Origin of the sequence: Pseudomonas sp. NPDC089392, assembly GCF_044749595.1 — a bacterium.
Taxonomy (GTDB): Bacteria; Pseudomonadota; Gammaproteobacteria; order Pseudomonadales; family Pseudomonadaceae; genus Aquipseudomonas.
In genome coordinates this window covers 1-56827 of the sequence record NZ_JBIVIF010000032.1, presented here as the reverse complement: position 1 = coordinate 56827, position 56827 = coordinate 1, and the positions used below count along the sequence as shown (strand labels likewise).

45 protein-coding genes and 4 tRNA genes (1 of these 49 cut by a window edge) are annotated in these 56827 nt (G+C 63.9%); 27 read left to right on the top strand and 22 right to left on the bottom strand.

Annotated elements, in window-relative coordinates; all coding sequences use genetic code 11:
• The 6 genes from ACIP1G_RS23160 to ACIP1G_RS23135 form a co-directional block, all read left to right on the top strand.
• Window positions 1–85 carry the 3' portion of an SDR family oxidoreductase gene (locus tag ACIP1G_RS23160; protein WP_400741087.1) on the top strand. It extends 689 nt beyond the left edge of the window, so 85 of the gene's 774 nt are visible here — the last part of the coding sequence; the start codon falls outside the window, past its left edge; its stop codon occupies window positions 83–85.
• Between the two features lie 220 nt (window positions 86–305).
• A tRNA-Val gene (locus ACIP1G_RS23155) sits at window positions 306–381 on the top strand.
• A gap of 65 nt (window positions 382–446) precedes the next feature.
• A tRNA-Asp gene (locus ACIP1G_RS23150) sits at window positions 447–523 on the top strand.
• A gap of 100 nt (window positions 524–623) precedes the next feature.
• Window positions 624–700: transfer RNA gene (locus ACIP1G_RS23145), tRNA-Asp, on the top strand.
• Window positions 701–841: 141 nt separating this feature from the next.
• Window positions 842–918: transfer RNA gene (locus ACIP1G_RS23140), tRNA-Asp, on the top strand.
• A gap of 200 nt (window positions 919–1118) precedes the next feature.
• A complete protein-coding gene (locus ACIP1G_RS23135; protein WP_400741085.1) occupies window positions 1119–1949 on the top strand; it encodes a DUF2242 domain-containing protein in 831 nt (276 codons plus the stop codon).
• Window positions 1950–2284: 335 nt separating this feature from the next.
• Here the strand turns inward: ACIP1G_RS23135 and ACIP1G_RS23130 are convergent, their stop codons facing one another.
• From ACIP1G_RS23130 to ACIP1G_RS23120, 3 genes are all read right to left on the bottom strand, one after another.
• Window positions 2285–3325 carry an AraC family transcriptional regulator gene (locus ACIP1G_RS23130; protein ID WP_400741084.1) on the bottom strand — a complete coding sequence of 347 codons (1041 nt, stop codon included), beginning with the start codon at window positions 3323–3325 and terminating at the stop codon, window positions 2285–2287.
• Window positions 3326–3329: 4 nt separating this feature from the next.
• Window positions 3330–4448, bottom strand: a complete 1119-nt coding sequence (locus ACIP1G_RS23125) for a nitrilase-related carbon-nitrogen hydrolase (protein WP_400741083.1) — start codon at window positions 4446–4448, stop codon at window positions 3330–3332.
• A 116-nt stretch (window positions 4449–4564) separates the two neighbouring features.
• Window positions 4565–6802 (bottom strand): TonB-dependent siderophore receptor, encoded by a 2238-nt coding sequence (locus ACIP1G_RS23120; RefSeq protein ID WP_400741082.1) that lies wholly within the window; start codon window positions 6800–6802, stop codon window positions 4565–4567.
• Window positions 6803–7061: 259 nt separating this feature from the next.
• On the opposite strand from ACIP1G_RS23120, the gene ACIP1G_RS23115 reads away from it, so the two are divergent.
• Together ACIP1G_RS23115 and ACIP1G_RS23110 are read left to right on the top strand one after the other, a co-directional pair.
• A complete protein-coding gene (locus ACIP1G_RS23115) occupies window positions 7062–9098 on the top strand; it encodes an FAD-dependent oxidoreductase (protein ID WP_400741080.1) in 2037 nt (678 codons plus the stop codon).
• Window positions 9099–9231: 133 nt separating this feature from the next.
• Complete coding sequence (locus ACIP1G_RS23110) at window positions 9232–10125, top strand: 1-aminocyclopropane-1-carboxylate deaminase/D-cysteine desulfhydrase (RefSeq protein ID WP_400741079.1); 894 nt, start codon at window positions 9232–9234, stop codon at window positions 10123–10125.
• Here the strand turns inward: ACIP1G_RS23110 and ACIP1G_RS23105 are convergent.
• A complete protein-coding gene (locus ACIP1G_RS23105) occupies window positions 10116–10661 on the bottom strand; it encodes a cytochrome b (RefSeq protein WP_400741077.1) in 546 nt (181 codons plus the stop codon). The genes ACIP1G_RS23110 and ACIP1G_RS23105 overlap by 10 nt on opposite strands.
• 498 nt (window positions 10662–11159) lie before the next feature.
• Entirely contained in the window at window positions 11160–12086 is a 927-nt protein-coding gene (locus tag ACIP1G_RS23100) for a DUF1853 family protein (protein WP_400741076.1), read from the bottom strand.
• 88 nt (window positions 12087–12174) lie between these two features.
• Here ACIP1G_RS23100 and ACIP1G_RS23095 point away from each other — a divergent pair, with 88 nt between their 5' ends.
• From ACIP1G_RS23095 to ACIP1G_RS23045, 11 genes are all read left to right on the top strand, one after another.
• Entirely contained in the window at window positions 12175–13065 is an 891-nt protein-coding gene (locus tag ACIP1G_RS23095; RefSeq protein WP_008090067.1) for an NAD(+) kinase, read from the top strand.
• A complete protein-coding gene (locus ACIP1G_RS23090; RefSeq protein WP_400741075.1) occupies window positions 13065–14036 on the top strand; it encodes a metallophosphoesterase in 972 nt (323 codons plus the stop codon). The genes ACIP1G_RS23095 and ACIP1G_RS23090 overlap by 1 nt, the downstream gene beginning before the upstream one ends.
• Window positions 14033–14911 carry a rhomboid family intramembrane serine protease gene (locus ACIP1G_RS23085; RefSeq protein ID WP_400741074.1) on the top strand — a complete coding sequence of 293 codons (879 nt, stop codon included), beginning with the start codon at window positions 14033–14035 and terminating at the stop codon, window positions 14909–14911. Before ACIP1G_RS23090 ends, ACIP1G_RS23085 begins: the two co-directional genes overlap by 4 nt.
• A 13-nt stretch (window positions 14912–14924) precedes the next feature.
• A complete protein-coding gene (locus ACIP1G_RS23080; RefSeq protein ID WP_003260154.1) occupies window positions 14925–15185 on the top strand; it encodes a YeaC family protein in 261 nt (86 codons plus the stop codon).
• Window positions 15182–16012, top strand: coding sequence for a DUF2797 domain-containing protein (locus tag ACIP1G_RS23075; RefSeq protein ID WP_400741072.1), 831 nt, complete (start codon window positions 15182–15184; stop codon window positions 16010–16012). Before ACIP1G_RS23080 ends, ACIP1G_RS23075 begins: the two co-directional genes overlap by 4 nt.
• 13 nt (window positions 16013–16025) lie before the next feature.
• Window positions 16026–18683, top strand: coding sequence for an aminopeptidase N (gene pepN, locus ACIP1G_RS23070; RefSeq protein ID WP_400741070.1), 2658 nt, complete (start codon window positions 16026–16028; stop codon window positions 18681–18683).
• Between the two features lie 279 nt (window positions 18684–18962).
• On the top strand, window positions 18963–19991 hold the full coding sequence (locus ACIP1G_RS23065; RefSeq protein WP_400741069.1) for a WD40/YVTN/BNR-like repeat-containing protein: 1029 nt from the start codon (window positions 18963–18965) through the stop codon (window positions 19989–19991).
• A 20-nt stretch (window positions 19992–20011) separates the two neighbouring features.
• Complete coding sequence (locus ACIP1G_RS23060) at window positions 20012–22387, top strand: RND family transporter (RefSeq protein ID WP_400741113.1); 2376 nt, start codon at window positions 20012–20014, stop codon at window positions 22385–22387.
• A gap of 150 nt (window positions 22388–22537) precedes the next feature.
• On the top strand, window positions 22538–22828 hold the full coding sequence (locus ACIP1G_RS23055) for a DUF5629 family protein (RefSeq protein WP_400741067.1): 291 nt from the start codon (window positions 22538–22540) through the stop codon (window positions 22826–22828).
• Window positions 22794–23924: a lactonase family protein gene (locus ACIP1G_RS23050; RefSeq protein ID WP_400741065.1), complete on the top strand. Its 1131-nt coding sequence runs from the start codon at window positions 22794–22796 to the stop codon at window positions 23922–23924. Before ACIP1G_RS23055 ends, ACIP1G_RS23050 begins: the two co-directional genes overlap by 35 nt.
• Before the next feature lie 508 nt (window positions 23925–24432).
• Window positions 24433–24612 carry a hypothetical protein gene (locus ACIP1G_RS23045; protein WP_400741063.1) on the top strand — a complete coding sequence of 60 codons (180 nt, stop codon included), beginning with the start codon at window positions 24433–24435 and terminating at the stop codon, window positions 24610–24612.
• Between the two features lie 137 nt (window positions 24613–24749).
• Here ACIP1G_RS23045 and ACIP1G_RS23040 read toward each other — a convergent pair whose 3' ends face one another.
• The 4 genes from ACIP1G_RS23040 to ACIP1G_RS23025 all read right to left on the bottom strand — a co-directional run bounded on the left by ACIP1G_RS23040 (window position 24750) and on the right by ACIP1G_RS23025 (window position 31177).
• A complete protein-coding gene (locus ACIP1G_RS23040; protein ID WP_400741061.1) occupies window positions 24750–25343 on the bottom strand; it encodes a glutathione S-transferase in 594 nt (197 codons plus the stop codon).
• On the bottom strand, window positions 25340–28984 hold the full coding sequence (locus ACIP1G_RS23035; protein ID WP_400741059.1) for an AAA family ATPase: 3645 nt from the start codon (window positions 28982–28984) through the stop codon (window positions 25340–25342). Before ACIP1G_RS23035 ends, ACIP1G_RS23040 begins: the two co-directional genes overlap by 4 nt.
• Window positions 28981–30219 (bottom strand): exonuclease SbcCD subunit D C-terminal domain-containing protein, encoded by a 1239-nt coding sequence (locus ACIP1G_RS23030; protein WP_400741057.1) that lies wholly within the window; start codon window positions 30217–30219, stop codon window positions 28981–28983. The genes ACIP1G_RS23035 and ACIP1G_RS23030 overlap by 4 nt, the downstream gene beginning before the upstream one ends.
• Before the next feature lie 691 nt (window positions 30220–30910).
• The gene (locus ACIP1G_RS23025; protein WP_400741056.1) at window positions 30911–31177 is read right to left on the bottom strand and encodes a hypothetical protein; all 267 of its coding nucleotides are present in this window, start codon (window positions 31175–31177) and stop codon (window positions 30911–30913) included.
• Window positions 31178–32040: 863 nt separating this feature from the next.
• Between ACIP1G_RS23025 and ACIP1G_RS23020 the strand changes: the two genes are divergently transcribed.
• Window positions 32041–32685 carry an RHS repeat-associated core domain-containing protein gene (locus ACIP1G_RS23020; RefSeq protein WP_400741054.1) on the top strand — a complete coding sequence of 215 codons (645 nt, stop codon included), beginning with the start codon at window positions 32041–32043 and terminating at the stop codon, window positions 32683–32685.
• Window positions 32686–32853: 168 nt separating this feature from the next.
• Here the strand turns inward: ACIP1G_RS23020 and ACIP1G_RS23015 are convergent, their stop codons facing one another.
• The 7 genes from ACIP1G_RS23015 to ACIP1G_RS22985 form a co-directional block, all read right to left on the bottom strand.
• Window positions 32854–33153, bottom strand: coding sequence for a hypothetical protein (locus ACIP1G_RS23015; protein ID WP_400741053.1), 300 nt, complete (start codon window positions 33151–33153; stop codon window positions 32854–32856).
• A gap of 889 nt (window positions 33154–34042) precedes the next feature.
• Complete coding sequence (locus ACIP1G_RS23010) at window positions 34043–35677, bottom strand: BatD family protein (protein ID WP_400741052.1); 1635 nt, start codon at window positions 35675–35677, stop codon at window positions 34043–34045.
• The gene (locus tag ACIP1G_RS23005; protein ID WP_400741050.1) at window positions 35674–37392 is read right to left on the bottom strand and encodes a tetratricopeptide repeat protein; all 1719 of its coding nucleotides are present in this window, start codon (window positions 37390–37392) and stop codon (window positions 35674–35676) included. The genes ACIP1G_RS23010 and ACIP1G_RS23005 overlap by 4 nt, the downstream gene beginning before the upstream one ends.
• Window positions 37389–38465, bottom strand: coding sequence for a vWA domain-containing protein (locus tag ACIP1G_RS23000; RefSeq protein ID WP_400741049.1), 1077 nt, complete (start codon window positions 38463–38465; stop codon window positions 37389–37391). The genes ACIP1G_RS23005 and ACIP1G_RS23000 overlap by 4 nt, the downstream gene beginning before the upstream one ends.
• Entirely contained in the window at window positions 38458–38952 is a 495-nt protein-coding gene (locus tag ACIP1G_RS22995; protein ID WP_400741047.1) for a DUF4381 domain-containing protein, read from the bottom strand. Before ACIP1G_RS22995 ends, ACIP1G_RS23000 begins: the two co-directional genes overlap by 8 nt.
• Window positions 38949–39893, bottom strand: a complete 945-nt coding sequence (locus ACIP1G_RS22990; RefSeq protein WP_400741046.1) for a DUF58 domain-containing protein — start codon at window positions 39891–39893, stop codon at window positions 38949–38951. Before ACIP1G_RS22990 ends, ACIP1G_RS22995 begins: the two co-directional genes overlap by 4 nt.
• A gap of 4 nt (window positions 39894–39897) precedes the next feature.
• Window positions 39898–40857, bottom strand: coding sequence for an AAA family ATPase (locus ACIP1G_RS22985; RefSeq protein WP_400741044.1), 960 nt, complete (start codon window positions 40855–40857; stop codon window positions 39898–39900).
• 985 nt (window positions 40858–41842) lie between these two features.
• Here ACIP1G_RS22985 and ACIP1G_RS22980 point away from each other — a divergent pair.
• Window positions 41843–43150: a phospholipase effector Tle1 domain-containing protein gene (locus ACIP1G_RS22980; RefSeq protein WP_400741042.1), complete on the top strand. Its 1308-nt coding sequence runs from the start codon at window positions 41843–41845 to the stop codon at window positions 43148–43150.
• A 42-nt stretch (window positions 43151–43192) separates the two neighbouring features.
• Here ACIP1G_RS22980 and ACIP1G_RS22975 read toward each other — a convergent pair whose 3' ends face one another.
• Together ACIP1G_RS22975 and ACIP1G_RS22970 are read right to left on the bottom strand one after the other, a co-directional pair.
• Entirely contained in the window at window positions 43193–44389 is a 1197-nt protein-coding gene (locus tag ACIP1G_RS22975; protein WP_400741041.1) for an MFS transporter, read from the bottom strand.
• Window positions 44390–44447: 58 nt separating this feature from the next.
• Entirely contained in the window at window positions 44448–45662 is a 1215-nt protein-coding gene (locus tag ACIP1G_RS22970) for a benzoate/H(+) symporter BenE family transporter (protein WP_400741039.1), read from the bottom strand.
• 101 nt (window positions 45663–45763) lie between these two features.
• Here ACIP1G_RS22970 and ACIP1G_RS22965 point away from each other — a divergent pair, with 101 nt between their 5' ends.
• Window positions 45764–47251 (top strand): PLP-dependent aminotransferase family protein, encoded by a 1488-nt coding sequence (locus tag ACIP1G_RS22965; RefSeq protein ID WP_400741037.1) that lies wholly within the window; start codon window positions 45764–45766, stop codon window positions 47249–47251.
• 33 nt (window positions 47252–47284) lie between these two features.
• Here the strand turns inward: ACIP1G_RS22965 and ACIP1G_RS22960 are convergent, their stop codons facing one another.
• From ACIP1G_RS22960 to ACIP1G_RS22945, 4 genes are all read right to left on the bottom strand, one after another.
• The gene (locus ACIP1G_RS22960) at window positions 47285–48013 is read right to left on the bottom strand and encodes a type 1 glutamine amidotransferase (protein WP_400741036.1); all 729 of its coding nucleotides are present in this window, start codon (window positions 48011–48013) and stop codon (window positions 47285–47287) included.
• A gap of 72 nt (window positions 48014–48085) precedes the next feature.
• Window positions 48086–48979: a dihydrodipicolinate synthase family protein gene (locus tag ACIP1G_RS22955; protein WP_400741034.1), complete on the bottom strand. Its 894-nt coding sequence runs from the start codon at window positions 48977–48979 to the stop codon at window positions 48086–48088.
• Between the two features lie 44 nt (window positions 48980–49023).
• A complete protein-coding gene (locus ACIP1G_RS22950) occupies window positions 49024–49806 on the bottom strand; it encodes an aldolase (protein ID WP_400741032.1) in 783 nt (260 codons plus the stop codon).
• Between the two features lie 216 nt (window positions 49807–50022).
• On the bottom strand, window positions 50023–50916 hold the full coding sequence (locus ACIP1G_RS22945; protein WP_400741030.1) for a LysR family transcriptional regulator: 894 nt from the start codon (window positions 50914–50916) through the stop codon (window positions 50023–50025).
• A gap of 146 nt (window positions 50917–51062) precedes the next feature.
• Here ACIP1G_RS22945 and ACIP1G_RS22940 point away from each other — a divergent pair, with 146 nt between their 5' ends.
• From ACIP1G_RS22940 to ACIP1G_RS22920, 5 genes are all read left to right on the top strand, one after another.
• Window positions 51063–52142 (top strand): 4-oxalomesaconate tautomerase, encoded by a 1080-nt coding sequence (locus tag ACIP1G_RS22940; RefSeq protein ID WP_400741029.1) that lies wholly within the window; start codon window positions 51063–51065, stop codon window positions 52140–52142.
• Between the two features lie 71 nt (window positions 52143–52213).
• Window positions 52214–53530 (top strand): dicarboxylate/amino acid:cation symporter, encoded by a 1317-nt coding sequence (locus ACIP1G_RS22935; RefSeq protein WP_400741027.1) that lies wholly within the window; start codon window positions 52214–52216, stop codon window positions 53528–53530.
• Between the two features lie 123 nt (window positions 53531–53653).
• On the top strand, window positions 53654–54958 hold the full coding sequence (locus tag ACIP1G_RS22930) for a CitMHS family transporter (protein WP_400741025.1): 1305 nt from the start codon (window positions 53654–53656) through the stop codon (window positions 54956–54958).
• Between the two features lie 65 nt (window positions 54959–55023).
• Window positions 55024–56277 (top strand): OprD family porin, encoded by a 1254-nt coding sequence (locus tag ACIP1G_RS22925; RefSeq protein WP_400741023.1) that lies wholly within the window; start codon window positions 55024–55026, stop codon window positions 56275–56277.
• Between the two features lie 90 nt (window positions 56278–56367).
• A complete protein-coding gene (locus ACIP1G_RS22920; protein ID WP_400741021.1) occupies window positions 56368–56664 on the top strand; it encodes a DUF3144 domain-containing protein in 297 nt (98 codons plus the stop codon).
• Window positions 56665–56827: the final 163 nt, after the last annotated feature.

Genomic DNA, 56827 nt, shown 5'->3' with positions numbered 1-56827 from the left:
GCTGTTGTCGCGCCAGGCGGCGTTCGTCACCGGCCAGGAGTTTGTGGTCGATGGCGGCATGACCCGCAAGATGATCTACACCTGAGCACCTTGTTTATCCTGTGCTGGCCTCTTCGCGGGTAAACCCGCTCCTACAAGGGTATGCGCTCGTTGTAGGAGCAGGTTTACCCGCGAAGAGGCCGGCACAGGCAGCCACAAAAATTTTGCCTTTTTTGAAAAAAATTCAATGGGGCTATTGACTTAGCTTCGCCATCTGCGTAAATTTCGCGGCCTCAGCGAAGCAAACGCAACAAGCAACATCGCGAGGGTGATTAGCTCAGCCGGGAGAGCATCTGCCTTACAAGCAGAGGGTCGGCGGTTCGATCCCGTCATCACCCACCACTTCCTGAGATGTTCCTGCCGCTATAGGTTCGCAAGAAGCCGATAGCCAGAGAGGAACGCACTGCGCAGCGGTAGTTCAGTCGGTTAGAATACCGGCCTGTCACGCCGGGGGTCGCGGGTTCGAGTCCCGTCCGCTGCGCCATTTTTCAGTAACAGATGGGTGCCTGGCACCGGTCTGAAGCCACAAGGCAATTTGCCTTGGGCTGATCCCAGTTTCAATCAGGCGCAAGCCTGAACGATACGCAGCGGTAGTTCAGTCGGTTAGAATACCGGCCTGTCACGCCGGGGGTCGCGGGTTCGAGTCCCGTCCGCTGCGCCATCTTCGTTTCAAGGTCCCTAGAACACCTTGAAGCAAACACAAGAGAAGCGATCACGTTATCGCTTTTTTTGTGCCTGCCCTGAGGCCATCGCGCCGGAAGGGTAGACCCAGGTTTCAATCGGGCGCAAGCCTGAATGATACGCAGCGGTAGTTCAGTCGGTTAGAATACCGGCCTGTCACGCCGGGGGTCGCGGGTTCGAGTCCCGTCCGCTGCGCCATCTTCGCCTCAAGGCCCCTTGAACGCCTTGAAGCAACGAGAAAGCGACCTTAGGGTCGCTTTTTTCGTTTCTACGCCTGGTAACTACTCGCCTTTACCCAGTTTTACATCAACCTGACAGACTCTTCACCGACCAGCGGTTCCAGCGCCGGCCTGCTGTGTTGCACAATAGGCACTCTCTCGACATACCCGGAATTCGCAATGACCAGATCTTCCGTCTTTGGTGCGCTCGGGCTGGCCCTGGTGCTGGCGGGCGTGACCGGTTGTTCCTCAAAAAAAGCCGCCGTTTACGAGCACGAGAACTTCGATGACTCGGGCACTTTCTCGCGCAGCTTTCCGGTGAGCGATGCTGGCTCTTGCGAGGCCGCCCGGCGTGCCTTGCTCAGCCAGGGCTACATCATCACCAGCAGCGGTGCCAACCAGGTGGTGGGCAACAAGAGCTTCCAGCAGAACAGCGAGAACCACCTGCAGATCAGCTTCAACGTTACCTGCGCGCCGGATGTGAGTGACGAGCAGCGCTCGACCATGTTCGCCAACGCCCTGCAGGACCGCTACGCACTGAAAAAGTCCAACACCTCCGCCAGTCTGGGCGTGGGGGTGTTGGGGTCGTTATCGATGCCGATCGGCTCCAGTGATGACTCGATGGTAAAGGTGGCTAGCGAGACAGTGACGGCTACGCAGTTCTATGACCGCTATTTCGCCCTGGTGGAGAGCTACCTGCCCAAGCCGAAGAAGGTGAGCAAGGCCAAGACAGAGGCGCCCAAGGCTGAAAAGCCGGCGGTTGACCTGGGGCTGCCAGAACAGGCTGCGGCGAACCCGGTGGCACCGGCGCCAGCCCCAGCGGCGGCTGCTGTGGCCGAAGTTGCGCCAGCGCCTGCGGCTGTTGCCCCGGCCAGTGAAGCGGCAGCGGCGCCTGTGGTGGATGACAGCCAGGGTTCGCAGCCGGTGGCGCCACCGGTAGAGGCAGCGCCGATTCAGGTGCAGCAGGATGCGCAGCCGGCCGAGAGCGCGTCCTCCTCCCCCGCCCTTTGATTGGTTGCCTGTGCCGGCCCCTTCGCGGGTAAACCCGCTCCTACAGGAGGCCCGCGTACTTATGTAGGAGCGGGTTCACCCGCGAAAGGGCCGGTACAGGCTAAACACATCCCTTGTAACAGACGCCCGGCGATAACTTCCTAAACACCTGCTACGTTTACCACTCATAAGCTTGTCATCATTCCTTCATGCCACCTGCTTAGCTTGAAGGCGACACCTACGAAGACAAAATGAGAAAGAGGACGCAGGGCTATGGATGAATACCAGGAAGAACTACTCGAAACCCAGGCTTACGAACTGGACACCCCGGAACCGGCCGACGACGCCACCGAGCTTTAGCCCGCCTGCCGCTGGCTGCGGCGGAACTCTCCCGGCGTAAGGCGCGTCCAGCGCTTGAACGCGCGCTGGAAGGCCTCGGCCGATGCAAACCCCAACAGATAGGCAACTTCGCCAAAGGCCAGCTCCGTATCACGGATGTAGGTCTCGGCCAGGTCGCGCCGGGTTTCGTTGAGCAAATCGCGAAAACCCGTGCCTTCCTCGGCCAGCTTGCGGCGCAAGGTCCAGGTCGGTAGCTGCAGGTGCAGCGCCACTTCTTCCAGGTCCGGTTCACGGCCGCCATTGAGCAGCGGGCCCAGCAAATGGGTAATGCGTTCGCCCAGGCTGCGCACCCGCGTACGCTGAAGCATTTCCGCCTCGCACAACTGCAGCAGGTGCTGCCAGGTGCTCGGGCAATGCCGCGGGTTGGCCAGTTGCAGGGTGGCGCGGCTCAGGCGCAGCTGGTTGTCGCCGGCGCCGAACTGCACGGGCGAGCTGCACAGCGCTTGGTAGTGTGCGGCATAGGCGGGTGCGGCAAATTCGATTTCCAGGCGTTCGGCCTGCACCGCCGTACCGGCCAGGTCGGCCAGTTGCGCCAGCCAGCCGGCAAGCAGTGAATCGACTACAAACCGGTTGTAGGCGTTGTAGGGGCTGATGGAGTAGAAGCGCAGCCAGGCACCGTGGGCATCTTCCTGAAAGCTGCAATGGCCACGGTAGTTGGCTGCATACAATGGTTCGAAGCGCAGAAGGGTACGCGCTGCTTCGCCCAGGGTGGGGGCCTGGGCGGCGGTGACCCCGGCCAGGCCGGCGTGTGCCAGGCGGCTCAAGCGCCCCATGTGAAGGCCAAGCGCGGCCTCACCGCACAGTTCGATGGCGGCATGGCCCAGGTGCATATAGCGGGGGATCGACAAGCGTGCGCCGGCTTCGCCCAAGCGTGCGGCATCCAGGCCATAGCGGCGCAGTAGCGGATCGGGGTCGTGGCCAAGTTCGCGCAGGGCTTCGCTCAGCGGCTGGACAAAGCCAACCGACAAGTCGCCCAGGCGCACGCGGGGACGGGCCATGGGCTTATAGCCACAGGTTCAGCAGGCGGGCGCCAGGGCTAGGGGTACCCGCCAGCAAATCGCCGCCCTGGCGGGCAAAGCCCTGGCCGTCGCTGCCCTGTTCCCAGAATTGCCCGCGCATGAATACACTCATGCTGCTGACACCGGCCCCGGCCGCCTCGGTCAGGCGTTGCCAGGCCGCCTGTTCGCTGACTTCACCGCGCTGCAAGGCCAGCCCGGCGCTGGCGTCCTGATGGCGATTGCCGCGCCATGGTGCTTGCCAGCTGCCCTTGCCGCTGAGGAATACCGGGTTGGCGACCAGTTCTACCGCTTGTTGTGCCAGTTGCTGGTGGTTTTCCGGGTACCAGCTGTCACTGCCTACCAGCACACCCAGGCGCCCGGCCGGGGTTTGCACGACTTGCAGCGGGTGCTGGCGGCCGTCGTGGACGTAGCGGCGCATTTCGCTGTCGGGGAACTGCTGGCGTTGTGGTTGACCCAGCAGCGAACCGTCGCCGGCAAACACCACGCTGCTGTTGAATAGCGGCCCACGGCCGGCATGCAGCACGCCCTGTTTCACATAAGGTTCGGGCAGCACGATCGAGCCGGCCACCAGGGTGACGCCAAATTCCTTGGCCAGGCCACCGAACAATTGCTGGTAGTCCGCAGCCATCTGCTCGGCCTTCATGCGCAGGTGCGCGTCGGCGCGCCAGTCTTCGCCGTTGGCGCTGAACATGGCCAGGCCATAGCGCAGCGGGTTGCTCAGCTCCAGCCATTGCAGGGCCTCGCTGCTTTGCGTGACCTGGTACAGCTCGTTCTTTTCGCCGCGCGCCCACAGCCAGGTGCCAATGTGTTCCGGCAGTACCACCACCGTGCGCGGGCCCACCAGCCCCTGGCTGCGCGCCTGCTCCAGGTAGGCGGCGAGCTTGCGGTGCAAGCGTTGCAGGTTCTGGTAGTCGCCTGGGTACAGCAGCGGTTCGACGCCCAACAGGTTGCCGTGCTCGCCCGGCACGCCATGGTTCAGTGCCAGTTCGATACGCAGGTCGGACAGGTAATGGCCTTCCGGGCGCTGCTGGGTCCAGAAACCGTAGCCACAGAGGGCGGCAAGGAACACCAGCGCCAGGGCGCCAGCAAGCAATTTTCGCATTGAACCGTGTCTATTCAGTTGGAACTGTGACAAGGGTACGAGCAAACCGGCGCCGAGCGGAAGGTCAATTGTGCGATTTGGTTGTACCGGGGCCGCAACCGGCCCCGGCGACGGTGTCAGAATTTGCCGCTCAGGCTGACCAGGAAGCTGCGCGGCTCACCATACAGGTTGCCATAGCCGGTCGAAGACACGGTGCTGTAGTAGGTTTTGTCGAACAGGTTGTTGGCGTTCAGGGCCAGCGTCCAGTGCTCGTCCAGATCGTACGCGGCACGCGCCGAGTAGATGGCGTAGCCGCTTTCCACGAAGGAGTAGTCCAGTGATTCGCTACCGCCCAAAGGTACCACGGTGCCCGACTCGCTGTGCTCGCTCTGGGCGATCACCCCGGCGCCAAGGCTCAGTGCCGGCAGGCGCTGGAAGCGGTAGTCGGTCCACAGTTTGAACAGGTGGCGCGGGGTATGGGTGCTGAAGCGGGCATCGCCTTCACGCTTGTTCTCGTTGGCGTTGTAGGTATAGCCCAACGCCACTTGCATTCCTGGGAACACTTCGCCGTTCAGTTCGATTTCGAAGCCTTGGCTCAGCTGGTACCCATTGCCGACATAGCAGCAGGAGGTGACCGACCCCCACTGACGTGGGTAGTTCGGATCAACCTGGCCCTCACCTTTTTTCTCGATGCGGTACAAGGCGAAGCTGGCCAACAGCCTGCCGTCAGCCAGTTCCTGCTTGATGCCGACCTCGTAGTTGGTGCCGGTCAACGGCTCCAGGGCCTTGCTGCCCGGTGGCGGGCCTTGCAGCTTGGTAGCCTGCGACTTGTAGATCTCGGCGTGGCTGGCATACAGGCTGGTGGTTTCGCTGAGGTCGTAGACGATGCCGTAGTACGGCACGAACTGGCGGTCCTCATCAATGGAGTTGAGCTTCTGGCCATTGGCACCGACATACTCGGTGTCTTCCATGAGCGTATAGCGGCCACCGATGATCAACGACAGGTCGTCCACAGGGCGGATGCGCAGCGAGGTATAAGCCCCTGCCTTGCGCACATCGGTGCTGGTGTCTGGGAAGTTCTCCGCCGTGGGGAAGTGGTCCGGCAGGGTTGGCGAGAAGATCAGGTCGTCGTAAAGGAAGTTCCAGTAGCTGCCGCCACGGCTTTTCAGCTTGCTGCCGTCCACCCCCACGGTCAGGTCGTGCATATGGCCGAACGCGTCGAACGAGCCTTGCAGGTTCAGGTCCAGGGTGGTGTTGGTAGTTTTGAAATCATGCTGGTTGTTCCACCACGAGCCGCCGGTGCCGGTGGCCGGGTCGATGGGGTTTTCCAGCTCAACTACGTTCTGCGCGTTGCGGTTGATGTTGTGGCGCACATTGGCCACGGCTTTCCAGTTGTCGCTCAGTTGCTGGTCCAGGCGGGCGAATACCGTGGTGTTCTCGATATCGTTCCAGCTCCAGGGCGTGGTGAGGTTAGTGCTGCGTGGTAGCCCCAGGTCGCTACCGTCGGAGAAGCGTCCCAGCGTGTTGCGTACGCCATTGAGGTCGTCGCGCTGGTGGCTGGCGCCGAAGAACAGCAGGGTATCATCGCTGGCATCGAACTCGAACGACACATAATTGAGGTTGCGTTTCTTGTGGTCGTAGTCGACGAAGTTATGTTTGTCTTCAAGCACGCCTACATAGCGCCCCCGCAGACGTCCGTCCATTGCCAAGGGGCCGGTTACATCGAATTCGCCGCGGTAGTTGTCCCAGCTGCCGGCCGAGGTCAGGGTTTTTACCTGCGGCTGCGCCAGCGGGCGCTTGTAGCTGAAGTTGATCACGCCGCCCGGTTCACCTGCGCCGTACAAACCGTCGGCACCCCGCAACAAGCCGACACTGTCGAACTGGGCAAGGTCCTCGTAGCGGCTGCTGTCGAGCATGCTGGATGTCGCGCCGCCTTCGTAGCGCACATCGTTGATTTCGAAACCTCGTGACACATAGGTGTTCTTGGCCCACGCCTCCTTGCGGGTAACTCCCGTCATCTGGTTCATCACCTGGTCCATGTTGCGCAATTGCTGGTCCTGCAGGCGCTGATCGGTGATGACAGTTACCGATTGTGGGATTTCGCGCAGTTTCTGCGGCCCCTTGCCGCCCATGGTGGTGGTGCCCGGCGCATAGCTGCCGGTGTTTTCCGTGCTGGCGCCCAGCCATTGGCTTTCGACGTTGGTGGCGGACAGCTCCAATGGGGGTGATACGTGTTTGCCGCCGTCCTTGGCAGCCTCCTGTGTCGTCGGGTCCAGCGTTTCGGCGCGCAGTACGCCAGTTGGCAGTGCTGCGGCGACGCCGAGGCACAGGTGCAGCGACAGGGGAGACAGCCGGGTGAGGCGGGTTTTGACCATGAAGGCAGCATCCAGTTGGTATTTATTGTCGGATGCGAATTATTTACATTTGATTTACGTTTTCAATACGCGCATGAAAATATTTTTACAATTCATGACGTAGCGTGAGGTTTTTCTGTTCGTTCTGATCATTAACTTGTCAGTTTCAATCATTGAGTCAATTCAAACGGCTGTTTAATGTCGCTGACAGACAAACGACGGGGCCCGCCGGCCGGTGAGGCGCCCGCATTCCGTGATCACGCCACCTGGGGACCTATCCATGGCCGCCGACCGCTACCCGCACCTGCTCGCTCCGCTGGATCTGGGCTTCACTACCCTGCGCAACCGCACCCTGATGGGCTCGATGCACACCGGCCTTGAGGAGCGCCCCGGCGGCTTCGAGCGCATGGCCGCGTACTTTGCCGAGCGCGCCCGTGGCGGTGTCGGCCTGATGGTCACCGGCGGTATCGCGCCCAACGATGAAGGCGGGGTGTATTCCGGCGCGGCCAAGCTCAGCACCGAGGAAGAGGCCGACAAGCACCGTATTGTCACCGAGGCAGTGCACGCTGCCGGTGGCAAGATCTGCCTGCAGATCCTGCATGCCGGGCGCTATGCCTACAGCCCACGGCAGGTGGCACCTAGCGCGATCCAGGCGCCGATCAACCCGTTCAAACCCAAGGAGCTGGACGAGGCGGGCATCGAGAAGCAGATTGCCGACTTCGTCAATTGCGCGGTACTGGCCCAGCGCGCGGGTTACGACGGCGTCGAGATCATGGGTTCGGAAGGCTACTTCATCAACCAGTTCCTCGCCGCCCACACCAACCAGCGTACCGACCGCTGGGGCGGCAGCTACGAAAACCGCATGCGCCTGGCGGTGGAAATCGTCAGCCGGGTGCGTGGCGCGGTAGGGCCGAACTTCATCATCATCTTCCGCCTGTCGATGCTCGACCTGGTCGAGGGCGGTAGCACCTGGGACGAAATCGAGCTGCTGGCCAAGGCCATCGAGCAGGCCGGTGCCACCCTGATCAATACCGGCATCGGCTGGCACGAAGCGCGTATCCCGACCATCGCCACCAAGGTGCCGCGTGCGGCGTTCAGCAAGGTCACCGCCAAGCTGCGTGGCGTGGTGAACATTCCGCTGATCACCACCAATCGTATCAACACCCCGGAAGTTGCCGAAACGGTGCTGGCTGAGGGCGATGCCGACATGGTCTCGATGGCCCGGCCGTTCCTGGCCGACCCGGATTTCGTCAACAAGGCCGCTGCCGGTCGCGCGGATGAAATCAACACCTGCATCGGCTGCAACCAGGCCTGCCTGGACCACACCTTCGGCGGCAAGCTGACCAGCTGCCTGGTCAACCCGCGTGCCTGCCATGAAACCGAGCTCAACTACCTGCCGGTACGTGCGGTGAAGCGCATTGCCGTGGTCGGTGCCGGCCCGGCCGGCCTGGCCGCTGCCACCGTTGCAGCAGAGCGCGGCCATACTGTGACCCTGTTCGACGGTGCCAATGAAATTGGTGGGCAGTTCAATGTGGCCAAGCGGGTGCCGGGCAAGGAAGAGTTCTTTGAAACCCTGCGTTACTTCCGCAAGAAGGTGGAAAGCACAGGCGTTGACCTGCGCCTGAATACCCGCGTGAATGTGCAGACATTGGTGGATGGCGGTTACGACGAAATCATCCTGGCCACCGGTATTGCCCCGCGTACCCCGGCCATTCCTGGTGTCGAGCATGCCAAGGTGCTCAGCTACCTGGATGTGCTGCTTGAGCGCAAGCCAGTGGGCAAGGCGGTGGCGGTGATCGGCGCGGGTGGCATCGGCTTTGACGTTTCCGAGTACCTGGTGCATGAAGGGCTGGCCACCAGCCAGGACCGTGAGGCGTTCTGGAAGGAGTGGGGCATCGATACCCAGCTTGAGGCCCGCGGTGGCGTGGCCGGGATCAAGGCCGAGCCGCATGCCCCGGCGCGTCAGGTGTTCCTGCTGCAGCGCAAGAAATCCAAGGTGGGTGACGGCCTGGGCAAGACCACTGGCTGGATCCACCGTACCGGGTTGAAGAACAAGCGGGTGCAGATGCTGAACAGTGTCGAGTACCTGGGCATCGACGACGCCGGGTTGCATATTCGCGTGTGTGAGGGTGAGCCACAGGTGCTGGTGGTGGATAACGTGGTGATCTGTGCCGGGCAGGAGCCGCTGCGCGGACTGCAGGACGGGCTGGTGGCGGCGGGGCAGTCGGTGCACCTGATTGGTGGCGCCGATGTAGCGGCCGAGCTGGATGCCAAGCGGGCGATCAACCAAGGTTCGAGATTGGCGGCTGAGCTCTGAGATTGCCGGGGCCGCTGCGGGGCCCTGTGGGAGCGGGTTCACCCGCGAAGAATCCAACACGGTGTATGGCACCGGCTTTGCCGGTGTTCGCGGGTAAACCCGCTCCCACAGCGTTCCCTGTAAACTGCGATCCATGCATGCATTCGACCTCCCGCAAGCCCCCCTGCAACCCGTGAACCTGCCCTGGCTGCAACAAGCCCAGGTCCAGGCCGCCATCCTGCGCCTGGACCTGATCGACCCCCTGATCAGCGGCAACAAGTGGTTCAAGCTGCGCCACCACCTGCAGCAGGCCAGCGCCAGCAACGCCGCAGGCCTGATCAGCCTCGGCGGAAACCATTCCAACCACCTGCACGCCCTGGCTGCCGCCGGCAAGCGCTTCGGCTTCGCCACCGCTGGCCTGTTGCGCGGCCACCTCCAGGACACGCCAACCGTGCGTGACTTGCAGGCGCTCGGCATGGAATTGCACTGGCTCGGTTATGGCGGCTACCGCGCACGCAACGAACCAGGCTTCTGGGAACCCTGGCAGGCACGCTACCCCGGTTGGCACTGCATCCCCGAAGGCGGCGGCGGGCAGGAAGGTGCACAGGGCTGCGCGCTGATCATGCAGCAGGCGCGCGCGCAAATCGCGGCACTGGGCTGGGCAGACTACGACGCTTGGTGGCTGGCCGCTGGAACGGGTACTACCTTGGCCGGCCTGGTGCTGGCCGAGGCAGGGGCGCACGCCGTACATGGCGCTTTGGCCGTGCCCATGGATCATGGTGTGCCGGCGATGGTAGCAACACTGGCTGGCGCGCACGGCTACCAGCTACATGAGGCCTGCCGTGGCGGTTTTGGCAAGTTTGATGATGAGTTGCTGGCCTTCATCGGCGACTGCGAGCAGCACACTGGCGTGCCGCTCGAAGCCCTTTACACCGGCAAGGCCCTGCTGGCCCTGCGTGATCAGGTGGCGGCGGGGGTGTTCGCGCCCGGCAGCCGCCTGATCTTCGTGCATACCGGCGGCCTGCAGGGCCGGCGCGGTTACTTGTAGGGCAGCATGCGCAGCAGCGTGTTGTCGCGCTGCACATAGTGGTGGTACAGCCCGGCCAGCGCATGCAGGCCGATCAGCCAGTAGCCCCAGCTGCCGATGCGTTCATGCCAGCCTTTGATGAACTTGGCCTGGTCCGGGTTGGGGCCGATCAGGTGCGGCAGTTCCAGGCCGAAGAAGGGCACCGGTTTGTCGGCGGCGCTGAGGATCAGCCAGCCGGCCAGCGGCAAACCGATCATCAGCAGGTACAGCGCCAGGTGCATCAGGTGCGCAAGGCCAGTCTGCCAGGCGGGTGGCTTGGGCACGATGGGTGGAGTAGGGCGGCTCAGGCGGATGGCCAGGCGTAGCCAGACCAGCACGAACACGCTTAGCCCGAGCATGAAGTGCAGGTCTTTCATCAGGTTGCGTTCGGCGCTGTCCTTGGGGAACAGGCCACGCAGTTCGATAAGGGCGTAGACAGCGGCCAGCAGCACCAGCATCAGCCAATGCAGGGCGATGGACAGGCGCGCGTAGTGGGGCGCGGGGGTGGATGAAACCATGATCGGTCCTCGTCATCAGGTCGGTTGTATGTCTTTATATTTTTAGCGCTTATGAGATCGAGCGCCGCCCGCGCGGCGCTTCGCGGCTAAAGCCGCTCCTACGTTTGTTTCGGGCCAGTTATGCCTGTGGTATTTGCGCGCGAACGCCTTGGCGCATGCCACGATATTGCGTCGTACAAATTGGCGCATGCCACGATATTGCGTCGTACAAATTGGCGCATGCCACGATGTCGCGTCGTACAAATTGGCGCATGCCACGATGTCGCGTCGTACAAATTGGCGCATGCCACGATGTCGCGTCGTACAAATTGGCGTATGCCACGATATCGCGTCGTACAAATTGACGTATGCCACGATATCGCGTCGTACAAACAAGGCGGTCGCGCGCGCCAGGCACAGGACGGATTGGCCCGAAACAAACGTAGGAGCGGCTTTAGCCGCGAAGCGCCGCGCGGGCGGCGCTCGATCTCACAAGCGCCGAAAATCTCAAGGCAGGCACTAGGGCAAAAAAGGCCAACTGTCAGCCACCAGAAACACCCGCTCCACCTCCTGCCAGGCGCCATCAGCATCCACCTCCAACCTCACCAGCAACTGCGCCGGCGCCTGCCGCTCCAGCACAAGCAGCCACGCCGCAAACTGCTCCACCTGCCAACACTCTGTAGCCTCGACCCGCGCCGGTGCCAGCCAGGCATGCCGCTGCAACGGCTGCCAACGCTCACCCTCAGCCATCAGCCAATCCCGCCGCCGCACCCAGCGCCCACGCAAATGCTCCGGGTGCGCCCCCTCAGGCGGTTCGGCATGCCCTGGCCACGGATAAAACAGATAGCCCCCCAGCCATACGTGCGCCTGGGCTTGCTCCACCCCCAGCTGCGCCAGTACCTCGCGGCTGTGCGTTCCCGCCGACATGGGCAACTGGTGCCCCGTCAGGTGCGCAAGCTTGCTGCCCAGCCGGTCATGGCAACCCGGCCCCAGCCAGGCATGCGGGTCGTGCCCGGCCCCTTCCGGGCCCAGGTACAACTTGATTGCCAGTTCCAGGTGGTGCACGCCGTCGCGGTCGCGCAGCACCACGTCCAGCTCGCCCAAGGTGCGCCCGCCATCGCGAATCGCCAGGTTGGCCGCCAGCAATTCGATGCCTGGCGCCTGGCCCAGGGCGAATTGCCACAGGCGTTCGTAATAGTGCCCCAGCCGCCGGCTGCCCAGCTTGGCCAGCCAGTCGAGCAACGGGCGGTCATCGGCATCCAGTGCACGCAACCAGCCCGCAAGTCGCTGCGGCTGGTCCGCCCACAGGCTGCCTGCCAGCGGGTGGCGCTGGGGGCAGGGCGGGGCACTGAGCAAGGGCGGCGACAGCAGGGCCCAGGCCAAGTCGCGCACCGCGGGGCGGCGTAACTGCCGGGGCAGCTCATCGAGCAGGGCAAATGGCATCATCCAGCGAGCATAGCCGGTTTGCCGCTACCCAGTGGTTTCGCCCATAATCGGCGCATCGTCACCCGCCGCAGAGCCTCGCAGGAGCCCCATGGAGCAATTTCGCAATATCGGTATCATCGGCCGCCTTGGCAGCTCGCAGGTGCTCGACACCATTCGCCGACTGAAAAAATTCCTCCTCGAGCGCCACCTGCACGTGATCCTCGAGGACACCATCGCCGAAGTGCTGCCCGGCCACGGCCTGCAAACCTCCACCCGCAAGCTGCTGGGCGAGGTCTGCGACCTGGTCATCGTGGTCGGCGGCGACGGCAGCCTGCTGGGCGCCGCCCGCGCTTTGGCCCGGCACAATATTCCGGTGCTGGGCATCAACCGTGGCAACCTGGGGTTTCTCACCGACATCCGCCCGGATGAACTGGAAGAGAAAGTCGCCGAAGTGCTCGACGGCCACTACCTGGTGGAAAACCGCTTCCTGCTGCAGGCCGAGGTGCGCCGCCACCACGAAGCCATTGGCCAGGGCGACGCGCTGAACGACGTGGTGCTGCACCCGGGCAAGTCGACGCGCATGATCGAGTTCGAGATCTACATCGACGGCCAGTTCGTCTGCAGCCAGAAGGCCGACGGCCTGATCGTCGCCACTCCCACCGGCTCCACCGCCTATGCGCTGTCGGCCGGCGGCCCGATCATGCACCCCAAGCTCGACGCCATCGTCATCGTGCCGATGTACCCGCATACCCTGTCGGGCCGGCCGATCGTGGTGGATGGCAACAGCGAGCTGAAGATCGTGGTGTCCAAGGACCTGCAGATCTACCCGCAGGTGTCCTGTGACGGCCAGAACCACTTCACCTGCGCCCCCGGCGACACCATCACGGTCAGCAAGAAGCCGCAAAAACTGCGCCTGATCCATCCGCTGGACCACAACTACTACGAGGTCTGCCGCACCAAGCTCGGTTGGGGCAGCCGCCTGGGGAGCAGGGACGACTGATGCTCGATCCGGCGCGAAGTTTCGACATCATCGGTGACGTGCACGGTTGTGCGCTGACCCTTGAACGCCTGCTCGACGCCCTCGGATACAAGCGTGTGGCCGGCGTGTGGCGCCACCCGCGGCGCCAGGCGCTGTTCCTCGGCGATATCGTCGACCGCGGGCCACGCATCCGCGAGGCACTGCACATCGTCCACGACATGGTCGAGGCCGGCCAGGCGTTCTGCATCATGGGCAACCACGAGTACAACGCCCTGGGCTGGGTTACCCCGGCACTGCCTGGTAGCGGCAAGGCCTACGTGCGCGAGCACACGCCGCGCCACGCCCGGCTGATCGACGAAACCCTGACCCAGTTCGCCCACCACCCCGGCGACTGGCACGACTTCGTCAACTGGTTCTATGAACTGCCGCTGTTCGTCGACGCCGGGCGCTTCCGCCTGGTGCACGCCTGCTGGGACCCGCAGCTGATCGAGCCACTGCGCCAGCAGTACCCCAATGGGCGCATCGACGAGCACTTCATCCAGGCCTCCGCAGTCAGCGGCAGCTTCGCCGCCACGGTGTGCAACCGCCTGCTGCGCGGCACCGACATGCGCCTGCCAGACGGCCTGACCCTGACCGGAGGCGATGGCCTGACCCGCGCCTTCTTCCGCACCAAGTTCTGGGAAGAAGACCCGCAAACTTACGGCGACATCGTGTTCCAGCCCGATGCCTTGCCCGAGGAGGTGGCCAGCGCGCCACTCAGCCACAGCCAGAAGAACGCCTTGTTGCGCTACGCCGAGGACGAGCCGCTGCTGTTTGTCGGGCACTACTGGCGCAGCGGTCACCCGGCACCAATTCGCCCCAACCTGGCCTGCCTGGACTACAGCGCCGTGCTCTACGGCAAGCTGGCCGCCTACCGGCTGGATGATGAAACCCGCATCGACCCGCACAAGTTCGTCTGGGTTGACGTCGACCGCCCACAGGCCAACCAATGAACATTATCGAAGTGATGCGCCTGCCGTTGTCGGTCGACCTCAGCGGCTTCGTCCACCTGTTGCAGCGCCTGCAAGTGCCGCACCGGGTCAGCGAGGAGGGCGACGCCCAGGTGCTCTGGGCCCCCGACACCCTCGCCGAAGACGTCCGCGAACTGTACCAGCGCTTCCCGGAAGGTAACGCCGATATCCCGGCAACGCAGGCCCCTGTAGGAGCGGGTTTACCCGCGAAAGGGCCCTCCCTGACGGAACAGGCCCGCGCCTGCAAAATCACCACCCTGACCCTGCTGCTGTGCTTCATCGTCGCCGGCCTGACCAGCCTGGGCGACAACTTCACCACCATCAGCTGGTTCACCTTCCTCGACTTCCGCGTCCAGGGCGACTACCTGTACTTCACCTCGCTGGCGCAAACCCTGGACCAAGGCCAGTGGTGGCGCCTGGTATCGCCCATGCTGCTGCACTTCGGCGTACTGCACCTGGCTATGAACAGCCTGTGGTACTGGGAACTGGGTAAACGCATCGAACTGCGCCAGGGCCCGTGGGCGCTGTTGGGCCTGACCCTGCTGTTCAGCCTGGTGTCCAACCTGGCCCAGCACTACACCAGCGGGCCGAGCCTGTTCGGCGGTTTGTCCGGCGTACTGTACGGCCTGCTCGGGCACATCTGGCTGTACCAGTGGCTGGCGCCCAACCGCTTCTTCAACCTGCCCAAGGGCGTGCTGGTAATGATGCTGATCTGGCTGGTGGTATGCCTGACCGGTGTGGTCGGCACCCTCGGCCTTGGCCAGATCGCCAACGCCGCCCACGTCGGCGGGCTGCTCATCGGATGCCTGACCGGGCTCTTGGGTGGGGCGCTGGCCCGGCGTAAACTGTCGGCTTGAATCAGGAGACACTATGTCCACTTTCGCGCAAATGATTGAAAACATCACCCCGGAAATCTACGAGAGCCTGAAACTCGCCGTGGAAATCGGCAAATGGTCGGATGGCCGCAAGCTCACTGCCGAGCAGAAAGAGCTGTCGCTGCAGGCAGTGATCGCCTGGGAAATGAAAAACCTGCCCGAAGACCAGCGCACCGGTTACATGGGCCCGCAGGAATGCGCGTCGAAGTCCGCGCCGATTGCCAATATTCTGTTCAAGTCGGACTCGGTACATTGATCGAACTCGCTCGTGGCTCGTTGAGCAAGATGGCGGTAAGCCTGCAGGCACCGGTGGTGCAGTACAGCTTCCGCCTGGATGACACGCAGGTGCCGGTCAACCCTTTGATCGGCCAGCGCCTGCGCCTGGAATACCTCGGCGCCATTCATTGCAGCCATTGCGGCAAGCGCACCAAGACCAGCTTCAGCCAGGGTTACTGCTACCCGTGCATGACCAAGCTGGCCCAGTGCGACGTGTGCATCATGGCCCCGGAAAAATGCCACTACGACGCCGGCACCTGCCGCGAACCGTCGTGGGGCGAACAGTTCTGCATGACCGACCATGTGGTCTACCTGGCCAACTCGTCAGGGATCAAGGTCGGCATCACCCGCGCCACCCAGCTGCCCACCCGCTGGCTCGACCAGGGCGCCAGCCAGGCCCTGCCGATCATGCGCGTGGCCACCCGCCAGCAGTCGGGCCTGGTCGAAGACGTGCTGCGCAGCCAGGTGCCCGACCGCACCAACTGGCGCGCGCTGCTCAAGGGCGACGCCGAGGTGCTCGACCTGCCGGCCATCCGCGAACAGATTTTCGAGGCCTGCGCCGATGGCCTGCGTGAGCTGCAAGGGCGCTTTGGCCTGCAGGCGATCCAGCCGCTGCCCGACGCCGAAGTGGTGCAGATGAACTACCCGGTCGAGGCCTACCCGAAAAAGATCGTCAGCTTCAACCTCGACAAGGACCCGGTGGCCGAAGGCACGTTGCTGGGCATCAAGGGCCAGTACCTGATCTTCGACACCGGTGTGATCAATATTCGCAAGTACACGGCCTACCAGTTGGCCGTGCTCCAGTAAAAAGGACCTGCACATGCGTACCGAACAACCGCAAGTGATCTACCTCAAGGATTACCAGGCGCCCGAGTACCTGATCGACGAGACGCATCTTACTTTCGAGCTGTTCGAGGACCACACCCTGGTTCACGCGCAACTGGTGATGCGCCGCAACCCTGCACGCGGTGCCGGCCTGCCGCCACTGGAGCTCGATGGCCAGCAGCTGGAGCTGCTGCGCGCCTCGCTGGACGATCAGGAACTGCAGCCGGGTGACTACCAGCTGGGCGCCGACAGCCTGACCGTGCAGCCCAAGGCCGAGCGCTTCACCCTCGACACCAGCGTGAAGATCCACCCCGAGAGCAACACCGCGCTGGAAGGCCTGTACAAGTCGGGCAAGATGTTCTGTACCCAGTGCGAGGCCGAAGGCTTCCGCAAGATCACTTACTACCTCGACCGCCCGGATGTGATGAGCACCTTCACCACCACGGTGATCGCCGAGCAGCATCGCTACCCGGTACTGTTGTCGAACGGTAACCCGACCGGTAGTGGTCCCGCAGAAGACGGCCGCCACTGGGCAACCTGGGAAGATCCGTTCGTCAAGCCGGCCTACCTGTTCGCCTTGGTGGCAGGTGACCTCTGGTGCGTGGAAAGCAGCTTCACCCGCCAGTCCGGCCGTGAGGTGGTCTTGCGCATCTACGTCGAAGAGGAAAATCTCGACAAGTGCGACCACGCCATGGTCAGCCTGAAGAAGTCCATGCGCTGGGACGAAGAAGTCTATGGCCGTGAGTACGACCTGGACATCTTCATGATCGTTGCGGTCAACGACTTCAACATGGGCGCCATGGAAAACAAGGGCCTGAACATCTTCAACTCCAGTTGTGTGCTGGCCCGTGCCGAAACCGCCACCGATGCGGCGCACCAGCGCGTCGAAGGCGTGGTTGCCCACGAGTACTTCCACAACTGGTCGGGCAACCGCGTCACTTGCCGTGACTGGTTCCAGCTGTCGCTGAAGGAAGGCTTCACGGTGTTCCGTGATGCCGAGTTCAGCGCCGACATGAATTCGCGCACGGTCAAGCGCATTGAAGACGTAGCCTACCTGCGTACCCACCAGTTCGCTGAAGACGCCGGCCCCATGGCCCACCCGGTACGCCCGGACAGCTTCATTGAAATTTCCAACTTCTACACCCTGACCGTGTACGAGAAGGGTGCCGAAGTGGTGCGCATGGTCCGCACCCTGTTGGGCGCGGAGGGCTTCCGCAAAGGCAGTGACCTGTACTTTGAACGCCACGATGGCCAGGCGGTGACCACCGACGACTTCATCAAGGCCATGGAAGACGCCAACGGCGTCGACTTCACCCAGTTCAAGCGCTGGTACAACCAGGCCGGTACCCCGCGCCTGGAAGTCAGCGAAGCCTATGACGCCGCCGCGCAGACCTACAGCCTGACCTTCCGCCAGAGCTGCCCGCAGACCCCGGACAAAGCCGAGAAGCTGCCGTTCGTGATCCCGGTGGAGCTGGGCCTGCTGGATGCCGCGGGCAACGACCTGCCGCTGCAACTGGTTGGCGAAGCCGCCGCCCAAGGTACCAGCCGCGTGTTGTCGGTGACCGAGGCCGAGCAAACCTTCACCTTCCAGGGCATCGTAGCCAAGCCGCTGCCTTCGTTGCTGCGTGGCTTCAGCGCCCCGGTGAAGCTGAGCTTCCCGTATGACCGCGACCAGCTGATGTTCCTGATGCAGCACGACAGCGATGGCTTCAACCGCTGGGAAGCGGGGCAGCAGCTGTCGGTGCAGGTGCTGCAGGAGCTGATCGGCCAGCATCAGCGCGGCGAAGCCTTGAAGCTTGACCAGCGCCTGATCACCGCCCTGGGCACTGTGCTTGGCAACGAAGCGCTGGACCCGGCCATGGTGGCCGAAATGCTCTCGCTGCCAGGTGAGGCCTACCTCACCGAGATCAGCCAGGTGGCCGATGTGGATGCCATCCACGCCGCCCGCGAGTTCGCCCGCCAGCAGATCGCTGCGCAGCTGTTCGACGCCCTGTGGGCGCGCTACCAGGCCAACCGCGAAGTGTCGCGCAAAACCGCCTATGTGGCGTCTGCCGAGCACTTTGCCCGCCGCAGCCTGCAGAACATTGCCTTGTCGTACCTGATGCAGAGCGGCAAGCCGCAGGTACTGGAAGCGACCCTGGAGCAGTTCGAGCAGTGCGACAACATGACCGAGCGCCTGACCGCCCTGGCGGTGCTGGTCAACTCGCCGTTCGAAGCTGAACGCGCGAAAGCCCTGCAAGCCTTTGCCGAGCACTTCAAGGACAACCCGCTGGTCATGGACCAGTGGTTCAGCGTGCAGGCGGCCAGCGCGCTGCCGGGCGGGCTGGCGCGGGTCAAGGCGCTGATGCAGCACCCGGCGTTCACCCTGAAGAACCCGAACAAGGTGCGTGCGCTGATTGGTGCGTTTGCCGGGCAGAACCTGGTCAACTTCCATGCGGCGGATGGTTCGGGGTATCGCTTCCTGGCGGACCTGGTGATCGAGCTGAATGCGCTGAACCCGCAGATTGCATCGCGTCAACTGGCGCCGCTGACCCGCTGGCGCAAGTACGACGATGCGCGCCAAGGCCTGATGAAGGGCGAGCTGGAGCGGATTCTGGCTTCGGGTGAGCTGTCCAGTGATGTGTATGAAGTGGTGAGCAAGAGCCTGGCTTAAGCCTGGTAAATATTGGGGCTGCTTTGCAGCCCATCGCGACACAAGGCCGCTCCTACAGGGGTTACGCGATTCCCTGTAGGAGCGGCCTTGTGTCGCGATGGGCCGCACAGCGGCCCCGGCTTTTTAACGCCGATAACAAAACATAACACCCCGCCCGTTGTCTTCCCGCAAACATCCCCGCTACGATCCCCTCAAGCTATTGCAGGCCTCTAGATCAGGCTTTTCGCAGTACCTGCAATGCATTGACCCACCAAACAAGAACACAACAGGGGGACAGTCATGAGGGAACAGAACAGGCGCCTCGCCTGGCCATTGGCAGCCGCAGCAACACTGGCGCTGGCACTTGGCATGTGGGCCGACAGCGTGCAAGCCGCTGCAGCCGACGAATATTCCACCGAATCGGCCAAGGCCAGCCAAAGCCTGTTGATCGGCGCCGCCCATGCCGGCAAGCGCCTGGTGGTGGTGGGCGATCGTGGCCATATCCTGTTCTCCGACGACCAGGGCAGCACCTGGACCCAGGCCCGGGTACCGACCCGGCAACTGCTCACTGCGGTGTTTTTCCTCGACGACAAGCGCGGCTGGGCCGTCGGCCATGACGCGCAGATCCTCAGCAGCACTGACGGCGGCGCCACCTGGAGCAAGCAGTTCGAAGACCTGGCCCGTGAAGCGCCCCTACTCGATATCACCTTCCTCGACACCCAGCACGGCTTTGCCGTGGGTGCCTACGGCGCCTTGCTGGAAACCACCGACGGCGGCCAGCACTGGCAGGACGTCGCCGAGCGCCTGGACAACCCTGACCAGCTGCACCTGAACGGTATCGCCCAGGTGCGCGAGGCTGGCCTGTTCATCGTCGGTGAGCAGGGCGGTATGTTCCGTTCTGCCGACAATGGCCAGACCTGGGCCAGGGTGCAGGGCCCCTACGAGGGCTCGCTGTTCGGCGTGATCGGCACCGCCCAGGCGCACACCCTGCTGGCCTACGGCTTGCGCGGCAATCTGTACCGCTCCAGCGACTTCGGTGACAGCTGGCAGCCGATCGAACTCAAGGCCGCACGTGGCAACCTCGAATTCGGCCTGGCAGGCGCTACGCTTGTCGAAGATGGCAGCCTGGTACTGGTCGGCAATGGTGGCAGCGTGCTGCGCAGCACCGACGACGGGCAGACCTTCAGCGTGTACAACCGCGCCGACCGCATCGCCCTGGCCGGCGTCAGCGGCCTGGCCAATGGCGGCCTGCTGTTGGTGGGGCAGGGGGGTGTGCACCTGGCCGGTGCCGACGGTGCCGACCAGGCAGCCAAGGAGGTGCGCCCATGACCAGCAAGGAGAGCATCACCATGCACCCGCATCATCAGGACAAGGCCACGCTGCTTGAGCGGCTGATCTTCAACAACCGCCCCGTGGTCATCGCCCTGTGTGTACTGGTCAGTATCTTCCTGTTCTGGCAGGCCACGCAGATTCGCCCCTCCACCAGCTTCGAGAAGATGATCCCGCTGCAGCACCCGTTCATCGAGCAGATGATGGAGCACCGCAACGACCTGGCCAACCTCGGCAACACCGTGCGCATCTCGGTGGAGGCGGTCAATGGCGACATCTTCGACAAGGACTACATGGAGACCCTGCGCCAGATTCATGACGAAGTGTTCTACATCCCCGGTGTCGACCGTGCCGGGCTGAAGTCGCTGTGGAGCCCCAGCGTGCGCTGGAGCGAGGTCACCGAAGAGGGCTTTTCCGGTGGTGAGGTAATCCCCAACACCTACAACGGCTCGCAGGACAGCCTCGATACCCTGCGCGACAACGTGCTCAAGTCGGGCCAGGTGGGGCGTCTGGTCGGTAACAACTTCAAGTCCAGCATCGTCGATGTGCCGCTGCTGGAGAGCTACCCCGACCCGCAGGACCCAGGCAAGCAGGTGAAGCTGGACTACCAGCAGTTCTCACACCTGCTGGAAGAAAAGATCCGCGACAAGTTCCAGGCGCAGAACCCCAATGTGAAAGTGCACATTGTCGGCTTCGCCAAGAAGGTCGGCGACCTGATCGACGGCCTGGTCATGGTGGCGATGTTCTTCGGTGTCGCCCTGGCGATCACCTGGGTGCTGTTGTACTGGTTTACCTGGTGCATCCGCAGCACCATCGCCGTGCTCATCACCACCTTGGTGGCGGTGGTCTGGCAGTTGGGGCTGATGCATGCGGTGGGCTTTGGCCTGGACCCGTACTCGATGCTGGTGCCGTTCCTGATCTTCGCAATTGGTATTTCCCACGGGGTGCAGAAGATCAACGGCATCGCCTTGCAGTCGAGTGACGCCGACAACGCGCTTACTGCTGCCCGGCGCACCTTCCGCCAACTGTTCCTGCCGGGGATGATCGCCATCCTGGCCGACGCAGTGGGCTTCATCACCCTGCTGATCATCGACATCGGGGTGATTCGTGAGCTGGCGATCGGTGCCTCCATCGGCGTGGCCGTGATCGTGTTCACCAACCTGATCCTGCTGCCAGTGGCCATCTCCTACGTCGGTATCAGCAAGAAGGCCATCGAGCGCAGCAAGAAGGACGCTACCCGTGAGCACCCGTTCTGGCGCCTGCTGTCGAACTTCGCCAGCGCCAAGGTGGCGCCGGTGTCGGTGGTGCTGGCGCTGGTCGCCTTCGCCGGTGGCCTGTGGTACAGCCAGAACCTGAAGATCGGCGACCTCGACCAGGGCGCGCCGGAGCTGCGCCCCGACTCGCGCTACAACCAGGACAACAACTTCATCATCAGCAACTACTCGACCAGCTCCGACGTGCTGGTGATCATGGTCAAGACCCCTTCGGAGAAGTGCTCGGTCCACTCGACCATGGCGCCGATCGACGAACTGATGTGGACCATGCAGAACACCCCGGGCGTGCAGTCGGCGATTTCCCTGGTGACCGTGTCCAAGCAGGTGATCAAGGGCATGAACGAGGGCAGCCTGAAGTGGGAAACCCTGTCGCGTAACCCCGACATCCTCAACAACTCCATCGCCCGCGCCGACGGCCTGTACAACGGCGACTGCTCGCTGGCGCCGGTGCTGGTGTTCCTCAACGACCACAAGGCCGAGACCCTGGAGCGGGTTACCGCCGCGGCCAAGGCGTTTGCCGACAGCCACAACAAGGAGGGCCTGCAGTTCCTGCTGGCAGCGGGTAACGCCGGGATCGAGGCGGCGACCAACGAAGTGATCAAGTCGGCCGAACTGACCATCCTGATCCTGGTGTACATCTGCGTGGCGGTGATGTGCCTGATCACCTTCCGCTCGTTCGCCGCTACCCTGTGTATCGTGCTGCCGCTGGTGCTGACCTCGGTGCTGGGCAACGCGCTGATGGCCTACATGGGCATCGGCGTGAAGGTGGCGACCTTGCCGGTGGTGGCGCTGGGGGTGGGTATTGGCGTGGACTACGGCATTTACATCTACAGCCGGCTGGAGAGCTTCCTGCGGGCCGGGTTGCCGTTGCAGGAGGCCTATTACGAGACCTTGCGCTCGACTGGCAAGGCGGTGCTGTTCACCGGGTTGTGCCTGGCCATTGGCGTATGTACCTGGATTTTCTCGGCGATCAAGTTCCAGGCTGATATGGGGTTGATGCTGACCTTCATGTTGCTGTGGAACATGTTTGGGGCGCTATGGCTGCTGCCGGCGTTGGCGCGGTTCCTGATCAAGCCGGAGAAGATGGTGGGCAAGGAGGGTGGGTCCATCTTCGCCCATTGAATCGCAGGGGGCCGCGTTGCTGCCCATTCGCAGCACAAGGCTGCTCCTACAAGGGATCGCGATTCACCTGTAGGAGCAGCCTTGTGCTGCGAATGGGCCGCAACGCGGCCCCAAGGCTATAATGCCAATTCATTTCTGATTGGTACCCCCATGTCCCCCCTCGCCACCGCCCTGCAGTCCTGCGACATGCTCCTGATCGACGGCCTGCACGCCTTCGACTTCACCGCCAACGAATCCGGCCTCACCGTCGAATGCATGGACGGCCGCCAACTGCGTCGCTGGTCATTCACCCCCGAGCAAATCAGCGCCGCCATTGCCAGCGGTGACGAGTGGCAACTCAACGATGCCAATGGCGAGCATCGGCTAGTCTGTATGAGTGCCTTTCGCGCCCCGGATGAAGACCACGATGAACCGGACCTGGACGAGCCTGCTGACCGCTAGCCTGATGAGCCTGACCCTGCATGCCCACGCCGCCACGTTGCTGGTGGGCAGCTACACCGATGGCGCCAGCCAGGGCATCTACCGCTACCAGTTCGACGACAAGGCCGGCCACATCGACCCCACACCGCAGCAAGTGGTGAAGAGCGTCAGCCCGTCGTGGCTGGTGCTGTCGGCCGACCAGCGCCTGCTGTTCGCGGTCAATGAAACCCCAGGCGGCCAGGCCAGCAGTTTCAGTGTCAGCGCCAAGGGCGAGATCAAGCCGCTCAACCAGGTGGCCACACAAGGTGACGAGCCGACCCACGCCAGCCTCAGCCGTGACCAGCGTTACCTGTTCGTGGCCAACTACGCGGTCAAGCCCGACCCCGGCGGCAGCCTGGTGGTGATCCCGGTGGCCAAGGACGGCAAGCTCAAGGCCGTGGTGCAACAGGCCCGGCACAAGGCGAGCGGGGTCAACCCCGAGCGCCAGGCCGGTGCCCACGTGCATTCGCTGGTGCTGTCGCCCAATGGCCAACACGTCTATGCCTGCGACCTGGGTGCCGACAAGGTGTTCATCTACCGTTACGACGGCGCCAGCCCGGACCGCCCGCTAAGCCCGGCAATCCCGGCCTCGGTGGAGTTGCCGCCAGGCAGTGGGCCGCGTCACCTGCTGTTCGACGCCAAGGGCCGGCACGCCTACCTGACGCTGGAAATGAGTGGTGAAGTGGTGATGTTCGATGTGCAGGACGATGCCCTGCTTGAGCGCCAGCGCTTGCCGCTGACCGAACAGCAGGGTGCGGCGGCCAAGGCGGCGGGGGGGCTGCACCTGTCAGCGGACGGGCGTTTCCTGTACGTGAGCAACCGCGGCACGGCCAATGAAATTGTGGTGTTCAGCGTGGGCAAGGACGATGGCCAGCTGACCTACCTGCAGCGCCGTTCGGTGGAGGGCGATCACCCGCGGGAATTCGCCCTCGACCCGAGTGACAACTTCCTGCTGGTGGCCAACCAGAAGAGCAACCAGATCGTGGTGATGCGCCGCGATCCGCGCAGCGGCAAGCTGCTGGAGACGGTGCAGACGTTGAAGCAGGATGCGCCCTCGGACCTGAAGTTCATCGAGTGATGGGTTGGAAAGGGTTCGGCGGTAGAGTTTTGGCGGCTGTGGAAGGTGTTCGCCACAACATTTTCTGCGCCTGTGAGATCGAGCGCCGCCCGCGCGGCGCTTCGCGGCTAAAGCCGCTCCTACGTTTGTTTTGGGCCAATCCATCCTGTGCCAAACGCGCGCGACCGCCTTGTTTGTACGACGCGATATCGAGGTGTGCGCCAAGGCGTTCGCGCGCAAATGCCACAGGCATAACTGGCCCGAAACAAACGTAGGAGCGGCTTTAGCCGCGAAGCGCCGCGCGGGCGGCGCTCGATCTCGCAGGCGCTGAATGTGTCGAGGCGAACGCTGCGGCGCTCGATCTCACAGGCGCTAAATCCTTCCCGCCGAACACCCCCGACCGCAACTATCGTTCCGCGTGATAATCCTTACCAGCGCAATGAATTTCTGCCAGCGGCTTCGGCGGCGTAAGTTTGACCCAAGGCCCAAACGGGCCAACGTCAAACCACCGCCGTCGAGGTCAGCCCAGATGAACTTCAATCTCTTCCCGGTCATTGCCGCATCCGCCATTTCCGCTTCGGTCGTACTGCCGGCGCATGCCCATGCCGACAGCCGCAGCAAGGCGTCCGCTACCCACAGTTATACCGAGCAGTACTTGCGCCAGAGTGCCCACTTTCATGCGGCCCTGAGTGGCAAGCACCACGCGTGAAGCTGACTCGGTCCCGTGTAGGAGCGGGTTTACCCGCGAATACGGTGGTGGCGGCAACGGTGAACGACCTGTCGAAATTGGCTGGCAGGCCCGGCCTATTCGCGGGTAAACCCGCTCCTACAAGGGATCGCGTAAAGCTATTTGGCCATGACTGACCTGAACAGCTCCGAAGCCAGCCACCCCTCCAGCCAGCTCCGCACCCGCGGATAAGCCGCCTCGGCGAACCACAGCGGTTCGACCCCGGCAAACTGGCGCATCAGGGGCAGCAACGCGGCATCGGCAATGCTCGGGTGGTCGGCCAGCAGGTAGGGCCGGCCCGCCAGCAGGCCTTCGAGCTCCGCCAGCCAGGCCTCGGCCTGCTGGCGGTAATGCTCGCGGGTATGTTGCGGGTAGCGCTCGGCATACTTGTACAGGTTTACCTGCGCCTTGAACGTGCTGTCGTTGCGCGCAATCAGTGCCTCAGCCTGCTGCGCCGCCGCAGGGTCGGCTTGTAGCTGCCAGTCCTGCGGGTCGTTTTGCGCCAGCGCCCAGCGCATGATGTCCAGGCTCTCTTCCAGCACCTCGGCACCGGTGTCCAGCACCGGCACCGTCCCTTTGGGCGACAAGGCCAGCAGCTCTGCCGGCTTGTTCTTCATCACCACCTCGCACACTTCCACCGCGCAGCCGGCATAGCGCAGGGCCAGGCGCGCGCGCATGGCCCATGGGCAGCGGCGGAACGAGTAGAGAATCACCCGCACACCTCCACGTCACTCAGGCCATTGCCCTGGCGGCGCACCTGGATCTGCACCGGGATGCGCTCGTGCATTTCCTGCACATGGGAAATCACCGCCACCTTGCGGCCTTGGGCCTGCAAGCCGTCGAGGGCGTCCATGGCCAGTTGCAGCGACTCAGGGTCGAGGCTGCCGAAGCCTTCGTCGATGAACAGCGATTCGATACGCAGGGTGCTGGAGGCCATCGATGCCAGGCCCAGCGCCAAGGCCAGCGACACCAGGAAGGTTTCGCCGCCCGACAGCGAGTGCACCGAGCGCAGTTCGTCACCCATCTCGGTGTCCAGTACCAGCAGGCCGAGTGCACTGCCGCCACGCTTGAGGCGGTAGCGGCGGGCCAGCTGGCGCAGCTGGGTGTTGGCGTGGTGCAGCAGCAGGTCGAGGTTATAGCCCTGGGCGATCTTGCGGAACACATCGCCCGAGGCCGAGCCGATCAGGGCATTCAGGCGGGCCCAGCGTTGCCATTGCTGGTGGGCCTGGTCGATTTCTGCCGCCAACGCCTGGTACGCCTGTTGGCGCCGCTGATCGTCGGCCTGCTGCGCGCGCAGTTCGGCGCACTGTTGTTCGTGGTTGGCCAGGCGCTCGCGCAGCTCGGTCAGGGCTTGTTCCAGGGCTTCGGCCGAAGTGTCCACGGTCATTTGTGCGGCGTGTTGTTGCAGGCGCTGTTCACGTTCCTGCAGCAATACCCGGCCTTGTTCGATGGCTTTCTCGGCACCTTGCAGACGCTGGCGCAGTTCATTGACCTGCGCGTCATCCATGCCCAGCAGGCGATCCAGCCCGGCGTCGTCCAGCTCCGGGTGTTCGCCGCGCCACTGGGCGATCTGGCTTTGCAACTGCTGGCACTCGGTTTCAAGCGACTGTTGCTGCTTGGCGTTGGCCTTGAGCTCGCTGGCCAGTTGTACGCCCTGGGTGCGCAGGTCTTGCAGGCGCTGGGCAGTGTCGGCATCAACGGCGCGGGCTAGCTCCAGCACGGCGTCCATATGCTGCTGCCAGGCTTCGGCGCTGGCGTGCTCGCCAAGCAGCTGGCCGAGCGAGGCCTGGGCCTGCTGGCGTTGCTCGTCGAGGGTGGCGAGCTTTTGCTGCAATTGCTGCTGGCTTTGCACGCGCGTCTGCTGCTGGTCGCGCAGCTTGTCCAGCTGGGTTTGCCGGGCTTGCTGTTCTTCCAGTTCGTCCTTGCGCTGTTCCATGTGTTGCTGGCGCTGGGCAATCTGCTGGTCGAGGGCGAGGAAGGCATTGGCCGGGTCGTCGCTCAGGGCCTTGACGGCTTCTGCAGGCAGCACGCTGGCCAGGTCGCTCAGGCCTTGCTGCAACTGCTGCTCGTCGCTGGCCAGGGCCTGATGCTGTTGCTCCAGGTGGCGCTGGGCTTGCTGTTGCGCCTCTTGGGCAGCCTGCAGTTGCTGGTTGAGGCGGGAGGCATCTTTTTGCAGGGCGAGCAGGGCGCCCTGGCGCTTCTCGTCCTGGCTGATTTCTTCGTCCAGGCGCCGTAGCTGGCTGTCGAGCCAGGTGCTACGGGCCTTGTCGTCCTGCGGGGCGAGCGCCGGCCACAGGCTGTGCGCCTGCACCTGGGCCACCAACGGTTGCAGCTGTTCGCCCAGTTGCTGCTGTTGCTGCTGGTAGTCCTTGAGCTGGGCGTTGACCACACCCAGCTGGGTACGCAGCTCCACCAGCTTGCTGTTGAGGGTTTCGACCTGCTTTTGTGCGGCGTCTTCCTCGGCCTGGTCATGGCGGCCCAGGCTTTGCAGCAGCGCTTCAGGCTGATGGAACGGGTGCTCGGCGCTGCCGCATACCGGGCAGGGTTCACCGTCGCGCAACTGGCCGCGCAACTCTTCGACGCTGGTGTTGCGGGCCAGGCGCTGGCGCTCCAGCAACTGGCGGGTGAGGTTGAGCGCCTGCTCGGCGGCCTCCAGCTCGGCCTTGGCCGCAGTGCCTTCGCCGATCAGTTGCTGGCGTTGCTGCATGGCCTGCTGTTGCCGCTCGCGCACGGCATCCAGCTGCTGGCGCAGCTCCAGCTCACGGCCATGCAGGCGCGCAAGCACTTCGACGGCGCGCTGCTGCTTGCGGTTGTCCTGCAGCATGCCGCCCAGCAGGTCGATCTGCTCGGCCAGGGCCTGGGGCTCGGCCTTGGCCTCGCGGAACAGCATGTCGTAGGCGTCGCGCTCGGCCTGCAAGTGCGCATTGGCCTGGCTGGCCTGGGCCTGCAGGCCGGGCAGTTCTTCACGGCCCTTGGCCAGGCGGCCGCCGATCAGCATCACCTGTTTCAGTTGCGGCAGGTAGGCGTGCCAGGCATTGGCCAGACCGGCCAGGTGCTGGCTGTCGGCGAGCGCGGTGTCGATTTGCGCCAGCTGCTGCAGGCTGCGCTGCTGGTTTTCCTCCAGTTGCTGCAGCTGCTGCTGGCTGTCGGCAACTTGCTGGTCGGCCTGCTGGCTGGCGCTGCGTTGCGCGGCCAGCTCCTGGTCCAGGCGGGCCAGGTTGTCCTGGGCGGCAAAAGCCTGGCGCAGGCGCGGGGTGTTTTCGCTGTGTTGGGCCTGGCTATCGGCCAGTGCCTGGCGTGCAGCGTTCAGTGCCTGTTCGAGCTCGCTGGTGCGCAGCTGCAGTTCGCTTTGCTGTTGCTGTTGTTCGGCAATTTTTGCTGCCACTGGCGCCAATTGCGCGGTCAGCGTCTGCTGGCGGTGGAACTGGTGGCGCTGCGGGGCCAGGCGCTCCAGGCGCACCAGGTCCAGGCGCGGCTCGGCCAGTTGCTGCCAGTCGTGTTCGGCGGCTTGCAGCGCGGTGCCGGCTTCGGCGTGTTGGGCCTGCAGCTGGCGCTGCTCATTCAGCCAGTTGCGTTGCTGTTCCAGCTGGCGCTCGCCAGCCTGGTCGGCCTTGAACTGCTGCTGCGCCTGTTCCAGGCGCTGGTCGAGCTCGGCGCGGGCTTCGGCGACCATTGGCAGCAGGTGGCTGGCACGGTCTTTCAGGGCGCTGTGCGCTTCGCCGGCTTCGCGGGCCTTGCTGAAGGCGCGCTGGCCCAGGCGGGTGTAGATGGCGGTGTTGGTGAGCTTTTCCAGCAGCTCGCTGCGCTCTTTGTCGTCGGCCTTGAGGAACGCGCCGAACTCGCTTTGGGCCAGCATCACCGCCCGGGTGAACTGCTCGAAGTTCAGGCCCAGGCGGGCTTCGACCAGTTGTTTGTATTCGTTCTTGCCGCTGCCCAGCACCTGCTCGCTGTCCAGGTCGTAGAAGCTTTGGCGGCTGTGCTGCAGCTTGCCGTTGGCCTTGTCGCGGGCGCGGTTGGCTTCCCAGCGGGCGCGGTAGCGGCGGCCGTCGATGCCGACGAAATCCACTTCGGCAAAACCGCTGCCAGTGCCCCGGCGCAGCAGGTTGCGCGGGTCGGAGGTGGGGATGTCGCCGTCGGCGTCCGGTACCTTGGCCTCACGGCCAATGTCGTTCAGCCGCGGCACGGTGCCGAACAGCGCCAGGCACAGGGCATCGAGCAGGGTGCTCTTGCCGGCACCGGTGGGCCCGGTGATGGCGAACAGGCCGGCGCTGGCCAGCGGTTCGGCGGTGAAATCGATGTCGACCGGGCCGGCCAGGGATGCCAGGTTCTTCAGGCGGATGGCGAGAATCTTCATGGCTGCTCCTCTTCCTGCTGCACGTCCTGCAACAGCAGGGCAAAGTCGGCCAGCGCCTGCTCGTCGACAGCGCTACCGTAGGCCTGCTCCCAGGCGCGGCTGAACAGGTCTTGCGGGGTCATCTGGGCCAGTTCGACAAAGGCCAGGTCATCGTCTTCGGCGTTGTTGCGGCCAGCGTATTCGGCACTGATGCGGATCAGCCGTACGGCCTTGCCCTCAATTGCGCTTTCGATCTGCTGGCGCAGGTCAGGCTGCGGCTCGTCGAGAATCACCCGCACTTCCAGCCAGGGCTGGCGGTTGGGGTCTTCGAGCAGGTCGATCACCGGCAGGTCGGCCAGTTGCTGCAGCAGTTCGCCTAAGGGGGCCGGGCCGACCCGTTGCAGGGCCACGGCGCGCGGTACCGGGCGCGCTTCGACACTGACCAGGGCGTTGCCGTCCAACTCAACTTCCAGCACCTGGTGCGGGTAGTTGATTTCGGCGAACGACAGCGGGATTGGCGAGCCGCTGTAGCGGATGCGCTCTTCGCGGTTGACCTTCTGCGGCTTGTGCAGGTGGCCCAGGGCGACGTAGCTGATGGATTTGTCGAACAGCTTGGCCGGCAGCGCCTCGGCGTTGCCGATGATCAGGCTGCGCTCGGAATCTTCCGACACCGCGCCACCGGCCATGTGCGCATGGCTGATGGCGATCAGCGCCTGGTCTTTCTTGCGCTTTTTTTGCGCGGCGGCGATCAGTTGCTGGTGCACCTGGGTGATGCCTTGCAGGTAGTCGTCGCCCAGTTGCGGGCCGGTCACCTCGGCCGGGCGCAGGAACGGCAGGGCCAGGCACCAGGCAGCGACCTTGCCACGGCCGTTGGTCAGCGGGATCAGCAGGCGCTCGGCATCCAGCTGGCCCTCGTCCAGCCAGTGCACCCGGCCCAGGGCATGGGTGCGCAGGCGGCGCATGAGCGCGGCGGGCAGCTCGATGCGCGAGCCGGAGTCGTGGTTGCCGGCGATCATCACGATGTCCAGCTTGGGCTGTTGCTCGTGGGCCTGGACGATGAAGTCGTAGAGGCGCTCCTGGGCTTTGACCGGCGGGTTGACCGTGTCGAAGATATCGCCGGCGATCAGCAGCGCATCCGGCTGGCGCAGGCGGAGTTGGCCGAGCAGCCAGTCAAGGAAGCAGGCGTGTTCGAAATCGCGTTCCTGGCCGTGCAGGCTTTGGCCCAGGTGCCAGTCGGAGGTATGAAACAGACGCATGGATGACCTGTTGGTGTCGAGTCGAGCAAGCGAGGGCTTGGCTTTGGGGGATGGGCGTTGCGCGAGGGCGGTATGGTAACCCAAGCATGGGGTTGGGGGGCAGGGCGGGGGATTGGGTGAGGGCTGCTGGTTGTTGTCGGTGGGTTTACAGCGTCTGCGGATGTTCGTCGGTGGATTTTCGGTGTTTGCGGGTGTTCGTCGGTGGATCTGCGGTGCCTGCGGGTGTTCATCGATAAATTTCCGGCGCCTGTGAGATCGAGCGCCGCCCGCGCGGCGCTTCGCGGCTAAAGCCGCTCCTACGTTTGTTTCGGGCCAATCCGTCCTGTGGCCTGATGCGCGCGACCGCCTTGCTTGTACGACGCGATATCGAGGCATGCGCCAAGGCGTTCGCGCGCAAATGCCACAGGCATAACTGGCCCGAAACAAACGTAGGAGCGGCTTTAGCCGCGAAGCGCCGCGCGGGCGGCGCTCGATCTCACAGGCGCCTGAAAAATATCGGCAAACATCTGCAGGCGCTGCAAATGTGCTGACGAACACCTGGCAGCCATGATGCGATCCCGCTTTTTGTAGGAGCGGCCTTGTGTCGCGAAAGGGGTGCGAAGCGCCCCCGGGATCTTTGTATCACTGCAAGAATGCCGGGGCCGCTTTGCGGCCCTATCGCGACGCAAGGCCGCTCCTACAAAGGCTGCAGTCAGCCCCGAGTGATATCCCCGGTCTGCCGGTGCAGCAGCAACTCGGCCAGGGCTTTGGTCATCTGCACGTGATGCACCGCGTTGACCAGCATGTTGATGCCGGGTACACCGGCGTTGGCGCAGATGTATTCGTCCAGTGAGTCTTCAATGCCGGCCATCAGCTGGAGGGTGTGGACCAGGGCGTCAACCGAGGGTGTGTCCTGGTTGATGGTATAGAAGGGGCGGGCTGTCAGGATTGCGGGTGGATCGGGGACGATCTTCTTCATGATTCAAACCCTTTGCTTGATCAGAGAATGCCACCACCACAACCTTCTCACGGGTTTAGGTGGCAGCCGTACGCGGGGTGAGAAACCGAGGAAGCAAAGGAAAACTCGGCCAGACCGAAGTCTGCCCGCGCACGGCCGCCATGAAAGCTGACCGAAATTTGCTTATCGTCGGGTTCTCACACCCGGTCACCGAAGCGACCCGGAAACGTTATCCGTGAGGTGTTTTTCCGACAACAGCGATAGTTCGGTAGTGAGCGTAGGATAATTCCTAAGCGGGTTGATCCTGAAGTATTTGGTTGCAGGTTCAGAAATGTCTTACAGGTGAAGGAGGTGTTGGTTGTGGGGGGCAGGGCAGGGGATTGGGTGAGGGCTGCCAGGGGGCGTCATCACATTTGCAGCGCCTGTGAGATCGAGCGCCGCCCGCGCGGCGCTCGATCTCGCAGGCGCCAAAAATTTATCGACGAACACCCGCATGCACCGAAAATACTTCGACGTACATCTGCAGGCGCCAAAAATGTGCTGCCGAACACCTGGCAGCCCTGACGCAATCTCGTGGCTGGCACCGGCTGCGCCGGTGTTCGCGGATGAACCCGCTCCCACAGGTATCTCGCCGCCCTTGAAAGCAGCGGTGTCCTTGTGGGGGTTCACCCGCGAAGAGGCCAGCCCAGGCAGCCCCGGCGATTTTGCGGTGAAGCGAAGATCCCGGGGCGCTTCGCACCCCTATCGCGACACAAGGCCGCTCCTACAAGGGACCGCGCGTGCCTGGTATTTTTGTCAGTTGCCTTGCCGTAGTTTGCGGCTGAAAAATTGTGCTTGAGCAAACTACAACGCTTTCATCCACGTGAAGCGAGGCGATGGCTATCTTGTCACAGATCTATACGGCATACGGGTACTCCACAAGGCCATCGAGAAGCACGCTACTCGGCTTCAATGGCGAGCGGCTGGCCGTTGAGTTGGCGAGCTACTTGTTGGGTAATGGGTACCGTGCGTTCAGCCCGGTTCTGATGCGCTTTCTGTCGGCGGACAGCTTCAGCCCTTTTGGTGAGGGTGGGTTGAACAGCTACGCCTATTGTTCCAATGATCCTGTTAATCGGCAGGATCCAAGTGGGCATGGGTTCGAGAGAAATGTTCTTTCACGGCGACCCGTGCGGATCAAGCCAATCTCCGTGAAGAAAGTTCAGCAGCAAACTACAGATCAGTTGGTTAAACGGTACAACACACTGGGTTCGCAAATGGTCGACAGTATGATTTCGAAGTCCAAGAGAACCCACAGCGCGCTGTACGAGCAACAAATGCTTTTGATCAGTGAGTTGGCATCCAGGCAGGATAAAAGGAGCCCCAAACCTCTGCTGAGTGGTCCACAAGGCAATGCATCCAATGCAACGCCAATGATCGACGCGCTTCTGAATCCGAATGATCCCTTCCCACCCAAGCCAGGGCCAACCGAGGCAGTCGCAGAGCAGCCCGCTCAGGCGGCTGCCCGGCTGCGTAGAGAAGAATGGTTTTAAGCAGGATCATCAAGGGTTTGCGGTTCATTGTGGGAGCGGTCTTGCCGGGGCGCCGGACCGGTAGCAAAGGGCCGCAAAGCGGCCTCGGCGATTTTGCGGTGATGCGAAGACCCTGGGGGCGCTTCGCACCCCTATCGCGACGCAAAGCCGCTCCTACAAAGGCTGCAGTCAGCCCCGAGTGATATCCCCGGTCTGCCGGTGCAGCAGCAACTCGGCCAGGGCTTTGGTCATCTGCAAGTAATGCACCGCGTTGACCAGCATGTTGATGCCGGGTACACCGGCGTTGGCGCAGATGTATTCGTCCAGTGAGTCTTCAATGCCGGCCATCAGCTGGAGGGTGTGGACCAGGGCGTCAACCGAGGGTGTGTCCTGGTTGATGGTGTAGAAGGGGGGGCGGTCAGTATTGCGGGCGGACCGGGTACGATCTTCTTCATGGCGTATTCCTCTGAAACAGAAGGGAACTGCCACCTGAATCTTTCTCACGGATTGAGGGTGGCAGCCGTACGCGGGGTGAGAAACCGAGGAGAAATACGCAAAGACCCGGCCAGGCCGAAACCTGCCCACGTACGGCCACCATAGAGGTGCTGCGTAAAATCTCTGCCGGGTTCTCACACCCGGTCACCGAAGCGACCCGGAAACGTTATCCGTGAGGTGTTTTTCCGACAACAGCGATAGTTCGGCAGCGGGCGTAGGATAATTCCTAAGCGGGTTGATCCTGAAGTATTTGGTTGCAGGTTCAGAAATGTCTTACAGGTGAAGGAAGTGTTGGTTGCGGGGGGGAGCAGGGCGGGGGATTGGGTAAGGGCTGCCAGGGGGGCGTCATCACATTTGCAGCGCCTGTGAGATCGAGCGCCGCAAGTGTTCACCGCAATATTTTCAGCGCCAGTGAGATCGAGCGCCGCCCGCGCGGCGCTTCGCGGCTAAAGCCGCTCCTACGTTTGTTTCGGGCCAATCCGTCCTGTGCCTGGTGCGCGCGACCGCCTTGCTTGTACGACGCGATATCGAGGCATGCGCCAAGGCGTTCGCGCGCAAATGCCACAGGCATAACTGGCCCGAAACAAACGTAGGAGCGGCTTTAGCCGCGAAGCGCCGCGCGGGCGGCGCTCGATCTCACAGGCGCCGGAAATTTATCGACGAACACCTGCATGCACCGAAAATACATCGACGAACATCTGCAGGCGCTGAAAATGTGCTGCCAGAACACCTGTCAGCCATAACGCAATCTCGTGGCTGGCACCGGCTGCGCCGGTGTTCGCGGGTGAACCCGCTCCCACAGGTATTTCACAGCCATTAAACGCAGTGATATCCCTGTGGGAGCGGGTTTACCCGCGAAGAGGCCAGCCCAGGCAGCACATCATCACTTGGGATAAAGCGGCGGCAAACTGCCGTTCTCGCCAGCCGGCACCAACACCTGCTCAGCCGGCGGTATCGTGCCAATCGCCCGCCACAAATCCTCACCCTGCCAATACTGCCCACTCTCGCTGTACAACGCCCCGTTCAACCCATCCAGCGCATCCGACAACGGCACGAAGCGCGCCGCCATCTCGGCCAGGGTTTCCGGCTGCTGCCGGGCCCAGGCATCCAGTGCCTGCCGGGTGGCCTGGGGGTCATTGGCCTGGCACGCACGCTTGAGGTCGTCCAGCAGGGTTCGCGGGCTCGGCCCGGCCTGCGCAGCGCGCAGCACCGCCGGTTGCGAGCGGGCGCGCCACCACAGGGTGAAGCCCAGCAGGGTGGTGAGGGCCAATACCAGAGTCGCCAGCTGCCAGGGCCAGAGCAAGGTACTGGCACTGCTGTTGTCGGCCACCGGGGTGTCGGCGCTCAGCGCCGGATTGTCCTGCACATTCAGCGTGCGCGCCGGCAGGCTGCTGTGCTCCAAGTGGTCTTCTCGGGTGTTCCACCAGGCCACTTCCAGTGCCGGCAGGGCCAGCGTGCCGCTGTGGGTTGGCACCAGCGCTTCGCGCTCTTCGCGGTTGGCGGTCATGCCGCGGTCGCTGATTTCATTGCGCAGCAGCGGCTGGTCGGGGTAGCGGCGCAGGCCGATGATTTCGGTGGCCGGCAGTGGCGGCAGTTGGGTGCTGGACAAGCCTTCGGCGCGCAGGGTGATGTTGCGCGTCAGCGAGTCGCCAATCTGCACCTGCTGGCTACCGGGGTCGGGGTTCCAGTGCTCTTCCAGGGTCAGGTTGCGGGCTGGCAGCCACGGCACGCCAGCAGGCCAGGCTGCCGGAATAGGGCGCACGGTCAGTTGCAGTGGTAGCGAGCTGACCTGCACCTGGCGGCCGGCGCGGGCCGTGCCATTGGCTTGCGGGGCTTCGTCGCTGCTGGCAGCGGCGGTAGCGGTGAAGGTTAGCGGCGGAATGTCGAGGCTGCCGCTTTGCTGGGCATACACGGCATAGCGGGTTTCGATCACGCCGTGGCGTACACCGTTGATTTCCTTTTCATAGGTGCGCGACTCACCCAGCGGCTCGACCTTGGCGTTCTCCAGTTGCAGCGGGCTGAGGCTGCTGTCGTCGTACAGTGCCACCGAGTGGTAGATGCGCAGGGTCAGCACGGCCTGGGCCTGGACGTAGACGTCGGTACTGTCCAGGGTTGCCTCGACGAACACCTGCGAGGCGCTGTCCTGGCGGCTGGTATCGGCCTGCAGCACTTGCAACTCGATGGCCTGGCTGTGCGACTGGCCCAGCTGCAGCTCGGGAATGCGCAGGCTGCCGCTGCGCCGCGGTAGCAGGGTGATGATCCAGCGGGTGCTGGCGCGGGTTTCGCCGTCGAGGGTGTGCAGGCTGTTCAACTGGCGTGTGCCGCGCACTTCAAAGTCGCCTTCCAGGGCGCGCAGGTCGGGCTTGCCGAACTGGGTGACGTCCTGGCTTTCCAGGGTCAGCTCCAGGCTTTCGCCAGCTTCCAGGCGGGTACGGTCAACGCTGGCCCGCAGCAGCGGATCGGCCTGGGCCAGCACGGCCCACAGCAGGGTAAGGAGAAAGACGCCGAAGCGACTCATCGTGGGGTTTCCTGATGCAATTGCTGTTCATACCAGAATTTGCGCCGCAGCAGTTCCGCCGGGTTGTCGGGGATCTCCCGCAGCCATTGTTCCAGGGCCTGGCGCTGTTCGGCATCGAGGCTGGTCGACACCGGGCGCTGCGGCGGCTGGATGACGCTGTCATCGGCGCCCGCCTGGTTGCCGGGCGCGGCCTGGTTGTTGTTGCTGCCTTCACCGGGTTGTTCGGCGCTGGCTTGCTCTTCGCTGCCGGGCGTGCCCTGAGTCGGGCTGCTGGCCGAGCTGCTATTGCCTTCGGTTTCGCTGCCGGGCGTGTCTTGGGCATCGCTGCTGGCCGGTTGTTCCTCGGCCTTGGCCTCGCGCTGTTGCAGCATTTGTTGCACCAGCGCCTGGTTGTCCAGCGCAGGTTGCAGGTCGGGCTGGCGCTCCAGGGCCTGCTCGTAGGCGTCCAGGGCGGCCTCCAATTCGCCGCTGCGGGCCAGGGCATTGCCTCGATTGTAGTGGGCTGCCGCGCTGTCGCCTTGGGAAAAGGCCTCGGCGGCACCGGCATAGTCACCGGCCTGGTACAGGGCCATACCGCGCCATTGTGGGTCCTGGAAGTGGCGCGCAGCACTGGCTGGGCGGTTTTTTTCCAGCAGGCGTTGGCCTTGCTGGTCGGGGCGCAGCCACAGGTCGTTGAACTCGAAGGCCTGGCTGGGCTGCGGCAGGGCCAGCAGCAGCGGCAGGCAGAACAGCCAGCCGCGGCGGCCGGCGCAGGCGGCCAGCAGCAATAGCGGGATCAGCAGCCAGTAACCCTGGTCGGCCCAGCTGTCCAGTTGCAGGGTCTGGCCGTCACTGCGCCCGAGGCGGGGGTTGTCGAACAGGCCCAGGCCACGCAGGTCGAGGTCGTCGATGCGGGCATGGCGGTAGCGCCCGCCGGTGTCGCTGATAAAGCCCTTGAGGCTGGCACTGTCCAGCCGTGGCAGGAGGATGCCGCCCTTGTCGTCCTTGAGGTATTCGCCACTGGCCTGGCGCACCGGCGCGCCTTCGCGGCTGCCGATGCCCAGCATCAGCAGGCTTGGGCCTTGGCGGCCGAGCGCCTGGGTGATGCCTTGGCGCTCGGGGGCGCTGAGCGACGAGCCGATCAGCAGCAGGCGGCCCTGGCCGAGGCCGCTCTGGGCCAGCAATGCCAGGCCTTTTTGTACGGCCAGATCAGCGCGTTGGCCGGGTTTGGGCATGATCGACGGGTCGATTGCTTCCAGCAGGTTGCGGGTGGTGCTCAGGTCATCGGACAGCGGCACCAGGGTGTGCGCGGAGCCTGCGTAGACCACCAGTGCGGTCTGGCTGTCACGGCGGTGTTCGAGCAGGTCGAGGATCTTGCGCCGCGCCTGTTCCAGGCGGTTGGGTGGGCTGTCCTCGGCAAGCATCTGCGGGGTCAGTTCAAGCAGGATCACCAGTGGGTCGGCCGGGCGCTGGCGGTTTTCTTCCACGCGCTGCCAGCTGGGCCCGAGCAGGGCCAGGATAATCAGCGCCCAGGCCAGGCCCAGCGCCACCCACGGCAGCTTGCTGCTGCTGCCGCTGCCACCACCCAGCAACACGCCATGGAAGGCCGGCGGCAGAATCATCTGCCAGCGCCCGGCGCGCTTGCGCCGGTGCCACAGCTTGTACAGCAGCCAGCCGAGCAAGGGCACGGCCAGCAGCCAGAGCGGGCGCAACCATTGTGGCCACAGGTCGATCATCGCCGCCTCCTCAGGCGCAGGCGCTTCAGGCGCTGGCGCCATTCCGGGTGCGGCTGCAGGAAGCGCGGCTTGCGCAGCAGGCGTTGCAGCAGGTTGTCGGGCCATTGCACGGCCACCACCGCCAGCACACTGAGCAGCAGCGCCAGGGCCAGGGGCCAGGCGTACAGGGCTTTGGCCGTACGTGCCTGGGTCGGTTGCTGGGCTACCGGTTCCAGCTGGTCGAGGGTGTCGCCGATGGCGACCAGTTCGGCGCCGTCATGGGCGCGGAAGTAGGCACCGTGGGTGATGTCGGCAATTTCCTTGAGCGAGGCTTCGTCCAGGTCCAGGCTCGGGTTGAGGCCGAGCAGGCCGGGGGTGCCACTGGCGTCGGGGTTGGCGCCGATGCCGATGGTATAGATACGCACGCCTTCCTGCGCGGCCAGGCGGGCGGCGGTCAGCGGGTGGATCTGCCCGCCATTGTTGGCGCCGTCGGTGATCAGCACCAGCACCCGGCTTTGTGCCGGGCGCTGGCGCAGGCGCTTGACCGCCAGGCCAATGGCGTCGCCGATGGCGGTGTTTTTGCCGGCGATGCCGATTTGCGCTTCCATGAGGAAAGTGCGCACGGTGCGCCGGTCGAAGGTGAGCGGCGCCTGCAGGTAGGCCTGGCTGCCGAACAGGATCAGGCCCACGCGGTCGCCTTCGCGGTCCTGCAGGAAGTCGCCAAGCAGTGCCTTGACCAGGTCGAGGCGGCTGATGTCTTCGTTGTGCCATTGCATGTCGGGGAAGTCCATCGACCCGGACACGTCCACCGCCACCAGCAGGTCACGGCCGCTGGCGGCCACCGGGACCGGCTCGCCCAGCCATTGCGGGCGGGCGGCGGCGCACAGCAGCAACAGCCAGATGGCGACGAACGGCGCCTGCTGGCGCCAGGTGGGCAGGTTGAGCCGCGCGCGGCGCCCGGCCAGGCCTTCCAGTTCGTTGAGGAAGCCTACCTTGAGCACCGGCTCGCCGCTGTCGGCGGCCGGCAGCAGCAGCCGCGCCAGCCACGGCAGCGGCAACAGGGCGAAGATCCACGGCCAGGCCAGTTCAAACATGCTTGCGGATCCAGGTTTCGACGGCTTGGCTGAGCCCGATGATGGCTTTGTCTTCCAGCTTGCACTCGGGTTTGTAGGCGCCTTCGACCAGCACCATCCAGCGGGTCAGGCCGGCGGCGGGGCAGCGGTTGTCGAGAAACGCCAGCCATTGGCGGCCGTTGAGGGTGTGGCTGTTGGCGCCGGGGTAGTGGCTGCGGCACAGGCGCTTGAGCAGGGCGTTGATCTGTTGCAGCCAGGCACCGGCCGGGGCGCCGTCATACGGGCGTGGCAGGCGGGCCAGCTCGGCCAGGGCCTCCGCACGCACGGGGTCCAGTGGTTGCTCGGCGCGCACGATGCGGCGTTTGCCCGGGCGCCAGCGGCGTAGCCGCCACAGGCCCCAGCCCAGCAGTGGCAACATGGCCAGCAGCACCCACCAGCCCGGTGCCGGCGGCCACAGGCCGATTGGCGCCGGGGCGATCAGCGGGTGCAGTTGGTCGAGCGGGTTCATGACGCGCTCCGTGGCCGCTGGGCGTTCAGGTATTCGCGCAGTTGCTCGATCATTTCACTCTGGGTGCTCAGTGGCATCAGTACCACGCGCAGTTTTTGCTCCATCAGTTCCCAGCGTTCGATGCGTGCTTCGGCCTGCTGGCGGTAGGCCTGGCGCAGGTTGGCGTCGAGGGTGTCGAGCTCCAGTTGGGCGCTGCGCTGGGCGAAGCGCAGCAGGCCGGCGGCAGGCAGGGCGTGGTCGAGCGGGTCGGACACCGGCAGCAGCAGCAAGTCGCAATGGCGCGAGAGCATGGCCAGGTGCTGTTCAACCTGTGCGTTCAGCGAGCGTTCGTCGCAGATCACGATGGCCAGGCTGCCGGGGCGCAGTACTTCGCGGGCCCGGCGCAGGGCCATGCCGAGGCTGTCGGCCTGCGGTACGGCCTCGGTATGCAGGCCCTGGTTGACCTTGGCCAGGCGGTTGAGCAGTTGCAGCAGGCTTTGCTTGCTGCGCCGGGGTTTGATTTCGTAGTGTTCGTTGTCGCCGAACACCAGCCCGCCGATGCGGTCGTTGTGACCCAGCGCAGCCCAGCCGAACAGTGCCGCGGCCTGGGCCGCCAGCACCGACTTGAACATCAGCCCCGAGCCGAAGAACAGCCGCTGGCTTTGCTCGACGAGGATGAAGATCGGCCGTTCGCGCTCTTCGTGGAACAACTTGGTGTGCGGCTCCTGGGTGCGCGCGGTAACCCGCCAGTCGATGTTGCGCACATCGTCACCGGCCTGGTAAACGCGTACCTGGTCGAAGTCCACGCCGCGCCCGCGCAGCTTGGAGTGGTGCAGGCCCACCAGCGGGCTGCGCTGGCCGGGCTTGGAAAACAGCTGGATTTCGCGCACGCGGTGGCGCATGTCGATCAGCTCGGCAAGGCCGATGCGGATACCGGGTTCGGCCAGCGGCGCGGTGGGCATGCGCTCAGGCAACGGCGACGACGTCGAGGATGCGCTGGACCACGCGGTCCTGGTCGATCCCCGCCGCCTCGGCTTCGAACGAGAGGATGATGCGGTGGCGCAGCACGTCGAACAGCACTGCCTGGATGTCTTCGGGGCTGACGAAGTCACGCCCGGCCAGCCAGGCGTGGGCGCGCGCGCAGCGGTCCAGCGAAATGGAACCGCGCGGGCTGGCGCCGTAGGCGATCCAGTCGGCCAGCTCGGCATCGAACTTGGCCGGGGTTCGGGTGGCCATTACCAACTGCACCAGGTATTCCTCTACCGCGTCGGCCATGTACAGGCCGAGGATTTCCTTGCGTGCGGCAAAGATGGCCTGCTGGCTGACCCGGCGCTCGGGCTTGGTCTCGCCGCCCAGGGCTTCGCCACGCGCCTGTGCCAGGATGCGCCGCTCCACGGCTGCGTCGGGGAAGCCGATTTTCACGTGCATAAGGAAGCGGTCGAGCTGGGCTTCGGGCAACGGGTAGGTGCCTTCCTGCTCGATCGGGTTCTGCGTGGCCATGACCAGGAACAGCGGCGACAGGTCGTAGGTGCTGCGGCCCACGCTGACCTGGCGCTCGGCCATGGCTTCGAGCAGGGCCGATTGGACCTTGGCCGGGGCGCGGTTGATTTCGTCGGCCAATACCAGGTTATGGAAGATCGGCCCCTGCTGGAACACGAAGCTGCCGGTTTCGGGGCGGTAGATTTCGGTGCCGGTGATGTCGGCAGGGAGCAGGTCGGGGGTGAACTGAATACGATGGAACTGCGCTTCGATGCCTTCGGCGAGTTCTTTGATGGCCTTGGTCTTGGCCAGGCCCGGTGCACCTTCGACCAGCATGTGGCCGTCGGCCAGCAGCACGATCAACAGCCGTTCGACCAGTTTTTCCTGGCCTAGGATCTGGGTAGAAAGAAAGGTGCGCAGCGCGATCAGCGCTTCACGGTGTTCCATCGGCGACGGTTCCTGGTATGGGGCCGTAGGCGGGCTGAACGCAGCTGCCCTGGCAAGGGGTGATACTTTAATCCATCCGGGGGGGTGGCGACTAATGGCGGCCGGTAAATTTATGGTTCTGCACGCAAAGCTGGGGAAGCGTGGCTGCGATTGGTTTGTCGGGGAGGTGGGGTGAGGGCTTGCAGGTGCATGGCTGGGGATTTGTGTGCACACACACATCGGAAGTTCGGCACAGGCCGTTGTAGGAGCGGGTTTACCCGCGAAGAGGCCGGGCCTGCTGGCCAATATCCCTAGCCGTTCACCGTTGCAGCCGCCACCGCATTCGCGGGTAAACCCGCTCCTACATTGATCGGGGTTGCATATACATCGGTGGTTCGGTACAGGCCGTTGTAGGAGCGGGTTTACCCGCGAAGAGGCCAGGCCTGCGGGTCAGTATTCCTGGCCATTCACCGTTGCAGCCGCCTCCGCACTCGTTGGGGACGAGTGGCTGCAATTGGCTTGTCGGGGAGGTGGGGTTAGAGCTTGCAGGTTCATGTCTTGGGATTTGAGGTGATGCACAGATCGAGCGCCGCCCGCGCGGCGCTTCGCGGGACAAGCCCGCTCCCACTGTCTGTTTCGGGCCAATCACTTCTGTGAGGTCACCGCTGTCCGCCTTGTTTGTTCCCCTCGATATCGGCTGCGCCGCTGCTGTTTCTCAATCTCCAGCCATGCACCCAGGGTGCGAGTGCGCAGGTGGCAGGAGTAACTGGCCCGAAACAGATGTGGGAGCGGCCTTGTGCCGCGAAGCGCCGCGCGGGCGGCGCTCGATCTCCAAGGCGCTGAAAATCTTGTGACAAGCACCTTGCAGCCCAGATGCTCTATCAGAGCAGACCCCGAGGAGCATGCCGTTACAGAAATGTCCTGCCCATGGCTGGCCATTGGCTGATGTCGCGCCATGGCGTTCAGGCGCCTGCTTGTGCTTTTTGCGCAAACAGGAAGCACGACGATGGAACTGAACTGCCGCAGCACCGAAACCTCAACGCCGGTCACCCTGCGTTTTGGCGTGTTTTTCGATGGCACGGGAAACAATCAAGACAATGCCTTGCCGATGCAGGCGAGTGGCGGCAAGGGCGCCAGCTATGGCAATGCCGTGAGCAACGTGGCCCTGTTGCATGCGCTGTATGCGGCGGATGAGGCCAGCACCGACGAGGCAATGGTTTACCTGAAGTTGTACGTTGAAGGCGTGGGTACCCTGGCGGGTGAGGCAGACGATATATATGCCTCGGCCACCGGGCGTGGGCGTACGGGGGCTGAAGCGCGGGTTGCCGAGGCGTTGGCACGCATTGCCGTGCAACTGCGAGACTGGAGCCAGGCGCATCCGCAGGCAAGGCTTGAGCGGGTCGAGTTCGACGTGTTCGGTTTCAGCCGGGGGGCGGCGGCGGCCCGGCATATGGCCAACCTGCTGCACGATGGCGGCGACCGGCTGCTGGCGGTGCCCTGCGGCATCGTGATCAATTTCATCGGCCTGTTCGACACGGTGGCCGCGATCATCGCGCCGTTGCAAGGTGACTTCGACCCCGCCGACGACCGCCATGGCGGCTTGCGCCTGGCCCTGGGCGCAGGCATTGCCCGGCAAGTGGTGCAACTGGTGGCAGGCGACGAACAGCGGCATAACTTCCCGCTGGTACGCAGCGGGCACGACATCGAATTGCCGGGCGTACATTCGAACATTGGTGGTGGTTACCCGCAAACCACGCAGGAGCAGGTGCTGCTGTGCAAGCCGCTGTCGCAGCGGGTGCCGTTGGCCATGCGCGCCGAGCAAACCCGCGCGTTTGCGGCGGTCAGTGCCTTGCTGGCCTCAACCTTTGGCGAATTGGGTGCGCCCAGGCCATGGGTGCAGACCTGGGAGGCGCCGATTGCCGGCGGCCGGCCGGACGAAGCACAAAAGCAGGTGTATGCGGCGGTATATCGGGAGCGGGAGGTGGCGGGGCAGCTTTCCCGGGTGTATCTGAGCGTGATGCGTGAGCTGGCGGTAAGGGCTGGCGTGCCGTTTACGCCGCTGGGTGGGCAGGCTGAGCATCGGTTGCCAGATGAGTTGCTGGAGATCAGCCGCAAGCTGCATGCGTTTGCCTTGGGTGAATGTGAAAAGCCTGGGTTGACCGAGGATGAGCAGCGCTTGTTGCGCGACCGGTATGTGCATGCGTCTGCGAACTGGAATGCGTTGAAGGGTTTGCGCAATAGCGTGCTGGATGTGTTGTTCGTCAATCGGCCGGGTGCGGGGGGGCGGGTGGTGCACGCGAACCCGGCAGCCTGATCAGCCTGTACCGGCGAAAGGGCTGCAGCGCAGCCCCAAGGTTCATGCATGCTGTCGACATTTTCTGACCGAATACGCCTCCTGCGCCAAGGTCAGCAGCACGGTCAGCAGCATGAACACGATGGACGCCACGAACACCCCATTGGGCAGCTGCTGGTCGAGCATCCAGCCAAACGCCACCGGCCCGAGCGCGCCGCCGATGTTGAACCCGGTCGACACCAGCCCGAAGGCTTTGCCTTCGGCACCGCTCGGTGCCGCCGCCTTGACCAGCATGTCCCGCGACGGGGCAATGACCCCGGTCAGCAAGCCAATGGCACCCAGCACCACCACCAGCGCCCAGTCGCGCACCAGCCCCAGCGCCACCAGCCCGGTCAACGCCGCCGCCAGGGCAAAGGCCAAGGCTGCCACCAGGCCATGACGCCGGGTCCGGTCAGCCAAGGCGCCACCGCACAGCACGCCCAGCGCGCTGCTGAGCAGGAAGGCCGTGAGTGCCGTGTTGGCCCAGGCCAGGCTCAGGCCTTGACCCTGGACCAGGGCAGCCACGGAAAACTTCTCGATGGCACTGGTGCTCAGGTTGAGCAGGATGAACAGCACCGTCAGCACCCCGATCATCGGCGTGAACAAGCGCACGCGGCCTGCTGCTGGGCCAGCACCACCTGCGCGGCCGGGCCTGGCGACCTGATAGACGCCACTGCCTGGCACCGATATCAGCAGCAAGGCGGCAGCCCCCACCGCCGCGCCTGCCGCCAGGGCTGCCTGCGTGCCGCATACGGCGGCGATGCCGAGAAACACTGCTGGCGTCACCGCTGAACCGAGGAACCCGGCAAAGGTATGGATCGAGAACGAGCGCCCCAGCCGGCCTTGTTCGATGCCATTGGCCAGTAGCGCATAGTCGGCCGGGTGGTATACGCCATTGGCCAGGCCAGCCATGGCCATCGCCACTAGCAGCACCCCATAACCGGGGCTGAAAGCTACCAGCAGGAAGCTGAGGCTGCCCAGCAGCAAGCCGGCCTTGAGCACCTTGCGCGCACCGTAATGGTCGACGGCATAGCCCAGCGGGGCCTGCACCAGGGCGGAGACGATGTTGAACACGGCCAGGGCCGCGCCGAGCTCGACGAACCCCACCCCCAGCAGGCCGGGAAGTACGGGTAGTAGCGCCGGGATCAGCATGATGTGCACATGGCTGACGAAGTGCACGGCAGCAATTTGGGTAAGAAGCCTGGGGCCAGCTTGGGGCATGTCGATACCTGTTGAACGGCGTGCGCACCGGGCGCACGGTAAGGTGGGGAAAGCCCGCTTAGCGGGGCGAGCGGCTGAGGCCGGGCAGGCGGCCGTTCAGCACGGCATAGGCCAGCAGGCCGATGACCAGCCCCCAGAACGCCCCGCCAATGCCGAACAGACTGATGTTGGCCGCCGCCGCCAGGAAGGTGATCAGTGCCGCCTCGCGCGAACGGGCATCGGCCATCGCGCTGGCCAGGCTGGCGCCGATGGTGCCTAGCAGGGCAAGGCCGGCCAGGGTGGTGATGAAGGTGGCCGGCAGGGCCATGAATACACTCGCCAGGGTGACTCCGAACACCCCCACGAGGATGTAGCAGAGGCCGGCAGCGATACCCGCGACCCAGCGTTTGTCCGGGTCTTCGTGGGCTTCCTTGCCGGTGCAGATGGCGGCGGTGATGGCGGCGATGTTGAAGGCGTGGGAGCCGAACGGTGCCATCAGCAACGACCCCAGGCCGGTGACCGTCACGATCGGGTTGGCGCTGGTCTTGAAGCCGTCGTTGCGCAGCACCAGCATGCCGGGCATGTACTGGCCGGTGAGGGTGATCAGGAACAACGGCAGGGCCACACTCAAGGCAGCGTTGAGGGAGAAGGTGGGCGCGGTGAACACCGGCGCGGCGAACTCCAGCTTGAGTGTCGCCAGGTCCACCTGGCCCTGGAGGAGCAGGTAGCCCAAGCCCAGCAGCAGAATGCCTACTACGGCATAGCGGGCGGTAAAGCGTTTGAATGCCACATAGGCCGCGATCAGCAGCCCGGCCAGGGCGGGGTCGGCCGACAGGCCGCCGAAAGCCCCGATACCGAACTGCAACAGGATGCCTGCCAGCAGCCCGGCGGCAATCCCGCCGGGGATGAGCCGCACCAGACGCTCGAAGCACCCGGTCAGCCCCAGCACCACGAAGCCGGCGGCCGACAACAGGTAGGCGCCGATGGCGTCGCTGTAGGGCACGCTGGCCAGTACTGTGACCAGGAACGCCGCGGCCGGCGTGGACCAGGCGGTGATCACCGGCTCGCGGCTGTACCAGGACAGGGCCAGGCCACTGAGGCCGACGCCGATAGACACGGCCCAGACCCACGACGAGGTCAGCTCCGGGCTCAGCCCGGCCAGCTTGGCGGCCTGGAACACCAGGATGAAGGTACCGCCGTAATTGACAATGACCGAAACGATCCCCGCCACCACGGGGTGAAGGATGTCGGTCAGCCGTAGCGGGGTTGAAACGGTGTGTGCAGGCGCGTCCATGGGGGCCTCCGGTGTACTGGCACAAGGGTTGGAAAGCCCGGTTTTTATAGCGTTAGAATGGCTGGTATAGCCCCACCACTTTTCCATACATGGCCATACCAATGTTCAAGCATGCACAGCTGGAGTCGGTGAAAGCCGGGATCAGCGACCCGGCGCGCCGGTCGCTGCCCTTGCACGTACGGATCCAGCGGGCGATACGCCAGCTGATTCTCGAAGGGGCGTTGCCGGTGGGGAAGGCCTTGCCTGCCTCCCGCGCGCTGGCGACCTCGCTGGCGGTGTCGCGCGACACGGTCGAGGCCGCTTATGGCCAGTTGCACGCCGAGGGCTTCATCGAGCGCCGGGTGGGCAGCGGCAGCTTCGTTTCACCCCGTGCGCAGCACCTGCCGGCGCGCGCTCGCAGCCGACGGGTGCAAGCCCCGAGCGAGCAGCCAGCGCTCAGCCGCCGGGGCCAGGCGCTTTGCCAGGAGGGTGGGGTGCACAACTTCTTCGCCCCGCGCCCGTTTGCGCCGGGGGTGGCAGAAACACGCAACTTCCCCGTGCAGACCTGGGAAAAGCTGCAGCGGCAGGTGTTCAAGGAACATGGCACCCAGGCGCTGCTGCACAGTGCCGCGCAAGGCACCGAGCCACTGCGGCGGGCGATTGCCGATTACGTCAATCTCGAGCGTGGCGCACAGGCCACGGCCGATCGCGTGCTCATCCTCACCAGTTCGCAGCAGGCGTTCAGCCTGTGTGCCCATGTGCTGGCCGATGCCGGCGACCAGGTGGTTATCGAAGACCCGGCGTACCACGGGGCACGGAAAGCGTTGGCTGCTGCCGGCTTGCAGTGCATCCCCGTGGCCGTGGACCCGGACGGCATGCAGGTCGAGCAGATCTCGCACTTGGCCGCCCATGCCAGGGCAGTTTTCCTGACCCCTTCGCACCAGTTTCCCAGCGGCGTGACCTTGTCCCTGGACCGGCGCCTGGCGGTGATCGAGTGGGCACGGCAACAACGCGCCTGGATCATCGAGGACGACTATGACAGCGAGTTTCACTATGCCGGCAAGCCCACCGCGTGCGTGCAGGGCCTGGATGCCCATGACCGGACTGTCTACATCGGCACCTTCACCAAGTCGCTGTTCGCCGGCTTGCGCATTGCCTACATGGTCTTGCCGCCGCAACTGGTCGGGCCAATGACCGCCGCGCGCACGTTGCAGGACGGGCATACGGCCGCGCTGGCACAACTGACCCTGGCCAGGTTCATCGAAGGCGGGCACTTCGGTGCGCATGTGCGGTTGATGCGGGCGATCTATGCCGAGCGCCGCGATGCCCTGGCGGCGCTGGTGCAGGCGCAGTTGTCCGACTTTCTTGTCGCGCGCGTGCCGGCGGGTGGCATGCAGATGCCTTGTGTATTTACCAGGCCAATACCTGAAGAACAGGTGGTGAGGGCGGCGCAGGCAGCAGGCATGGACCTTTTGGGGCTCAGTGGCCTGTATGCTTCATTGTCCAGGGGGGAGGCGGGGTTGTTGATAGGGTTTGCAGCGCATACCCCGGGCGAGCTGGCGATCGCCGTGGCGAAACTGGCGAAGGTGTTGCGCCAGTTTGCGCCTTGAGTCAACGCATCCGGATCAGTGTTGCTGCACCGTTCAAACGCCGTTGGCAGCCTTGTACGCTTCGACCAGCTTGTCCAGGAACACGAACAGTTGCTGGTTCATCTCATCCCAGTCGTTGGCGCGTAGCGCGGCGGGTTGCTGCACGAAGCGGCGCTCGGTGAGGGTGGCCAGTTCAGCTGCGGATGCAGCGATCAGCAGTTCGACCACCTCGGCGGTGAATTCCATGTGGCACTGGAAGCCATACACCAGCGTGCTGTATTCGACAATCTGGCGCGGGCAGCCTTCGCTGGTGGCAAGGACTTTGGCGTCGGCTGTCAGGCCCGGCATGTCGTTGTGCCAATGGCCGACCGGCAGTGCGTCGCCAAAGTGGGCGACTTTGTCATTGGCTTTGCCTGCGGCCGTCAGGCGGATGGGGAATTTGCCGATTTCCTTTTCCGGGCTGTGGCCAAACGGGGCGCCCAGTGCCTCGCCGATAAGCTGGGAGCCCAGGCAGACACCGACCACCGCCTTGCCGGCAGTGATGGCTTGCCGGATCAACCGGCATTCGGCGGCAGCATCGAAGTGCGGGCATTGCGCGACGGTGGTGGCCGGGTCTTGCGGCCCACCGAGCACGACCAGCAGGTCGAAGTGGCTGGCATCCGCAGGCAGGGCCTGGTTGGCGTAGACACGGGAGTAACTGGCGCCATGCCCGCGGGCCTTGACCCAGGTCTCATAGGCGCCGGGCGCTTCGAACGATTCATGGACGATGAAGTGGACTTTCATGGTGAGTCTCTGCGGTGATGGGGCAGCAGGCACTGCCCGGCAGCGAGGGGCTGCCGGGCAGGCATCGGTGGGTCAGCCAGCCACGCCCAGCGCGTCCAGCAGGCCCTTCATGTAGGCGCCGCCTTGTGCATCCAGTGGCTGCAGGGGCAGGCGTGGGGCGCCGACTTCCTGGCCGAGCATGTTCAAGCCGGCCTTGATGGTGGTGGGCAGGCCACGGCGGGTGATGTACTCGAGCAGTTCGAACTGGCGGTAGAACAGCGCGCGGGCTTCGCCCAGGTCGCCCTGCTGCACCGCGTCCCACAGCGCCAGGTTCAGCGCCGGGACCAGGTTGGGCGCGGCGGTGCACCAGCCGCTGGCGCCGGCCACAAGGGCCTCCAGGGTGAGTGGGTTGCAACCGTTGTAGAAGGCCACCTGGCCATTGCTGGCCTTGAACAGGCGGTGCATGCGCTGGATGTCGCCAGTGCTTTCCTTGACCATGGTCACATTGGGCACTTCGCCAAGGATGCGCAGGATCAGCTCCACCGACAGGTCGGTGCCGCTGGTGCCCGGGTTGTTGTACAGCATGATCGGGATGTCGATGGCGGCGGCTACCGCCTTGTAGTGGTCGACCACTTCGGCTTCGGTGAGCTTCCAGTAGGAGATGGGCAGCACCATCACCGCGCTGGCGCCGCAGGCTTGTGCCAGGCGGGCGCGCTGTACGGTACGTGCGGTGGTCAGGTCGGAAACGCTGACCACGCTGGGCACGCGGCCGGCAATCCGTTGCTGGCTGTAGCGCACCACCGTCTCCCATTCGCTGTCGGTAAGGTAGGCGCCTTCGCCCGTGCTGCCCAGCGGCGCGATGGCGTGCACGCCGTCTGCGATCAGGCGGTCGATGGACGTGCCGAGGGCATCCAGGTCGAGCGAGCCGTCTGCCGTGAAGGGTGTGATGGTGTAGCCGATAACGCCGCGAATTACAGGTGTAGTCATAACCAGGCACCTCTGCCGTTGTTGAGGAAAGCGTACCGCTTCAATCAGCCCAGGCAGTCGCCATGGGCACGCAAGGCACGGCGCGCGTAATAGCTGAACGCGGCACCATGACGTTTGGGGGTGGAGATCCAGTCGTGGGCTTCCTTGCCCAGTGCTGCGGGGATGGGGCGGATGTCGCCAGCGCCCATGGCCATCAGTTGCATCTTGGCCGCGCGCTCGAACAGCAGGGCGAGCACGCAGGCTTCTTCGATCGAACGGCCGGCGATCAGCAGGCCATGGTGCGAAAGCAGGATGGCGCGCTTGTCGCCAATTGCCTTCGAGATGATTTCACCTTCTTCGTTGCCTACCGGCACACCGGGCCATTCCTTGAGGAATGCGCAGTCGTCGAACAGCGGGCACAGGTCCATGTGCGAGATGGCCAGCGGTACTTCCAGCATCGACAGGGCGGCACTGTGCAGCGGGTGGGTGTGGATGATGCAGTTCACGTCTGGGCGTGCGCGGTACAGCCAGCTGTGGAAGCGGTTGGCCGGGTTGGCCATGCCGTGGCCTTGCAGCACGGTAAGGTCTTCGTCCACCACCAGCAGGTTGGAGGCGGCGATTTCGTCGAAGCCCAGGCCGAGTTGTTGCGTGTAGTAGGTACCCGGTTCTTGCGCACGTGCAGTGATCTGCCCGGCCAGGCCAGAGTCGTGGCCGCCGTCGAACAGGATGCGGCAGGTGAGGGCGAGTTTTTGCCGGGCGCTGTAGGTGTTGTCGGCCAGCGCCGTCAGCATCTGTTGCTGGGCGAGTTTGACGAGCTGGTCCTTGGGGGCCTGCATGGTGGTCGTCATGGGCGGTACCTGCATGGGGTGTGGCGATGGATTGCTGATCGGCGCGAGGGCGACGTCAGGACACAGTGGTGATCATAATGACACAAAGTGTCATATGCAAGTGAAGTGGCCCTTCGCGGGCTCGCCCGCTCCCACAAGGGCCACTGTTCTCTGCTCGACAGCGCAACTCGGAGGGCTGGGTGATTTCCGACAGGTGCTATGTATTGCCCCCTGTGCTCACGGATTAGTCCACTTCTCCAGCAGAATCGATACGAACTTCTCCGCCGCAGGCGACAACGACGCGCCTCGCCGGTACACCAATCCCAGTGTGCGGGTAACCTGCGGCTCGATCAGCGGCACGCTGACCAGTGTGGGGTGGTCGGCGTTGGGCATGGCCAGGCTGGGCATGGCCGATACCCCCAGCCCGGCCTCGACCATGCCCAGCGAAGTGGACAGGTGCTGTACCTCGTAGAACCATTTGGGCCGCAGGTTGAGCCCGGATAGTGCGTGGTCCAGCAGCATGCGGTTGCCGCTCAGGCGGCCGACGCCGATCAGGCGGTAGTCGGCCAGTTCTGTCCAGGTGACCGATGTGCGGTTCGCCAGCGGGTGGTCGCGCCGGCAGGCCAGCACAAAGTGCTCCTGCACCAGCGAGACGAACTCGATGTCCGGGTGCTGGCCGCTCATCATGTTGATGCCGAAGTCGGCCTCGCCGCGCAGCACCGCTTCGAGGCCGTCGTTGGCGCTGAGGTCCAGCAGGCGTATGCGGATTTTCGGGTACTGCTCGTTGTAGTCACGAATCACCGACGGCAGGAAGTAGAACGCTGCGGTGGGGATGCAGGCGAGGGTGACCTGGCCGGTCTGCCGTTCGGCCAGCTCGCGGATGCTGAGGATCGAGTCTTCAAAATCATCCAGCAGGCGCCTGGCCTTGGGCAGGAAGTCGCGGCCCACGCTGGTCAGGCTGACCCGCCGCGTTGTGCGTTCCAGCAACGATGTGCCCAGGCCTTCTTCCAGTTTCTTGATCCGCCGGCTCAGGGCCGGCTGAGACAGGTGCAGCGCTTCGGCGGCCTCATGGAAGCTGCCGAGTTCGGCGATCTTCACGAATGATCGAATGTCCTGCAGCTCATATTCCATAAAAAACCTGCGGCTACCCATGTATTTGATTGTTTTGTGAAGCGCAATAATAGCTACGATCTTTGCATTGGATTGATTTATACGACCCTGTCACTCTTTTGCTCACAGCATCAATGATGTCCATTGATCAACAAGAGTGCGAAATCATGCAACGAATTCCTTGCGTACTGATGCGCGGTGGCACCTCCAAAGGGCCGTTTTTCCATGCCTGGGATTTGCCTGCCAATGTGGTCGAACGCGACGAGTTGCTGATCAACCTGATGGGCTCCGGCCATGAGCTGGAAATCGACGGCATCGGTGGTGGCAGCCCGCAGACCAGCAAGGTGGCAATCGTCAGCCCTTCGCTGCATGCCGACGCCGACGTCGATTACCTGTTCGTGCAGGTGATGGTTGCCCAGCGTCGTGTCGACACCGCGCCCAATTGCGGCAACATGCTGTGCGCCGTAGGGCCGTTCGCCATCGAGCAAGGCCTGGTCAAAGGCCAGGATGGCAAGACCTTGGTACGCATTCGCAACCTGAACACCGGTACCTTCGTCAATTCACGGGTGGAAACCCCCGGCGGCATCGTGCGATACGAAGGCCGTACGGCGATTGACGGCGTGCCGGGCACTGCCGCCCCGGTTCACCTGACGTTCCTCGATGCGGTCGGTAGCAAGACCGGCAAGCTGTTCCCCACCGGCCAGGCCACGGATGTGATCGACGGTGTGCCGGTGACCTGCATCGACATGGCCATGCCAATGATGATCGTGGACGCCAGCCAGCTGGGGGTAACCGGTTCGGAAACCCCGGCGCAGCTGGATGCCGACAACCGCCTGCTGCAGCGCCTTGAAGCATTGCGCCTGAAAGCCGGCAAGGCCATGGGCCTGGGCGATGTCAGCGGCATGGTGATCCCCAAGCCGGTACTGGTGTCGGCACCGCGTTACGACGGTACGCTGCAGGTTCGCTACTTCATGCCGCACAATTGCCACCGTGCTTTGGCCATCACTGGCGCAGTGGGGCTAGCGACTGCCTGCGTCAGCCCCGGCACGGTGATCGGCGAGCTGTTGGGTGAAACGGCCCAACAACTGGCTGAAGTGCGCCTGGAGCACCCGAGCGGTGGTATCGATGTCGCCCTCACGCGCAGTGGTGCCGAAGGCAGGACGATCCAGGCGTCGGTGGTGCGAACCGCCCGACGGCTGTTCTCGGGCTTTGTCTATGCCCCGACCCTGCGCAGGCTGGCAGGCTAGGGCGCGGCGGCCAGACCGGTCGCTACATACAACAAGCGCATCCGCACAATTTCAACAATGGGTGATGCCTCATGAGACTCGCCAAATCGCTGTACTTCCAGATCCTCTGCGCCGTCCTGCTGGGCGTGCTGATCGGCCACTTCTGGGCGCAACAGGCCGTGGCGCTCAAGCCGCTGGGTGATGCGTTCATCAAGCTGATCAAGATGATGATCGCCCCGGTGGTGTTCTGCACCATCGTAACCGGCATCGCCGGCATGACTGACAAGCGCTCGCTGGGGCGCTTGATGAGCAAGACACTGCTGCTGTTCCTTGGCTTGACAGTGGTCAGCCTGGGGATCGGCCTGGTGGCGGTGTACGTGTTCAAGCCAGGCGTGGGCATGAACATCGACCCTGCCACCCTCAGTACCGATGGCCTCAGCCAGTACACCGCCTCGGCAGCCAAGCTGGGCGTGGTGGACTTCTTCATGCACATCATTCCCGACACCTTCATTGGCGCGTTCAACAAGGGTGAAGTGCTGCCGGTGCTGTTCATCGCCGTGCTCAGCGGCTTTGCCCTGTCGTCCATGGGCGACAAGGGCAAGCCAGTGCTGGATGTGCTGGAGTCCGCCTCGACCATGGTGTTCCGCATCTTTGGCTACCTGATGCGCTTTGCGCCGGTCGGTGCCTTTGGTGCGCTGGCCTTTACCGTAGGGCAGTACGGCATCACCTCGCTCGGCGCCCTGGCCAAGCTGGTGGGCACGCTGTACATCGCCTGCGCATTCTTCGTGCTGGTGGTGCTGGGCGGCATCTGCCGTGCCAACGGCTTCAGCCTGTGGAAACTGCTGCGCTACTTCCGCGAGGAATTCCTGGTGGTGTTGGGTACCTCGTCAACCGAGCCTGTGCTGCCGCGCATGCTGGAAAAGCTTGAGAAGCTAGGTTGCAAGAAAGGTGTGGTCGGGCTGGTGCTGCCAACGGGTTACTCGTTCAACCTCGACGGCACGGCCATCTACCTGTCCCTGGCCGCCATCTTCATTGCCCAGGCCTGCAACATCGACATCAGCCTGGGGCAGACGCTGACCATGCTGGCGATCATGCTGCTGTCGTCCAAGGGCGCCGCCGGGGTAACGGGCAGCGGTTTCGTGGCCCTGGCCTCGACCTTGACCGTGATCCACGACATCCCGTTGGCCGGCCTGGCGCTGCTGATTGGCATCGACCGCTTCATGTCCGAAGCCCGGGCCCTGACCAGCCTGGCCAGCAATGCGGTGGCCACCGTGGTGATCTCGCTTTCTGAAAATGCCTGTGAGCGGGATACCCTGCTGCGTACCCTGAATGGCGAACAAACGGTGCAGCCCACTGCAACTGCACATGATCAGGCGGCCTGGCCCGCAGCGCCACGTCGCCACGTCTGAACGTTCCTCGATACCACCAAGCCTGACTTAAAATTCCACTCAGCATCATGGCGATGCCGAGTGGGGTAGGGGGCTGCCTGCCCGGCGGGCGGCCACGCACAATAAAAACAAGAGAGAAAGACCATGCTCGCACTCCTGGGCCTGATCATGGTAGTGACGTTTACCTACCTGATCATGAGCAAGCGCCTGTCACCGATCGTTGCATTGACCGTTGTCCCTGTGGTCTTCGCCGTCATTGGCGGCTTTGCCCCCGAGTTGGGAAAGATGATGCTCGATGGCCTGAAGATGGTCGCGCCATCGGCAGCCTTGCTGCTGTTTGCCATCCTGTTCTTCGGCTTGATGATCGACGCCGGGCTGTTCGACCCGCTGATCCGCAAGATCCTCAAGCGGGTCAACGGCGACCCGATCAAGATCGCCATCGGCACCGCGCTGTTGTCGCTGCTGGTGGCGCTTGACGGTGATGGCACCACCACCTACATGATCACCTGCGCCGCCATGCTGCCGCTGTACAAGCGCATCGGCATGAACCCGATGATCCTCGCCACGCTGGCCATGTTGTCGCTGAGCATCATGAGCGGCCTGAGCCCCTGGGGTGGCCCGGCAACCCGTGCCATCGCCGCGCTCGGGCTGGATGCCAGCGAATATTTCATCCCCATGCTCCCGACCATGATCGGTGGTGCGGCGTGGGTGGTGTTTACCGCCTTCCTGCTGGGCCGCGCCGAGCGTCGGCGCATTGGCAACACCGCACTGCAGGCCGGCGGTGGCAACTGCTACATCAAGGAAATCCTCGGCGACAACCCGCACAAGCGCCCGCGGGTGGCCTATGTGAACCTGGTGCTGGTGATTGCCGTGATGGCTGCGCTGGTGCTGGGGCTGATGCATGCCGCCATCTTGTTCATGATTGGTTTTGTCGCGGCGCTGATGGTCAACTATCCGCAGCTGGAGCTGCAGAAAGAGCGCATCCTCGCCCATTCGGGCAACGCGATGACGGTGGTGCTGCTGGTGTTCGCTGCGGGCATCTTCGCTGGCATTTTCTCCGGCACCAAGATGGTCGATGCCTTGGCGCAAACCTTGGTCGACTGGATCCCCGAGGCCTGGAGCCACTGGTTTCCGCTGGTGGTGGCGCTGACCAGCATGCCGCTGACGTTCGTGCTGTCCAACGATGCTTACTACTTCGGTGTGGTGCCGATCCTGGCCAACGCTGCGGCGGCTTATGGCATCGACCCGGTGGAGATTGCCCGCGCGTCGGTGCTTGGCCAGCCGGTGCACTTGATGAGCCCATTGGTGGCCTCGACCTTGCTGCTGGTGGGCATGGTCGACCGCGATATCGGCGACTTCCAGAAGGCCACGGTGAAATGGGCCGTACTCACTTCGCTGGTGATCACCGCGCTGGCGCTGCTCACAGGCGCCTTGTCGTTCTTCGTCTGAACGCTGTCGGGCGCTGCCAGCGCCCACCCCCTGATCAATCTGAAAACAACAATAGAGTACCGATCATGTCCCGAGCTGTTTTCCGTGGGGCCACCTGTGGCCTGCTCTGCGGCTGGCTGCCTGTTGCCGGTGCCGCCGGCTTCGTCGATGACAGCAAGCTCAAGTTGCAGCTGCGCAATGTCTATTTCAACGAAAATTTCCGTGACGAGCAGGGCTTGAGTACGCGGGCTGCCGCCAGCGCCAAAAGCGAGCGGGTGGAGTGGGCTCAGGGTTTTCTGCTCGACTACCAGTCGGGTTTTACCCAAGGCCCGCTGGGGGTGGGGCTGGATGCCCTTGGCCTGCTGGGCGTCCGCCTGGATTCTGGCCGTGGGCGCAGTGGCACGGGGCTTTTGCCGGTGCACGACGACGGCCGCGCAGCGGACGAATTTGCCAGCGCCGGGGTAACGGCCAAGGCCCGCGTGGGCCAGACCGTGCTCAAGCACGGCACCTTGCTGCCGAAGACGCCGGTGCTGGTCTACAACGATGCGCGGCTGTTGCCGCAGACGTACCAGGGCACGCAGCTGAGCAGCACGGACATCGACGGGCTGGCCCTGACGGCCGCGCACCTGGAGCGTTTCAAACAGCGTGATTCGTCCGATAGTACCGGCCTGTTTCTGGATGGCTATGGGGGCGCCAAGTCGGGTGATTTCAGCTTCGCCGGCGCCGACTATGCCGTGAGCAAGCAACTTCGCCTGAGCTACTTCCATGGCCAGCTGGAACACTTCTACCGCCAGGATTTCGCCGGGCTGGTACACGACCTGCCGCTGGCCGGTGGGGTGCTGACCACGGACCTGCGCTACTTCAAGAGCCGCGACAGTGGGGCAGCCTACGGCGGCAGCATTGACAATGAAATGTTCAGCGGGCAGCTGGCCTACGCGCATTCCGGCCATACCCTTGGCGCCGGTTACCAGGTGCTTGATGGCGAAGCGGGGCTGCCGTACATCAGCGGTGCGACGGTGTATTCGTTCAGCAACGTCGGCATCGGCAAGTTCATCGAGGAAGAGGAAGAAACCTGGATGGCCAGCTACGCCTACAACTTTGCGGCTGCAGGCGTGCCCGGGCTGACCTTCATGGCGCGCTACCTGAGTGGCGACAATGGCCGCGCTGGCGCCGAAGGGGTCAAGGAGTGGGAGCGTGACGCCGAGATTGGCTATGTGGTGCAGGCCGGGCCGTTGAAAGGGTTGGGGGTGAAACTGCGCAATTATGTCTATCGCTCGGACTTCGCTCGTGGGCGGGACAGCAATCGGCTTTACCTGACCTACGACATCGCCATCTGGTGAGGGCCCAGGCAATCGCCGGTTTCAAGACGTGCGCTTTACCTGTAAAACGGCGTTGTGCTTATTTCGAATGCAGCAGCAAGGTAAACCGCAATGACACAAGCTACCGATCAGGCTTTTTATGACCGCGCCGATGCGCACATCGAACTGGCGAACCAGCAGATCGAAAAAATCGAAGACCTGGGCAAGGTGAGCGCCTCGCTGACCTTCGGCGCCTCGCGGTTCAACGCCTGGATGAGTGCCCGCAGCTTCAAGACCAGCGCGGAACTGGCTGCAGCCCGGGAGGATCTGTTGAAGTATTTCTGCGACCAGTACCGGATGATGCTTGAGGACAACCTGGACGAGCATATCGAGCATTTTGACCAGTATGTGCTGGGCAAGGATGCCTAACGGAAGCGCGAGCCTTGCCTCTGTGGGAGTAACTGTCTTGCTCAATTTCTAAAAGCTGGCGCGATCCCTGTGGGAGCGGGCTTGCCCTAATGCCAGTCAGTTAAGCTCCCCAGGTTTCTTTTTCGGATATTTGGCAGGCTTGGGTTTGACGACCCTCGGATAA

Bases quoted from the DNA above. Each gene is read 5' to 3' on its own strand.
- ACIP1G_RS23135 (WP_400741085.1), top strand. From the start codon at position 1,119: ATGACCAGATCTTCCGTCTTTGGTGCGCTCGGGCTGGCCCTGGTGCTG.
- ACIP1G_RS23130 (WP_400741084.1), bottom strand. From the start codon at position 3,325: ATGGCCCGTCCCCGCGTGCGCCTGGGCGACTTGTCGGTTGGCTTTGTC.
- ACIP1G_RS23125 (WP_400741083.1), bottom strand. From the start codon at position 4,448: ATGCGAAAATTGCTTGCTGGCGCCCTGGCGCTGGTGTTCCTTGCCGCC.
- ACIP1G_RS23120 (WP_400741082.1), bottom strand. From the start codon at position 6,802: ATGGTCAAAACCCGCCTCACCCGGCTGTCTCCCCTGTCGCTGCACCTG.
- ACIP1G_RS23115 (WP_400741080.1), top strand. From the start codon at position 7,062: ATGGCCGCCGACCGCTACCCGCACCTGCTCGCTCCGCTGGATCTGGGC.
- ACIP1G_RS23110 (WP_400741079.1), top strand. From the start codon at position 9,232: ATGCATGCATTCGACCTCCCGCAAGCCCCCCTGCAACCCGTGAACCTG.
- ACIP1G_RS23105 (WP_400741077.1), bottom strand. From the start codon at position 10,661: ATGGTTTCATCCACCCCCGCGCCCCACTACGCGCGCCTGTCCATCGCC.
- ACIP1G_RS23100 (WP_400741076.1), bottom strand. From the start codon at position 12,086: ATGATGCCATTTGCCCTGCTCGATGAGCTGCCCCGGCAGTTACGCCGC.
- ACIP1G_RS23095 (WP_008090067.1), top strand. From the start codon at position 12,175: ATGGAGCAATTTCGCAATATCGGTATCATCGGCCGCCTTGGCAGCTCG.
- ACIP1G_RS23090 (WP_400741075.1), top strand. From the start codon at position 13,065: ATGCTCGATCCGGCGCGAAGTTTCGACATCATCGGTGACGTGCACGGT.
- ACIP1G_RS23085 (WP_400741074.1), top strand. From the start codon at position 14,033: ATGAACATTATCGAAGTGATGCGCCTGCCGTTGTCGGTCGACCTCAGC.
- ACIP1G_RS23080 (WP_003260154.1), top strand. From the start codon at position 14,925: ATGTCCACTTTCGCGCAAATGATTGAAAACATCACCCCGGAAATCTAC.
- pepN (WP_400741070.1), top strand. From the start codon at position 16,026: ATGCGTACCGAACAACCGCAAGTGATCTACCTCAAGGATTACCAGGCG.
- ACIP1G_RS23065 (WP_400741069.1), top strand. From the start codon at position 18,963: ATGAGGGAACAGAACAGGCGCCTCGCCTGGCCATTGGCAGCCGCAGCA.
- ACIP1G_RS23060 (WP_400741113.1), top strand. From the start codon at position 20,012: ATGCACCCGCATCATCAGGACAAGGCCACGCTGCTTGAGCGGCTGATC.
- ACIP1G_RS23055 (WP_400741067.1), top strand. From the start codon at position 22,538: ATGTCCCCCCTCGCCACCGCCCTGCAGTCCTGCGACATGCTCCTGATC.
- ACIP1G_RS23050 (WP_400741065.1), top strand. From the start codon at position 22,794: ATGAACCGGACCTGGACGAGCCTGCTGACCGCTAGCCTGATGAGCCTG.
- ACIP1G_RS23045 (WP_400741063.1), top strand. From the start codon at position 24,433: ATGAACTTCAATCTCTTCCCGGTCATTGCCGCATCCGCCATTTCCGCT.
- ACIP1G_RS23035 (WP_400741059.1), bottom strand. From the start codon at position 28,984: ATGAAGATTCTCGCCATCCGCCTGAAGAACCTGGCATCCCTGGCCGGC.
- ACIP1G_RS23030 (WP_400741057.1), bottom strand. From the start codon at position 30,219: ATGCGTCTGTTTCATACCTCCGACTGGCACCTGGGCCAAAGCCTGCAC.
- ACIP1G_RS23025 (WP_400741056.1), bottom strand. From the start codon at position 31,177: ATGAAGAAGATCGTCCCCGATCCACCCGCAATCCTGACAGCCCGCCCC.
- ACIP1G_RS23010 (WP_400741052.1), bottom strand. From the start codon at position 35,677: ATGAGTCGCTTCGGCGTCTTTCTCCTTACCCTGCTGTGGGCCGTGCTG.
- ACIP1G_RS23005 (WP_400741050.1), bottom strand. From the start codon at position 37,392: ATGATCGACCTGTGGCCACAATGGTTGCGCCCGCTCTGGCTGCTGGCC.
- ACIP1G_RS23000 (WP_400741049.1), bottom strand. From the start codon at position 38,465: ATGTTTGAACTGGCCTGGCCGTGGATCTTCGCCCTGTTGCCGCTGCCG.
- ACIP1G_RS22995 (WP_400741047.1), bottom strand. From the start codon at position 38,952: ATGAACCCGCTCGACCAACTGCACCCGCTGATCGCCCCGGCGCCAATC.
- ACIP1G_RS22990 (WP_400741046.1), bottom strand. From the start codon at position 39,893: ATGCCCACCGCGCCGCTGGCCGAACCCGGTATCCGCATCGGCCTTGCC.
- ACIP1G_RS22985 (WP_400741044.1), bottom strand. From the start codon at position 40,857: ATGGAACACCGTGAAGCGCTGATCGCGCTGCGCACCTTTCTTTCTACC.
- ACIP1G_RS22980 (WP_400741042.1), top strand. From the start codon at position 41,843: ATGGAACTGAACTGCCGCAGCACCGAAACCTCAACGCCGGTCACCCTG.
- ACIP1G_RS22975 (WP_400741041.1), bottom strand. From the start codon at position 44,389: ATGCCCCAAGCTGGCCCCAGGCTTCTTACCCAAATTGCTGCCGTGCAC.
- ACIP1G_RS22970 (WP_400741039.1), bottom strand. From the start codon at position 45,662: ATGGACGCGCCTGCACACACCGTTTCAACCCCGCTACGGCTGACCGAC.
- ACIP1G_RS22965 (WP_400741037.1), top strand. From the start codon at position 45,764: ATGTTCAAGCATGCACAGCTGGAGTCGGTGAAAGCCGGGATCAGCGAC.
- ACIP1G_RS22960 (WP_400741036.1), bottom strand. From the start codon at position 48,013: ATGAAAGTCCACTTCATCGTCCATGAATCGTTCGAAGCGCCCGGCGCC.
- ACIP1G_RS22955 (WP_400741034.1), bottom strand. From the start codon at position 48,979: ATGACTACACCTGTAATTCGCGGCGTTATCGGCTACACCATCACACCC.
- ACIP1G_RS22950 (WP_400741032.1), bottom strand. From the start codon at position 49,806: ATGACGACCACCATGCAGGCCCCCAAGGACCAGCTCGTCAAACTCGCC.
- ACIP1G_RS22945 (WP_400741030.1), bottom strand. From the start codon at position 50,916: ATGGAATATGAGCTGCAGGACATTCGATCATTCGTGAAGATCGCCGAA.
- ACIP1G_RS22940 (WP_400741029.1), top strand. From the start codon at position 51,063: ATGCAACGAATTCCTTGCGTACTGATGCGCGGTGGCACCTCCAAAGGG.
- ACIP1G_RS22935 (WP_400741027.1), top strand. From the start codon at position 52,214: ATGAGACTCGCCAAATCGCTGTACTTCCAGATCCTCTGCGCCGTCCTG.
- ACIP1G_RS22930 (WP_400741025.1), top strand. From the start codon at position 53,654: ATGCTCGCACTCCTGGGCCTGATCATGGTAGTGACGTTTACCTACCTG.
- ACIP1G_RS22925 (WP_400741023.1), top strand. From the start codon at position 55,024: ATGTCCCGAGCTGTTTTCCGTGGGGCCACCTGTGGCCTGCTCTGCGGC.
- ACIP1G_RS22920 (WP_400741021.1), top strand. From the start codon at position 56,368: ATGACACAAGCTACCGATCAGGCTTTTTATGACCGCGCCGATGCGCAC.